The 55,199-nt window shown below is 71.4% G+C and carries 57 protein-coding genes and 3 tRNA genes (1 of these 60 running past the window's edge); 31 read left to right on the forward strand and 29 right to left on the reverse strand.

The features are described 5' to 3' along the window. Positions 1-1,046 precede the first annotated feature (1,046 nt). From HNR73_RS32235 to HNR73_RS32255, 5 genes are all read right to left on the reverse strand, one after another. Positions 1,047-1,190: a hypothetical protein gene (locus HNR73_RS32235; protein ID WP_184791485.1), complete on the reverse strand. Its 144-nt coding sequence runs from the start codon at positions 1,188-1,190 to the stop codon at positions 1,047-1,049. Positions 1,191-1,214: 24 nt separating this feature from the next. Further along, positions 1,215-1,733 carry a hypothetical protein gene (locus tag HNR73_RS32240; RefSeq protein ID WP_184791486.1) on the reverse strand — a complete coding sequence of 173 codons (519 nt, stop codon included), beginning with the start codon at positions 1,731-1,733 and terminating at the stop codon, positions 1,215-1,217. A 583-nt stretch (positions 1,734-2,316) separates the two neighbouring features. Further along, positions 2,317-2,391 (reverse strand) — tRNA-Val (locus HNR73_RS32245). A gap of 1 nt (position 2,392) precedes the next feature. Continuing rightward, positions 2,393-2,464, reverse strand: a tRNA-Cys gene (locus tag HNR73_RS32250). Between the two features lie 60 nt (positions 2,465-2,524). Continuing rightward, positions 2,525-2,597 (reverse strand) — tRNA-Gly (locus HNR73_RS32255). Positions 2,598-2,750: 153 nt separating this feature from the next. Between HNR73_RS32255 and HNR73_RS32260 the strand changes: the two genes are divergently transcribed. Further along, positions 2,751-3,611, forward strand: a complete 861-nt coding sequence (locus HNR73_RS32260; protein WP_184791487.1) for an alpha/beta fold hydrolase — start codon at positions 2,751-2,753, stop codon at positions 3,609-3,611. A gap of 41 nt (positions 3,612-3,652) precedes the next feature. Further along, entirely contained in the window at positions 3,653-3,943 is a 291-nt protein-coding gene (locus HNR73_RS32265) for a hypothetical protein (protein WP_184791488.1), read from the forward strand. On the opposite strand, the gene HNR73_RS32270 is transcribed toward HNR73_RS32265, so the two are convergent. After that, the gene (locus HNR73_RS32270) at positions 3,940-4,281 is read right to left on the reverse strand and encodes an ArsR/SmtB family transcription factor (RefSeq protein ID WP_184791776.1); all 342 of its coding nucleotides are present in this window, start codon (positions 4,279-4,281) and stop codon (positions 3,940-3,942) included. The two genes, HNR73_RS32265 and HNR73_RS32270, sit on opposite strands and share 4 nt — an antisense overlap. A gap of 89 nt (positions 4,282-4,370) precedes the next feature. On the opposite strand from HNR73_RS32270, the gene HNR73_RS32275 reads away from it, so the two are divergent. Beyond that, a complete protein-coding gene (locus tag HNR73_RS32275) occupies positions 4,371-5,378 on the forward strand; it encodes a cation diffusion facilitator family transporter (protein ID WP_184791489.1) in 1,008 nt (335 codons plus the stop codon). Here the strand turns inward: HNR73_RS32275 and HNR73_RS32280 are convergent. Further along, positions 5,375-5,749 (reverse strand): MerR family transcriptional regulator, encoded by a 375-nt coding sequence (locus tag HNR73_RS32280; protein ID WP_184791490.1) that lies wholly within the window; start codon positions 5,747-5,749, stop codon positions 5,375-5,377. The genes HNR73_RS32275 and HNR73_RS32280 overlap by 4 nt on opposite strands. 64 nt (positions 5,750-5,813) lie before the next feature. On the opposite strand from HNR73_RS32280, the gene HNR73_RS32285 reads away from it, so the two are divergent. Then, positions 5,814-6,944, forward strand: a complete 1,131-nt coding sequence (locus HNR73_RS32285; RefSeq protein ID WP_184791491.1) for an MFS transporter — start codon at positions 5,814-5,816, stop codon at positions 6,942-6,944. On the opposite strand, the gene HNR73_RS32290 is transcribed toward HNR73_RS32285, so the two are convergent. From HNR73_RS32290 to HNR73_RS32330, 9 genes are all read right to left on the reverse strand, one after another. Further along, the gene (locus HNR73_RS32290; RefSeq protein WP_184791492.1) at positions 6,850-9,585 is read right to left on the reverse strand and encodes a helix-turn-helix transcriptional regulator; all 2,736 of its coding nucleotides are present in this window, start codon (positions 9,583-9,585) and stop codon (positions 6,850-6,852) included. The genes HNR73_RS32285 and HNR73_RS32290 overlap by 95 nt on opposite strands. Before the next feature lie 90 nt (positions 9,586-9,675). Further along, positions 9,676-11,109, reverse strand: coding sequence for an FAD-dependent oxidoreductase (locus HNR73_RS32295; RefSeq protein WP_184791493.1), 1,434 nt, complete (start codon positions 11,107-11,109; stop codon positions 9,676-9,678). Positions 11,110-11,120: 11 nt separating this feature from the next. After that, a complete protein-coding gene (locus HNR73_RS32300) occupies positions 11,121-11,585 on the reverse strand; it encodes an SAM-dependent methyltransferase (protein WP_203686543.1) in 465 nt (154 codons plus the stop codon). Between the two features lie 169 nt (positions 11,586-11,754). After that, positions 11,755-12,858: a right-handed parallel beta-helix repeat-containing protein gene (locus HNR73_RS32305; RefSeq protein WP_184791494.1), complete on the reverse strand. Its 1,104-nt coding sequence runs from the start codon at positions 12,856-12,858 to the stop codon at positions 11,755-11,757. 162 nt (positions 12,859-13,020) lie between these two features. Beyond that, positions 13,021-13,614, reverse strand: a complete 594-nt coding sequence (locus HNR73_RS32310; protein WP_184791495.1) for a hypothetical protein — start codon at positions 13,612-13,614, stop codon at positions 13,021-13,023. Further along, positions 13,611-14,267, reverse strand: a complete 657-nt coding sequence (locus HNR73_RS32315) for a DNA/RNA non-specific endonuclease (protein WP_184791496.1) — start codon at positions 14,265-14,267, stop codon at positions 13,611-13,613. The genes HNR73_RS32310 and HNR73_RS32315 overlap by 4 nt, the downstream gene beginning before the upstream one ends. 96 nt (positions 14,268-14,363) lie before the next feature. Next, positions 14,364-15,056 carry a DNA/RNA non-specific endonuclease gene (locus HNR73_RS32320; RefSeq protein WP_184791497.1) on the reverse strand — a complete coding sequence of 231 codons (693 nt, stop codon included), beginning with the start codon at positions 15,054-15,056 and terminating at the stop codon, positions 14,364-14,366. Between the two features lie 237 nt (positions 15,057-15,293). Further along, positions 15,294-15,821 (reverse strand): EF-hand domain-containing protein, encoded by a 528-nt coding sequence (locus HNR73_RS32325; protein ID WP_184791498.1) that lies wholly within the window; start codon positions 15,819-15,821, stop codon positions 15,294-15,296. A gap of 101 nt (positions 15,822-15,922) precedes the next feature. Continuing rightward, positions 15,923-16,720 (reverse strand): DUF1206 domain-containing protein, encoded by a 798-nt coding sequence (locus HNR73_RS32330; RefSeq protein WP_184791499.1) that lies wholly within the window; start codon positions 16,718-16,720, stop codon positions 15,923-15,925. Between the two features lie 175 nt (positions 16,721-16,895). On the opposite strand from HNR73_RS32330, the gene HNR73_RS32335 reads away from it, so the two are divergent. Continuing rightward, complete coding sequence (locus tag HNR73_RS32335; RefSeq protein ID WP_184791500.1) at positions 16,896-17,345, forward strand: iron chaperone; 450 nt, start codon at positions 16,896-16,898, stop codon at positions 17,343-17,345. A gap of 4 nt (positions 17,346-17,349) precedes the next feature. Here the strand turns inward: HNR73_RS32335 and HNR73_RS41015 are convergent, their stop codons facing one another. The 3 genes from HNR73_RS41015 to HNR73_RS32350 form a co-directional block, all read right to left on the reverse strand. Further along, positions 17,350-18,531, reverse strand: a complete 1,182-nt coding sequence (locus HNR73_RS41015; protein WP_184791501.1) for a PP2C family protein-serine/threonine phosphatase — start codon at positions 18,529-18,531, stop codon at positions 17,350-17,352. Between the two features lie 133 nt (positions 18,532-18,664). Continuing rightward, positions 18,665-19,333, reverse strand: a complete 669-nt coding sequence (locus HNR73_RS32345) for a GAP family protein (RefSeq protein ID WP_184791502.1) — start codon at positions 19,331-19,333, stop codon at positions 18,665-18,667. A gap of 12 nt (positions 19,334-19,345) precedes the next feature. Then, the gene (locus HNR73_RS32350; RefSeq protein ID WP_184791503.1) at positions 19,346-20,440 is read right to left on the reverse strand and encodes an AI-2E family transporter; all 1,095 of its coding nucleotides are present in this window, start codon (positions 20,438-20,440) and stop codon (positions 19,346-19,348) included. Positions 20,441-20,640: 200 nt separating this feature from the next. Here HNR73_RS32350 and HNR73_RS32355 point away from each other — a divergent pair, with 200 nt between their 5' ends. Then, positions 20,641-21,012 (forward strand): SHOCT domain-containing protein, encoded by a 372-nt coding sequence (locus tag HNR73_RS32355; RefSeq protein ID WP_184791504.1) that lies wholly within the window; start codon positions 20,641-20,643, stop codon positions 21,010-21,012. A gap of 26 nt (positions 21,013-21,038) precedes the next feature. Here HNR73_RS32355 and HNR73_RS40340 read toward each other — a convergent pair whose 3' ends face one another. Further along, positions 21,039-21,170 carry a hypothetical protein gene (locus tag HNR73_RS40340; RefSeq protein WP_260337578.1) on the reverse strand — a complete coding sequence of 44 codons (132 nt, stop codon included), beginning with the start codon at positions 21,168-21,170 and terminating at the stop codon, positions 21,039-21,041. A 100-nt stretch (positions 21,171-21,270) separates the two neighbouring features. Between HNR73_RS40340 and HNR73_RS32360 the strand changes: the two genes are divergently transcribed. Beyond that, positions 21,271-22,422 (forward strand): amidohydrolase family protein, encoded by a 1,152-nt coding sequence (locus tag HNR73_RS32360; RefSeq protein ID WP_221331244.1) that lies wholly within the window; start codon positions 21,271-21,273, stop codon positions 22,420-22,422. A gap of 6 nt (positions 22,423-22,428) precedes the next feature. Here the strand turns inward: HNR73_RS32360 and HNR73_RS32365 are convergent, their stop codons facing one another. Next, complete coding sequence (locus HNR73_RS32365; RefSeq protein ID WP_184791505.1) at positions 22,429-23,742, reverse strand: GH1 family beta-glucosidase; 1,314 nt, start codon at positions 23,740-23,742, stop codon at positions 22,429-22,431. Positions 23,743-23,894: 152 nt separating this feature from the next. Between HNR73_RS32365 and HNR73_RS32370 the strand changes: the two genes are divergently transcribed. Both HNR73_RS32370 and HNR73_RS32375 read left to right on the forward strand, forming a co-directional pair. Beyond that, entirely contained in the window at positions 23,895-25,151 is a 1,257-nt protein-coding gene (locus HNR73_RS32370) for an MFS transporter (RefSeq protein WP_184791506.1), read from the forward strand. 24 nt (positions 25,152-25,175) lie between these two features. Next, positions 25,176-25,517 carry a VOC family protein gene (locus HNR73_RS32375; RefSeq protein WP_184791507.1) on the forward strand — a complete coding sequence of 114 codons (342 nt, stop codon included), beginning with the start codon at positions 25,176-25,178 and terminating at the stop codon, positions 25,515-25,517. Positions 25,518-25,526: 9 nt separating this feature from the next. Here the strand turns inward: HNR73_RS32375 and HNR73_RS32380 are convergent, their stop codons facing one another. Further along, complete coding sequence (locus HNR73_RS32380; RefSeq protein ID WP_184791508.1) at positions 25,527-27,182, reverse strand: hypothetical protein; 1,656 nt, start codon at positions 27,180-27,182, stop codon at positions 25,527-25,529. Between the two features lie 169 nt (positions 27,183-27,351). Between HNR73_RS32380 and HNR73_RS32385 the strand changes: the two genes are divergently transcribed. From HNR73_RS32385 to HNR73_RS39240, 8 genes are all read left to right on the forward strand, one after another. Next, positions 27,352-29,418, forward strand: coding sequence for a serine/threonine-protein kinase (locus HNR73_RS32385; RefSeq protein WP_184791509.1), 2,067 nt, complete (start codon positions 27,352-27,354; stop codon positions 29,416-29,418). Next, positions 29,396-30,661, forward strand: a complete 1,266-nt coding sequence (locus HNR73_RS32390) for a serine/threonine-protein kinase (protein ID WP_184791510.1) — start codon at positions 29,396-29,398, stop codon at positions 30,659-30,661. Before HNR73_RS32385 ends, HNR73_RS32390 begins: the two co-directional genes overlap by 23 nt. A gap of 65 nt (positions 30,662-30,726) precedes the next feature. Next, positions 30,727-31,506 (forward strand): FHA domain-containing protein, encoded by a 780-nt coding sequence (locus HNR73_RS32395; protein ID WP_184791511.1) that lies wholly within the window; start codon positions 30,727-30,729, stop codon positions 31,504-31,506. A 109-nt stretch (positions 31,507-31,615) separates the two neighbouring features. Continuing rightward, positions 31,616-33,301 (forward strand): serine/threonine-protein kinase, encoded by a 1,686-nt coding sequence (locus HNR73_RS32400; RefSeq protein ID WP_184791512.1) that lies wholly within the window; start codon positions 31,616-31,618, stop codon positions 33,299-33,301. A gap of 41 nt (positions 33,302-33,342) precedes the next feature. Continuing rightward, the gene (locus HNR73_RS32405; RefSeq protein ID WP_184791513.1) at positions 33,343-36,813 is read left to right on the forward strand and encodes a tetratricopeptide repeat protein; all 3,471 of its coding nucleotides are present in this window, start codon (positions 33,343-33,345) and stop codon (positions 36,811-36,813) included. Between the two features lie 120 nt (positions 36,814-36,933). Then, positions 36,934-37,317: a hypothetical protein gene (locus tag HNR73_RS32410; RefSeq protein ID WP_184791514.1), complete on the forward strand. Its 384-nt coding sequence runs from the start codon at positions 36,934-36,936 to the stop codon at positions 37,315-37,317. Next, entirely contained in the window at positions 37,317-37,439 is a 123-nt protein-coding gene (locus tag HNR73_RS40345) for a hypothetical protein (RefSeq protein WP_260337579.1), read from the forward strand. The genes HNR73_RS32410 and HNR73_RS40345 overlap by 1 nt, the downstream gene beginning before the upstream one ends. Before the next feature lie 100 nt (positions 37,440-37,539). Continuing rightward, complete coding sequence (locus tag HNR73_RS39240; protein WP_203686541.1) at positions 37,540-37,950, forward strand: hypothetical protein; 411 nt, start codon at positions 37,540-37,542, stop codon at positions 37,948-37,950. A 61-nt stretch (positions 37,951-38,011) separates the two neighbouring features. Here the strand turns inward: HNR73_RS39240 and HNR73_RS32420 are convergent, their stop codons facing one another. Next, positions 38,012-39,154 carry a M23 family metallopeptidase gene (locus tag HNR73_RS32420; protein ID WP_184791515.1) on the reverse strand — a complete coding sequence of 381 codons (1,143 nt, stop codon included), beginning with the start codon at positions 39,152-39,154 and terminating at the stop codon, positions 38,012-38,014. A gap of 89 nt (positions 39,155-39,243) precedes the next feature. Between HNR73_RS32420 and HNR73_RS32425 the strand changes: the two genes are divergently transcribed. The 6 genes from HNR73_RS32425 to HNR73_RS32450 all read left to right on the forward strand — a co-directional run bounded on the left by HNR73_RS32425 (position 39,244) and on the right by HNR73_RS32450 (position 44,879). Then, positions 39,244-39,945 (forward strand): helix-turn-helix domain-containing protein, encoded by a 702-nt coding sequence (locus tag HNR73_RS32425; RefSeq protein WP_184791516.1) that lies wholly within the window; start codon positions 39,244-39,246, stop codon positions 39,943-39,945. A gap of 116 nt (positions 39,946-40,061) precedes the next feature. Further along, positions 40,062-41,255 carry a hypothetical protein gene (locus HNR73_RS32430; RefSeq protein ID WP_184791517.1) on the forward strand — a complete coding sequence of 398 codons (1,194 nt, stop codon included), beginning with the start codon at positions 40,062-40,064 and terminating at the stop codon, positions 41,253-41,255. Positions 41,256-41,353: 98 nt separating this feature from the next. After that, complete coding sequence (locus HNR73_RS32435) at positions 41,354-42,832, forward strand: MFS transporter (protein WP_184791518.1); 1,479 nt, start codon at positions 41,354-41,356, stop codon at positions 42,830-42,832. Between the two features lie 23 nt (positions 42,833-42,855). After that, a complete protein-coding gene (gene soxR, locus HNR73_RS32440) occupies positions 42,856-43,362 on the forward strand; it encodes a redox-sensitive transcriptional activator SoxR (RefSeq protein WP_184791519.1) in 507 nt (168 codons plus the stop codon). After that, positions 43,359-43,910, forward strand: coding sequence for a GNAT family N-acetyltransferase (locus HNR73_RS32445; RefSeq protein ID WP_184791520.1), 552 nt, complete (start codon positions 43,359-43,361; stop codon positions 43,908-43,910). The genes soxR and HNR73_RS32445 overlap by 4 nt, the downstream gene beginning before the upstream one ends. An 87-nt stretch (positions 43,911-43,997) precedes the next feature. After that, positions 43,998-44,879, forward strand: coding sequence for an RNA polymerase sigma-70 factor (locus HNR73_RS32450; protein ID WP_184791521.1), 882 nt, complete (start codon positions 43,998-44,000; stop codon positions 44,877-44,879). 40 nt (positions 44,880-44,919) lie between these two features. Here HNR73_RS32450 and HNR73_RS32455 read toward each other — a convergent pair whose 3' ends face one another. Continuing rightward, entirely contained in the window at positions 44,920-45,657 is a 738-nt protein-coding gene (locus HNR73_RS32455) for an SDR family oxidoreductase (protein ID WP_184791522.1), read from the reverse strand. A gap of 183 nt (positions 45,658-45,840) precedes the next feature. Here HNR73_RS32455 and HNR73_RS32460 point away from each other — a divergent pair, with 183 nt between their 5' ends. From HNR73_RS32460 to HNR73_RS32475, 4 genes are all read left to right on the forward strand, one after another. Continuing rightward, on the forward strand, positions 45,841-46,179 hold the full coding sequence (locus HNR73_RS32460) for a YciI family protein (protein ID WP_221331248.1): 339 nt from the start codon (positions 45,841-45,843) through the stop codon (positions 46,177-46,179). A 5-nt stretch (positions 46,180-46,184) separates the two neighbouring features. After that, positions 46,185-47,438: an RNA polymerase sigma factor gene (locus HNR73_RS32465; protein WP_184791524.1), complete on the forward strand. Its 1,254-nt coding sequence runs from the start codon at positions 46,185-46,187 to the stop codon at positions 47,436-47,438. After that, positions 47,435-48,094 (forward strand): maleylpyruvate isomerase family mycothiol-dependent enzyme, encoded by a 660-nt coding sequence (locus tag HNR73_RS32470; protein WP_203686539.1) that lies wholly within the window; start codon positions 47,435-47,437, stop codon positions 48,092-48,094. Before HNR73_RS32465 ends, HNR73_RS32470 begins: the two co-directional genes overlap by 4 nt. 79 nt (positions 48,095-48,173) lie before the next feature. Next, positions 48,174-48,812: a hypothetical protein gene (locus tag HNR73_RS32475; protein WP_184791525.1), complete on the forward strand. Its 639-nt coding sequence runs from the start codon at positions 48,174-48,176 to the stop codon at positions 48,810-48,812. A gap of 3 nt (positions 48,813-48,815) precedes the next feature. On the opposite strand, the gene HNR73_RS32480 is transcribed toward HNR73_RS32475, so the two are convergent. Next, positions 48,816-49,409 carry a TetR/AcrR family transcriptional regulator gene (locus tag HNR73_RS32480; RefSeq protein WP_184791526.1) on the reverse strand — a complete coding sequence of 198 codons (594 nt, stop codon included), beginning with the start codon at positions 49,407-49,409 and terminating at the stop codon, positions 48,816-48,818. An 89-nt stretch (positions 49,410-49,498) separates the two neighbouring features. Between HNR73_RS32480 and HNR73_RS32485 the strand changes: the two genes are divergently transcribed. Continuing rightward, positions 49,499-50,596: a Gfo/Idh/MocA family protein gene (locus HNR73_RS32485; protein ID WP_184791527.1), complete on the forward strand. Its 1,098-nt coding sequence runs from the start codon at positions 49,499-49,501 to the stop codon at positions 50,594-50,596. Here the strand turns inward: HNR73_RS32485 and HNR73_RS32490 are convergent. Beyond that, a complete protein-coding gene (locus tag HNR73_RS32490; protein ID WP_184791528.1) occupies positions 50,593-51,285 on the reverse strand; it encodes a TetR/AcrR family transcriptional regulator in 693 nt (230 codons plus the stop codon). The two genes, HNR73_RS32485 and HNR73_RS32490, sit on opposite strands and share 4 nt — an antisense overlap. A gap of 92 nt (positions 51,286-51,377) precedes the next feature. Between HNR73_RS32490 and HNR73_RS32495 the strand changes: the two genes are divergently transcribed. Further along, entirely contained in the window at positions 51,378-51,893 is a 516-nt protein-coding gene (locus HNR73_RS32495) for a hypothetical protein (protein WP_184791529.1), read from the forward strand. On the opposite strand, the gene HNR73_RS32500 is transcribed toward HNR73_RS32495, so the two are convergent. Beyond that, positions 51,890-52,492: a putative glycolipid-binding domain-containing protein gene (locus tag HNR73_RS32500; protein WP_184791530.1), complete on the reverse strand. Its 603-nt coding sequence runs from the start codon at positions 52,490-52,492 to the stop codon at positions 51,890-51,892. The two genes, HNR73_RS32495 and HNR73_RS32500, sit on opposite strands and share 4 nt — an antisense overlap. Positions 52,493-52,501: 9 nt before the next feature. Beyond that, entirely contained in the window at positions 52,502-52,969 is a 468-nt protein-coding gene (locus HNR73_RS32505; RefSeq protein WP_184791531.1) for a hypothetical protein, read from the reverse strand. 175 nt (positions 52,970-53,144) lie between these two features. On the opposite strand from HNR73_RS32505, the gene HNR73_RS32510 reads away from it, so the two are divergent. Together HNR73_RS32510 and HNR73_RS32515 are read left to right on the forward strand one after the other, a co-directional pair. Next, a protein-coding gene (locus HNR73_RS32510) for an IS5 family transposase (RefSeq protein ID WP_373316625.1) occupies positions 53,145-54,004 on the forward strand; the annotation gives its coding sequence in 2 pieces (ribosomal slippage) (positions 53,145-53,478 and positions 53,478-54,004; 861 coding nt in all). A gap of 255 nt (positions 54,005-54,259) precedes the next feature. Next, a complete protein-coding gene (locus HNR73_RS32515) occupies positions 54,260-54,463 on the forward strand; it encodes a hypothetical protein (protein WP_184791532.1) in 204 nt (67 codons plus the stop codon). Between the two features lie 273 nt (positions 54,464-54,736). Here HNR73_RS32515 and HNR73_RS32520 read toward each other — a convergent pair whose 3' ends face one another. After that, positions 54,737-55,199, reverse strand: the final stretch of a protein-coding gene (locus HNR73_RS32520; protein ID WP_184791533.1) for a tetratricopeptide repeat protein. It continues 3,692 nt past the right edge of the window; 463 of the gene's 4,155 nt are visible here — the last part of the coding sequence; the start codon falls outside the window, past its right edge; it ends in the stop codon at positions 54,737-54,739.

Below are 55,199 nucleotides of genomic sequence, written 5' to 3' on the forward strand. Positions count from 1 at the left end.
CACAACCCACGGTCGTCCCATACACGATCCAACAACCAAACCCCACGACCGTCACCCACCACCAGCACAAACACTGAAGATCCCGTTAGAAGCTCATATAGCTCTACTCACATTGAAACCGTGCAGAGCAAACGCCGTCCTTGCCCAGTAGTAATGGCCAGACAAATTGCCAAAGCACGATCCCGCGCGCGGCCCGTGGGGCGTGGTCCCGGCGGTCTACCGCATCGACAATGGCCTGGAGTTCGCCGCCGAGGCCGTCGCGTCGGCGATGGCGTCAAGGCGACATTTAGCGGCCCTACCTGTGGCAACGCTCTGAGGAGCGCTGTGTCGCGTCAAGGACGGGCCGGTCACGGACCCCGCGCCAAACCGTGAGAAGCCGTCGACGCGCGGCGACTCGTGAGCGCGACAAGGCGATACGTGCCGTGGTCGACAGATCGGACCAGGCAAGGGAGCGCATCGAGCGAGTCAGGAGCGATGACACGGACAGCAGAACCGGTGACACGAACCGACGAACGCCCAGCGGCACTGCAGCACCGAGTCGCAGTTGCCGACCATGCGACACTTCCACTACCTGGTGGGAGCTGGTGGAGCATCCACTGCTCTCCGGATTACAGTTCCCTGTGTGAGCGGCCGGGTCGGTCCACAAAGGAAACGGCCCCCTGATAGCGCAGGAGGCCGTCCACTCCAACCGGTCACCCACGACCGAACCGGAGGTTCCCCATGACTGTAGGCCGCCAAGTACCCGACCATCGACAACCCCGCCCATCTGACCTGATGAGCGTGCGCGCTCTGCTGATCACCCTCATCGCTCTCGCCGCCGGCATTGGCTTGGTCCTCGCAGACCAGCCGTACCTAGCGCTCCCCGCGACCGTCGGCGTTCTCGGCGGTTTGCACGCCATTATCGGCCGATAGCCCCCATGATCCGCCGCCGTCCACACTAGACGGCGGTGGATGCATGAATCTGCGCAATACCATGCATGATCGAATCCGGCATTCAGAATGTTCTTCAGATTCGACGGTCAACCGGATTCACGGGCACTTTTCGGTCATGGACAGTGGTCGGCGGCGAGGCTGGATGCGTCCAGGACGGTTCCGGCGCGGTTCCCACCGTTCGCGTCTGTGGTGGCGGCTTCGCGTGGGACGTCGTGGTCGGCGATGGCGCGCAGCGCGTCAAGTGCTTCATGCAGCACGGGGGTCTCCTTGCTCGGGCGGGGTTACAGGAGTGCTGCCCAGGTGGTCAGGCGGATCGGGACGGCTGAGAGAGCATCGATGTGTTCGTCGAGGCCGATGGCGAGCGCCTCGTTGTTGCTGGCGGGGTGACGCGCGCGCAGGTCGGCGAAGTCGGCGAAGTCGGCGAAGTCGGCGAAGTCGGCGAAGTCGGCGAGAATATGGGTGAGGTCGTCAGCGCGGGCTTCGGCGTTGTCCCGGTTCTGCGGGATCGGCGCCTCAGACCAGGAAGAGGGCGCGGGCGGTGTCAGACCAGGGGCGGCGACGGGCATCGCCAGGGCCGCGCAGCGGCACGCGATGACACCCAGAACCGCCGTGGTGATGAAGGCTCCGGGCAGCCACGGGATCGTTCCGAGGGCCATGAGGGACCCGAGAATCGCCGCCGGGAACAGGAACATGACGGACGCGATCGCGCGGATGTTCGGCCACCGGAGCTTGCGGTCGAGTTCGGCGACGCGCCTCTCCAGGAGACCCGCGAGCCGGGTCAGCCTGGGTTGCGGCTTCATCAGCAACGGGTGCGCCCATGTCGGCCAAGGGCTTGGCGAGCCCTTTGGCGCGGCCAGCGAGCAGCCGCAACATGAAGGCATCGGTCTCGGGGGGTCCCGCGCGGGTAGCCACGACTGCGGGCGCCCGGTGGTGCGGAGCTGATTGGCTTCCCACTCGACGAGTTCGGGCGGCTTGGAGTCGGTCGGATTGGCGAGGAAGGCAACGACGACGCCAAGCAGTTCGGTGAACGTGGCCGGGCCGGGCGCGAATGAGCTGGAACTCCCCGAAGTGCTGAAGCACGACCGGATGGGGCACCAGATGCGAGGCGTCGCGGCGGTCTACTCACACGTCACCCCGGCCATGCGACACCAGGTCCGCACCCGACTGCAAGACCACTGGGAGGCTCATGCCGGCTTCAGCTCCGTCCAAGCCGCCTGAACAGGCTTGAATCGGTTTCAACGGGGCCGGTGATCTCTACCTGAAACCTGAACGCTTCCGGACTGAATGCTCCTTTTGGAGCAGCCTGCTCCCAAAACGCTCCCACCGGAATCCACAGTGGACAGGAACAAAAAGATCCCCAGGCCATGTGACCTGGGGATCCAGTGGTGCGCGATACTGGGATTGAACCAGTGACCTCTTCCGTGTCAGGGAAGCGCTCTCCCGCTGAGCTAATCGCGCGAGGCGGGAGCGGGAATCGAACCCGCGTACAGGGCTTTGCAGGCCCTTGCCTAAGCCACTCGGCCATCCCGCCGGAACTTGATCCCTTTGGCGTGATGGGACCGGCTGGTTGAGCCGACGGAGTCGGCCTCCGAGCGGACGACGGGACTCGAACCCGCGACCCTCACCTTGGCAAGGTGATGCGCTACCAACTGCGCTACGTCCGCATTTGTTGCTTTGTGGCCGGTTTCCCTGTGCCGTGGCAACGAAGAGAACTTTAGCTGACGCCTGTCAGCGGAGCAAATCGGGGGGTCCGGGTGTCGCGTCGCGGGCATCCGAAATGGCCGGTGGTGACCGTCTCATCCTGCGAGGATGACCAGATGGTCGAGGCTGTCAGGGTGTCGGTGGGTGGTCACGCGCTCGCGGTGCGACGCGCCGGAGTCGGGGGCGTGCCCTTGGTTCTGCTGCACGGGTTTCCGGCGGGCGGCGCGATGTTCGAACGCAACCTCGCCGAGTTGGCGCAGGCGGGCTTCGACGTCGCCGCACCCGACCTGCGGGGCTTCGGCGACTCCGACTTCGCCCCCGACGGCTTCTACGACGTCGCCGCCTTCTCCGGCGACGTGGCGGCGCTCTGCGACGCCTTCGGGTGGCGGCGGGCCGTGCTGTCCGGCTACGGGCTCGGCGCCGTCGTGGCCGTCGACTTCGCGGGGCGCTTTCCCGGGCGCACCGACCGGCTCGTCCTCCTCAACCACGTCCCGCCGACGGTCAACGGTGACGAAGCCGCGGCCTTGCCCGCCTACGTCGAGGAGCAGGGCCGGGAGACCGACGACCTCGTCCGCCGCCTCGAAGGCGCCGCCGGCCGGCGCGACTACGTCGCGGGTTTCCTGCGCGAGTGGGGTGCCGCCGGCGCCTTCGCCGACGCCGACATCGCCGCCTTCACCGCGCCCTACGCCGACGCGGCGCGCATGGAGGCCGCCTTCGGCTACGCCCAGGCCCTGTGCGGAACACGCGAGTCGTCCGGCCCCGCCATGCTCGACCGGCAGGTCCGCCAGCCCGTCCTCGTCCTCACCGGACCCGACGACGGCGCGCTCGCCGACAACTTCATCGCGCGCTGCGAGGCCGCCTACCCGCAGGTCATCGGCCCCTTCGTGGTGCCCGGTGCGGGCCGTTTCCTCATGTGGGAGAAGCCCCGCCTGTACAACCGGACCCTCGCCTTCTTCTGCGCCGACCTCATCGACTGAACCCACTACGATGTCGCGACCGCACTCGGGAAGGAACCCGGATGACCGAGCGACAGCGACGGTGGCAGATCCTCATCGAAGAGCTCATGGGCGGCGGCCAGGCGATGGTCTGGCGCCCGCGACTCATCGAGCGGACCTACCCGCACCCCGAACCGGCACGCCAGGCCGCCTACACCCTCGCCCACGAGCACGAGCCGCGCCACCCCTTCAGCAAGGGCCGCCGCACGGTCCTCTGCGTGGACGAGAACAGTTTCCTCGTCGTCATCGAAGGCGCCACGATCGAGGCCCACTTCAAGGTCAACGTCGCCGAGGTCGTCAGCGTCGTCGACTAGCCGCGATCGCCCGGCGGGTCGTGCAGCAGGTGGTAGGCGTGGCCGAGCACCTCGGCGATCAGCGCGCGGACGTGGTTGTCGCGCGCCCGGTAGATCATCCGGCGTCCGTCGCGCCGGGCCAGCGCCATGCCCGCGAGCCGCAGCTTCGCCAGGTGCTGCGACACCGACGCGCGCGGCGCTCCCGACAGCTCCACGAGCGTCGACACGTCGTGCTCGTCCTCGGTGAGCAGCCACATCAGGCGCAGCCGCGTCGGGTCGGCCAGCAGCCGGAGGGCTCCGACGGCGGCCTCGAACTCCTCGTCGGCGGGCGGCAGTTGCGAGTGACTGGCAGAAGCCATGTTGTTGTGTGCGCACACGTTTGCATAATGCCCTCCACCTGGTGCATCATGCAAGTCGCGATCCCCTCGACGGCATGGAGCGAGAGCGGATGAACACACCCGAGCACCACCACCGTCCCCACCACGACCACGGCCCCTGGGCAAAGCTCAAACACCTGCTGAAACCCCACAGCCACGACTCCGCCGACAAGGTCGACCGTCGACTGGAGTCGAGCGCCGACGGCATCCGCGCGGTGTGGTGGAGCTTCGCCGCACTCATGCTCACCGCCGCCGCACAGGTCGCCGTCGTGGCCGTCTCAGGCTCGGTGGCGCTGCTCGGCGACACGCTGCACAACCTCGCCGACGCCCTCACCGCCGTCCCCCTCGCGATCGCCTTCGTCCTCGGCCGCCGCGCCGCCGACCGCCGCTACACCTACGGCTACGGCCGCGCCGAAGACCTCGCCGGGCTCGTCGTCGTACTGCTCATCGCCGCCTCGGCGGTCCTCGCGGCCTACACCGCCGTCGACCGGCTGCTGCACCCGCGACCGATGGGCAACTGGGGCTGGGTCGCCGCCGCCGGGCTCGTCGGCTTCGCGGGAAACGAACTGGTCGCCCGCTACCGCATCCGGGTCGGGAAACGCATCGGCTCGGCGGCCCTGGTCGCCGACGGCCTGCACGCCCGCACCGACGGCTTCACCTCCCTGGCCGTCCTGCTCGGCGCCGGAGGGGCCGCCATCGGCTGGGGCTGGGCCGACCCGGTCATCGGGCTCGCCATCACCGCGGCGATCCTCTTCGTCCTGCGCGACGCCGCCCGCGAGGTCTACCGGCGGCTCATGGACGCCGTCGACCCGAAACTCGTCGACCTCGCCGAACACGCCACGCGGGAAACCCCCGGCGTCGACGGTCTGGGCCCACTACGGCTGCGCTGGATCGGGCACCGGCTGCGCGCCGAAGTCGAAGTCACCGTCGACGCACGGCTCCCCCTCGTCGACGCCCACCGCATCGCCCACGACGTCGAACACCGGCTGCTGGACACGCTGCCGCATCTGTCGGCCGCCCTCGTGCACGCCAACCCCGGCCCGGTCGAGGCGCACCACCGGGCGCACGCGGTCTCCTAGCCGTTCACGGACGCACGAGTGCACACCGTGTCGAGGTAGTCGGTGATCGCGTCCCGGTTGCGGGTCAGGCACTCGACGCGCCGGGTCATCCGGTCACGTTCGTCTTCGAGCGCGGAAAGAACCTCCGGCGGCGCGTCGGGCAGGTGAATGTCGCGGGGATTGTCGAGGCACGGCAGGATCCGGCGGATGATCCTGGTCGGCACCCCGGCGGCCAGCAGACCGCGAATCTGGGCGACCCGGTCCACATTGGCCTGGTCGTACTCGCGATAACCGTTCCGGTCACGCCGGGGCGCGATGAGCCCCTGCTCCTCGTAATACCGCAGCAGACGACGGGACGTACCCGTCGCCTCGGAGAGTTCACCGATGCGCATGTGCCCGACCTCACGCTTCGTCCGGTTGACCTTCACATCAATGTGAGCGCTCGACGATACCGGCATGACCGACACGAACACGAACCCGACGACAGGCTCCGGACCGCCCGCGGTGGCCGCGGCCGTCTTCCTCACCGCCCTGACCGCGACCATGCCCGCCGGGATCCTGCCCGCGATGGGCGCCGGTCTCGGCGTCGACTCCCCCACGGCCGCGCAAACGGTCACCGCCTACGCCCTCGGCGCCGCGCTGACCGCGATCCCGCTGACGGCGGCGGGCCGCCTGCGGCGCAAGCCCGTCCTGCTCAACGCCTTGGCGGCCTTCGCGCTGGCCGTCACCATCACGGCCCAGTCATCGAGTTTCCCGCTCACGCTCGGCGCACGGCTGGTGGCGGGCGCCGCCGCAGGGCTCGTGTGGGCGGCCACGGCCGGGCACACGGGCCGTCTCACCCTCGCCATGGCGGGAATCCCGCTCGGCCTGATCCTCGGACCGGCCGCCGGTGCCCTGCTCGGCGACCGGTTCGCCTTCGGCGCCACGGGCATCGTCGCCATCGTCGTGCTCGGCTGGATCGCCGTCACCGTTTCGAACTCTCCCGGACGACCGTCCCCGGCGCGTCCGCGAGCGCTGCGAACGATGCGTGTGGCAGGCGTCGCGGCCGTGCTGTTCTCCACCCTGGTCCTCGCCGGTGCCCGTCTGCTTCTGCCCGGCCGCTCCGACCTGGTCGTCCTGGCCGTCGGTGCCGCGATCCTCATCGGCGCCTGGGCCGTGGTCACCTGGACGAGCCGCCGACTTCCGGTGACCGCCGTTCTCGCGATCGCCGCGGCGGTGACGGGCGTGGGGCTGCTGGCCGGCCATCCCGCGCCGGTGTACCTCGCCGTCGTTCTGGCGGGCCTGGCCTGGGCCGGCGGGTCGGCGCCGAGGATGACGACCGGCGGCGAACCGGCCACGCTGTGGATCGCGGCGATGGCGACCGGCGTGGTCGCCGGCGGCGTCCTCCTCGGCCTCTCCCCCACCGGATCGGTCCCGTGGGTGCTCCTGTCGCCGCTCGTGGCCGTCCTCGCGGCCGGACTCACCGCCCACACGCACGGCCTGCGGATCGGGCTCAGCCGAGATCCAGCCCCGCGAGTTCGCCTCGCGAGGCGACACCGAGTTTCGGGTACGCCTTGTAGAGGTGAAACCCGACCGTGCGAGGGCTGAGGAACAGCCGGGCACCGATCTGGCGGTTGGTGGCACCCGACGCCGCGAGCCGCACGACCTGCAGCTCCTGGGGTGTGAGCGTGTCGAGGCCCGGTGTCGCGGCGGGGGCGGCCCGGGTGGTGACGTGGGCGCCGCTGGCGGTCAGTTCGGCACGGGCGCGTTCGGCCCAGGGCACGGCACCCAGCGCGTCGAAACCGGCCGCGGCGACGGTGAGCTGTTCGCGGGCGTCGGCGCGACGACGTGCGCGCCGCAGCCACTCGCCGTAGGCGAGCCGGGTCCGGGCCTGCTCGAAGGGCCTGCCGCCACCGTCGTGCGCGGCGAGGGCCTCGCGGTAGTGCGCCTCGGCTTCGCCGTTCGGGCCGAGCAGGGCGCGGCAGCGGTGGGCGACGGCCAGGGCCCAGGGGCGCCCGGCCGCTTCGGCCCACGCGTCGAAGCGGGCGAAGGCGGGCAGGGCACGGGCGGGTGTGCCGAGGCGGACGCAGGCCTCGACGTGGTCGGGGACGGCGAAGGTGACGATCACGGTGTGCCCGAGGGGCCCGTCGAGGAGGCCGGTCATCCGCTCGGCGACCTCCTCATAGCGGGACCGCACGAGGTCGAGCAGGCCGAGGGCGCATCCTCCCCACCCGGAACCGTGCCGCTCAAGAGCGCCGCCGTCGGCTTGCCGGGCGAGGTCCCGGCATTCCTCGTCCTCACCCCGGACGGCGGCCAGGCGGGCGAGGATGCCGTGCAGGTGCCGCAGGCGGCCCGCCTGCCCGGTGTCGTGGGCGATGCGCCAGGCCTCGGCACCGGAGTCGGCGGCCTCGGCGTGTCTCCCCGACAGGATCTGCGCCTGGGTGAGGAGCTGGAGGGCGTGCGGCAGCTCGCCGATGAGCCCGCGGCTCCGGCAGGCCTCGACGCGCGCGGTCGCCAGTTCCCGCGCGGCGTCGTCGTCGCCGGCCATCAGCGCGCTGAACATCGCGTAGGTCCCCGGGACCCGTTCGGCCGCGACCGACCGGTCCTCGGGGATGGCGCCACGCAGCAGCGACACGCCGACGGCGGGGTCACCGGCGGCCATCCGCTCCATCCCGCGCATCGCGGTGGCCACGGGGATCAGCCCGGCGTCAAGGCGCGGGCCGAGGCGGTCCAGAATCGCCGCCGTCGCCACGAGCGCGGCGTGGTCGCCGGCGAACCAGGCCTCACCGGCCGCGGCGGCGAGCATGGTGAGGGCGTCGACGGGGGCGGTGCCGGCGATGTCCCCGGCGGCGGCGATGAGCGTGCGCGCGGCGGCCGCGGGGTCTCCCTGCTCGGCGTCGACGGCGGCCCGGACGCTCGCCAGCCGGGCCAGCAGCACCGGCTCGGCGGTGAGGCGGGTCCCGCGCTCCGACGCCGACGCGGCACGGCGGAGCTGCCCGGCGGCGAGCATCGCGTCGGCGGCGGTGGCCAGGAGGCGGGCGCGGTGTTCCCGGTCGACGGTGAGCTGCGCAGCGCGCTCGAAGGCGGTGGCGGCCGAGGCGTTGCCGCCGCGCCGGCGGGCGCGTTCACCGGCGGCGGCGAGGATCGCGGAGGTCTCCTCGTCGGGTCCGAGCGCGGCGGCCGACAGGTGCCAGGCGCGGCGGTCGGCGTGGTCGGCACCGTCGAGCGCACCGGCCAGCGCGCGATGGGCGGCGGCACGGTCGGCGAGGGGCGCGATGTCGTAGGCCGCGGCCCTGATCAATGGGTGCCGGAAGTGGACGTGGGCGCCGGAGACGGTGAGCAGCTCGGCCTGTTCGGCGGGGGTCAGGTCCTCCGGTCCGGCGCCGAGGGTCTTCGCGGCGGCGACGATGGCGTCGAGACCACCGGCACCCTCGGCGGCGGCGGTCAGGAGCAGGGTTCTGGTGCGCTCGGGCAGGCCGCGGATCGTGGTGCGCAGTGAGCGCTCCAGCCGTCCCATAAGCGAGGTGTCGGTCAGCCGCAGGGGCACCGGGGCGAGATGACCCGCGCGTTGCTCGGGCGTCAGGGCCCGCGCGAAGGTCAGCAGCGCCAGCGGGTTTCCCTCCGACTCGGCGACGACGCGGTCACGTGCCCCGGGATCGAGGGCGGCGGCCTGTTCGGCGACCAGCCGGGCACTGTCGGCGGTGCTCAACGTAGACAGACGCAGCTCGGGGAGGTCGTGGGCGACCCGGTCGGTCCCGTCGCGTCCGGCGAAGATCATGGTGATGCGTTCGGCGGTGAGCCGCCGCGCCGCGAACAGCAGGGCGTCGGCCGAGGCCCGGTCGAGCCACTGAACGTCGTCGACGAGACACAGCAGCGGCGAACGCTCCGACAACTCGGCGAGCAGGGTGAGGGCGGCCAGCCCGACAAGGAAACGGTCCGGAGGCTGTTCCCCGGCTTCGCCGAACGCGGCGGACAATGCGGCGCGCTGCCCGGAAGGCAGGCCGTCGATGTGCCGCCGGACGGGACGGAGCAACAGGTGCAGCGCGGCGAAGGGCAGCTCGGCCTCCGCCTCGACGCCGGTGGCGCGCAGCACCTGGACCTCGTCGGGAACCGTGTCGGCGACGGTGGCCAGCAGGGTGGACTTGCCGATGCCGGCGTCGCCGTGAACGGCGATGGCGTTGCCGTTTCCGGCGCGCGAGGCGTCGATCATCTCCCGCAGGAGGGCGATCTCCGTGCTCCGGCCGATCATGTCCGCAGACCCTAGTCAACCCGTCTCCGGGCGGGAAACCGGCCCGCGCCGGGGCCTTCCAGGTCACGCTGGGAAGGCCCCGGGGGTGGGTCAGGAGGCGGTGTGCCCCGCCATGTGCGCGCTAGGTGCGCCGGCCAGCCGGGTCAGGGCCTCGGGCAGCCCGGTGCCATCCCGCCCGGCCCAGCCGACGTATCCGTCGGGGCGGACCAGGATGAGCGGGCCGCCCGCTTCGGCGGGGGCGGCCACCCGGACGCGGTCCTCCCAGCCGGGCAGGTCGGCGTCCCCGATGAGCACGAAGCGGCGGTCGCGCAGGGCCTCGTAGAGGCGCTCGCCACCGGCGAGGGCGACGTCGGCGGCGCGGGTGCCGACGAGCGCGTGCTCGCCGCGGTGTGCGGGGTAGGTGTAGCCGATGCCGCTGAGCTGCCCGGTGATCCGCGCGCGGATCTTCGGGACGGACAGGGCTCGCCGTACGGCGAAGCCGCGCAGGGCCTGGCCCACCGCGGACTCGATCATGGCGGCGCGGATGATGGCGCCGCTGCTGCGCAGCACCGAGCGGCCGACGGGGTGGCGTTCGGCCTGGTAGGTGTCGAGGAGTGCGTCGGGGGCTCCGCGCAGGACGGCGGCGAGCTTCCAGCTGAGGTTGGCGGCGTCCTGCAGGCCGGTGTTCATGCCCTGGCCACCCGCGGGCGAGTGGACGTGGGCGGCGTCCCCGGCGAGGAAAACACGGCCCACGCGGTATTCGGGTGCCTGGCGCTCGTCACTGTGGAACCGCGACAGCCAGCGGGGGTCGTGCATGCCGTAGTCGCTGCCGAGGGCGCGGGTGACGACCTGGCGGAGTTCGTCGAGTTCGAGGGGCTGGTCGTCGGGGACGGGGTTGTCGCGGTCCCAGGCGAAGATCCGGTAGTAGCCGTCGCCGAAGGGCGCCATGAACGCGAAGGCGTCGCCGACACCGTTGACGGCGAGCAGTTCGGCGGGCTCCTCGGCGACCTTGACGTCGGCGAGCATGATCGATTTCAGGACCGAGCGGCCCGGGAAGGGAAGGCCGAGGGCCTGTCGCACGGCGCTGCGGTGGCCGTCGGTGCCCACGACATAGGCGGCGCGGTGCGACCCGCCGGTGGTGTGGACGGTGACGCCGTCGGCGTCTTGGTCCACGCCGTTGACCTCGGCGTTGTGGACGATCGCGACGCCGGCCGCGCGGGCTCGTTCCAGCAGCAGTCTCTCGACGTTGTACTGGGGGGTGATGAGCAGGTACGGGAAGCGGCTGGGCAGTGCGCCGAGGTCGACCTCGACGGTCTGGAACAGCCGCAGCCTGCCGACCGCCGAGCCGGTGGGCAGGAGCGGGTCGGCCAGGCCCCGGGCGTCGAGCTGTTCGAGGGAACGGGCGTGGACGCCGAAGGCGCGGGAGAGGTTGGAGATGGCGCCGTCGCGACGTTCCAGAAGCGTGACGTCGACGCCCGTCTGCGCGAGGTCGCCGGCGAGCAGCAGCCCGACCGGCCCGGCGCCGACGATGATCACATCGGTCATGGAAGGGCTCCTCAGTAGTAGTTGCGCATGAGTTCGGTGGCCCAGCGGGGCTGTTCGGTCTCGCCTTGCGGACCGAACTCGGCCATGTAGGGCTTGATGTCGAGCACGGGGGTGCCGTCGATGGCGTCGAGGCCGTGCACGTGGACGTCGAGGCCGTCGACGGACAGGAGCCGGCAGCGGGAGACGCCGAGGAGGTTGGGCCGGTTTCGTCCGCGCTGGGCGAAGATCCCGACCTCGGGCCAGTCGGGGTTCCCGCGTGGGCGGCGGGCGGTGGTGTTGATCTCGGCGGGGTCGACGCGGTGGAAGTGGTAGACCACCTCCAGGTGCGAGAAGGCGTCGAGCCCGGCGAGGGCGCCGGGCCCGAAGCGGGTCCCGTCGAGGCGGATGACGGCCTGTTCGGTGTTCCAGTCGTCGTCGAACGGCTCATCGCGGCCGCCGGCGACGACGCCGATCGGTGCGAGGGTGATGGCTTCCACGTCGGCTCCTTTGCGGGTCGAAGATCAACCTATGGCCGCGCGGGGTGCGGCGGATCCGTCGGCGTGACCGGTCGCGGGCGGGTGCGACCGGCGTTGCTTAGGTATGCCGAAGGCGCCACCGATCCGTCGTCGTGCGACAGGACGGTGGCGCCGTTCCCCATGTGGGGCGTCAGTTCCCGGGTGTGACCTTGATGTTCGTCAGGCCGTTGCGAGCGTTGGACACCGTGTTGGAGGCGTGGACGACGTTGAGGTCGCCGGAGCACTTCGACGTCGACGAGACGTAGACGGCCCATTTCCCGACACCGCCGAGGTCGGAGTCGTTGTCGCGCCAGACGTTGCCGCATCCGTTCGGGAAGGACGGGCTCGTCGACGGGTTGTGGGTCTCGTAGCCGTTGGCGAAGACGCCGGGCGGGTCGAAGGTGCCGCTGTTGCCCTCGATGAGGTACCCGACGCCCTTGGCGTCGATCCAGGAGTCGGCGCTGTTCTGGCCGGCGATGCCCTGCCCGTCGAAGACGTTGTCGCGGACGACCCCGTCGAAGGTGCCCTCCTTGATGTCGATGTGCTCGGCGGACACGCCGGGACCGATGTGGTTGCCGATCACCTGGACGCGGTCGGCGCGGTCGGCTCCGCCGGTGACGCCGTAGCAGCCCCAGTTCGAGTTCGCCGATCCGATGTAAACGCCCTCGCCGTACTGGGGTTTGACGAGGCCGGTGTGGTCGATCCGGGAGTCGCGCAGGACGCCGTCGGCCGAGGAGGAGCGGAAGTGCACGCCTTCCTCCTCGATCTGGGTCACGTACACGCCGTCGATCGTGACGTGCGCGGACCGGTCGAGCATGATGCCCTTCTTCGACTCGCGGACGGTGAAACCGGAGAGCTTCCAGTGGGGCGCGTCGTAGAGCCACAGCCCGTACCCGGAATCCCAGCCCGCGGTGGGCGCCGAGCAGGAGGGACCGGTGCCCGACGGGCCGTCGTTGATCAGGATCGCGTCACGCGGGCCGGTCAGGGTGATCGGCGCCGACGAGGTCCCGGCGTTCTCGGTGACGAAGGAGCCCCGGTAGGTGCCGGAGGCGAGCTGGATCGTCCAGCCGGGGGCGGCGTCGGCGAGCGCGTCGCGCAGTTCGGCGGCCGTGGAGACCGGGACGGTGACGGCTAAGACGCCGTCGGCGGGCCGGGGTGCGGCGGCGAGGCCGTCCGGTCCGGTGAGCGCGGCCGCCGCGAGTGCGGCCGCGCCGAGGATGGCGACGGTGCCGGGTCGTCGCGTGGTGAAGCCCATGGGTCCTCCTCGGGTCGAAGGGCGTGTGCGAGACCCGACGGTATCCAGCCCGTCATACACGTGTCAACATTTCGACCGACGTCTACATATATGAACGTCGGATCCCATATGTGGCGGGCAAATCATCGCAAGCCGTCCACATGCGACGGTGACGGCGACCCCTCAGACGCGAGGCCGGAACGCCGACAGGTCGACGTCCGGGAACACCTCGGGCATGACCCGCCGGAAGGCCTCGGCCTCGTGGGAGTCGACGGTCTCGGCGCACAGGGTCTGGATCCAGTACCAGTAACCGCGCGAGACCAGCAGCAGCTCGAACCACTCGGCGAAAGTCCGGCCGGTGTCCTCCAGCTCCTCGCCGTAGTAGTGGTAGGCGACGTGAGGGCCGTCGGTGAAGGCCGCGCAGGCCTCGGGGACGAAGGCGTCGAAGGGCTTCACCTCACGGAAGGTCTCGTCCTCGCCGGGGAACCAGACGTTCCCGGCCCAGTCGCCGTAGACCTCCGTGATGGGCAGGATGTTCACGTACCCCTGGTCGGCGAGGTCGCCTTCGGCCAGTTCGGCGACGGTGTGCCGCCACTCCAGGCTGAAGGACCCGACCTCGCGGTAGAAGTCGAGGACGTCGGCGGGCGCGGACTTCTCCACCCCCGACAGGTCGGCCTCACCGGCCGGATCGCCGATCCGGGCCGAGACGACCTCGACCCGCGGGTTGTCGCGAAGACCTTCGACCATGGCCTCCAGTCGTACACGGACGTCTCTCACTTGTACGCGCTCCCCTCGTTGGTGATCTCCCAGCGGGTGCCGCCCTTGTCCTTGCCGCCTTCGTAGACGGTGTACTCGGCGCTGATGGACTTGGCCATGGTCGGCGCGACCGCCTTGGCGACCGCTGGCGGCGCGCCGAGCTGGGCGGCGCTCGGATGGCCGGAGTAGTCGGCCTTCACGTTGTATTCGACCACCTGCTTGTGCTCCAGGAGGGCCTTCTTGACGGTCTTCTCCACCTTGCCGTGGTGCTGGGAGTTGGCGCTCCTGGTCAGCGGCGTCAGGTTCTTCATGGTGTTTCCCGGGCCGCCGACGTTGTGGTTGAGCAGGTGACCCTGGACGAGGTGGGTCGCCGTCCAGTCGCGGGCGGGCGAGCCCGGGTCGGGCCACCACGGCGGTACGACGCTGGGGACGGTCCCGTTCTCCAGCTTGTTCGGATGGAGTTCGGCGTGCATCTCGGTGCCGCTGCCGTTCCAGAGGGGGCCGTACTGGACATGGTGCTGCCCGGTGTACTTCCGTTGCACCGACAGTGCCTCGGCGGTCGCGCGGTTCCCGGCGGCGCGTTGCAGGTCCAGGATGGACCGCGGCGTGGCCGTCATGCGCGGCGGCGCCCGGCGCGGCTCGGGCACCTCGGGGAGCGGTTCGCGGTCGCGCATGGGGCCTCCCTGACTGTCGCGGACGTCGCCCTCATACCTACCGGTGCGGCTCCACAGTAGACAGTCCCGGTAGGGCAGCCGCGCGGGCAGCCTCGCTCACTTGCCCTCGTTGGTGATCTCCCAGGCGTCGCCGAACAGCTCCTTACCGCCTTTGGCGGTCTTCTTGTAGACGGTGTACTCCGCCCGCAGCTTCCCGGCCATCATGTCGGTGAAGTTGTCGTCGATGTACTTCGCGGCGGCCCCGGTGGCGCCCATGTCCTTGGCGTTCGGGTGTTTCCCGTACTGCGCGGTGACGTGGTACTCGACGACGTGCTTGTTCTTCTTGACCTCCGACTTGACCCGCTTCTCCACCTTCGAGTGGTGCTGGCTGTTGGCGCTCTTGGTCAGCGGCGTCAGGTTCTCCATGCTCTTGCCGGTCCCGCCGACCTTCTCGTTGAGCAGATGCCCCTGCACCATGTACGTCGAGAAGAAGTCCGCGGCGTCCTCACCGCCCTTCGTCGGCATCGAACCCGACTTCGGCCACCACGACGGCCGCACCGCCGGTTTGCTTCCCTTCTCCAGCTTCCCGGGATGCAGCTCGGCGCGCATCTCGGTGCCGCAGTCGTCGGAGAGCAGGCCGAAGTCGATGTAGGGGAAACCGGCGTACTTGCGCTGCACCGCCAGTGCCACGGCGGCGTTGCCCGCCGTCCGCTGGAGGCCGAGTAACGCGTGGGAGGGCGAAACACCCAGGCGAGAGCGGACCACCGCGCGCGGCGGCGGCGTGGGGCGGTCGGTCGCGTGATCGTGCATGACGGGCACTCCACTCGGGAGGGGGCTGACTCCCAGGGAACACCCGCACCGGGCGGCGGGCGGGTCCGCGCGGGCAACCGCCCGGACCACCGTCGAGGTGTGATCAGGCCTGCCCGAAGGGCCTTTCGGGTTCACCGCGGAGGAAGACCCGGCGCCCGGCAGGACAGACGGGGTGACGGGGCGACGGCCCGGCTCGCCGTCCGGCCTTCAAGGCCGGACGGCGGACACCCGACACGGTCAGGCGGGCAGGGGGCCGAACACGAGTGTGCCCGGGGCTTCGGCGTCATCACCGGCCCAGAACTCGAACCACAGATCGGCGAATTCCGTGCGGGACAATCGGCCGTCACCGTCGTCGTCGAGCAATGGGAAAATCGCGTCGGTATCGGTGCCGACTCCGTTCCACGCCTCGATCATCCGGCGGTATTCCTCCGCCGAGATGAGACCGTCGCCGTCTTCGTCGATCGCCTCGAACATGGTCTCGGCGGTGGCGGTCACCGCCTCGGGCATCGTCGGGAGGCGGTCGACGACGAGCAGGACCTCCTCGACGGTCACCTTGTCGTCGCGGTCGAGGTCGGAGGCGGCGAGCAGCGTCGTCCACCAGCCCAGCATGATCGCGTTGAGCCGTTCGTGATCGCCCGGCCCGCGAATCGTCGACCAGCGCGCGGCCAGGGCCGTGAAATCGCTCTCGTCGAGGAATCCGTCGTCGTCGGCGTCCATCGCGGTGAACACCCCGGTGACCTTTCGCCGTTGCAATTCGCTCGCCATGCATCGATGTTAAGCCGACCCGCCGAATGCGCACGTCACTCTTTCGAGTGCTTGCCCGATAGTGCACATCGGACGGTTCTTTGTGGGCGGAGAATGGGGAATCAGGTTCGGTGCCAGCGGGCTTCGGCGGCGCAGTAGCCCGCGAAGAGGATCAGCCCGAGCGCCACCGCGGCCAGCAGCCAGCGCCCGGCCGGAGCGTCGGTGAGGGCGCGCAGGGCACCGTCGATGCCGACGGCCTCATCGGGGTCGTAGTCGAGCGCGGCCTTGCCGACGAAGACGGCGGCGATGATCGCGATGATCCCGCGGGCGATGTACCCGCCCTTACCCAGGACGGTGACCGGGCGCCGCATGCGCGGCGAACTCACGTACATGTCCTCCATGAACTTCTCGCGCCATCCGTCGACGAGCCACACCACGCCCAGTACGGCGAGTCCGGCGGCGGCGAGGAGCACGAGCAACTGCCCGGCGGGCAGGTCGAGGATCGCGGCGGTGGCGTCCTCGGACTGGGCGTCGGTCGATGCGGCGTCCTTCCCGGCCAGCAGCAGGCCGAGGATCGACACGACGATCAGCGCGTACACAACAGCCCGCACGACCGACTCGACGCGGTCTTTCACACCACGGCCGCCGGCGATGGCGTCGGCGAGCTGCCAGATGGTCAAGGCGGTCAGGCCGATGGCCATCACCCACAGCAGGACGGCGCCGAAGGGCGTGGCGGCCACGACGTGCAGGGCCCCGGACTTGTCGGCCTTCTGGGATGTCGACCCGAAGGCGATGCCGAGCGCGAGGACGCCCATCAGCAGGTAGAGGACTCCGCGCGAGGCGAAGCCGACCTTGGCCAGACGGGTGAGGGCGGGGTGGCGCGCCACCTTGCTGGCGGCGTCGGATGTACCGGCGGTCATGTGGGTCTCCTCCAATGCGGCGAGGGGATCGGCCGCACGCCTTCGGGTACCCACGAGCGCGGGCGGGCATGCCGCGGGCGCGACGGCGCCACCGTGATCGGTCAGTTTTCGAGAAGCGCCGGCACCCCCGGGTTTCCTAGCCTGAGAATCACAGGCAGCGACGGAGGAGACCACCATGAGCACCACCGACAAGGACGCCACCACCGGAGATGGCGAGTGGAGCGACTTCGAGCGCGCGGCGATGAAGGAGCGCGCCAAGGAGCTCAAGTCGGCGCGCAAGCGCGGCAAGAAGGACCAGGAGGGCGACGTCCTCAAGACACTCGGCAAGCTCCCGCAGCCCGACCGCGAGCTGGGCGAGCGGATCCACGCTCTCGTCCGGGAGCACGCGCCGGACCTGACGTCGCGGCTGCGTTACGGCATGCCGACGTACTACGACGCCGACGGGAAGGTCGTCTGCTTCTTCCAGGCGGCCAGCAAGTACGACACGCGCTACTCGACGATCGGTTTCGAGGAGAACGCCAACATCGACGACGGCACCATGTGGCCGGTCGGGTTCGGGATGAACGAACTCACCGACGCCGACGCCGAGAGGCTGGCCGGGCTGATCGCGAAGGCGAAGGTCTAGCCGCTCAGGGGCGCGCGGGCGCGGAGTCGGCGGCGGCCCGGTGGCGGAGGTTGACCGGCGGTGTCGGAGTCGTCCGGTCCCAGGTGGGGACCGAGGGGCGGCGGACGACGAGGATCGCGGTCATGTCGTCGTCGGGGCCGCCGCCGCTGTGCGCGGTGAGGTCCTCGCGCAGGGCCGAGAGGATCAGTTCGGCGGGTTCGCGGTGCCAGTCCCGGAGGCGTTCTTCGAGCGGGTAGAAGACTCCGGCGGCATCGCGGGACTCGGTGATGCCGTCGGTGAACGCGAGCAGGCGGTCGCCCGGTGCGAAGGGGACCTCTTCGACGAGGTGCTCCGGGGCGTTGAGGCCGGGCAGGTTCAGCGGCGGGGAGTGCCGGGCGAACTCGACCGGGCGCGTGGTGTCACCGTGCTGGATCAGCGGCGGCGGGTGCCCGAGGCTGAGCAGCCGCACGACCGGGGCGTCGTCGGGGATCTCGGCGAGCAGGACGGTGGCGAAGCGGTCGGCGACGGTGGAGGTGTCGCCGGTGCGGGCGGTGTAGCGGTCGATGCTGCGTTCGAGCCGGGCGGCGAGTTCGGGGAGGTCGGCGGCGGCGTAGGCGTTCTCGCGGAAGGAGCCGGCCAGGAGGGCCGCCATCTCCACGGCGGGCAGGCCCCGGCCCTGGACGTCGCCGATCATCAGCCGGACGCTCGGGCCGACGCGCAGGGCCTTGTAGAAGTCGCCGCCGACGCGGGCGTGCTCGGCCGAGGCGTGGTACAGCAGGTGCAGGTCGACCTGGCCCAGCCGTGGCGGGAGCGGTCGCAGTACGACGCGCTGGACGGTCTCGGCGACCGCGCGGACCTGCCGCAGGTCGCGTTCCCGCGCCTGGCGCAGCCGGCTGACCCAGACCGAGGCGGCGGTCACGGTCGCCAGGGCGATCTGGTTGACGAGGGTGACCGAGGCGAAGCTCTCGTCGCGTCCGGCGGCGAGAACGGCGGAGGCGACCATCGCGGCCGCGCCGAAGGCGGCCGTCGACCGGCCCCGCCAGGTGGCGGCGGCCAGCGCCGGGACGGCGAAGAGGAAGCGGTCGTAGCGGCCTATCGCCGTGATGTACGCGACGACCGAGACCACCAGCAGGACCACGGGGAGGATGTGCCCGAAACGCAGGAGGAGTGCCGTTCCCCCGGCGCTGGGCCGGAATCGTCGGCGCACGGGGGCGGTTTCCTTTCGCTGCTCAGCACAGGTCACCCGGGGAGGGACGGGATGAAGCATACCCGAGAAACACTCATATAGCGCTATTCGGACATAGAGACCCTTGCCACCGATGGCCGTCCCGAGGCGGGGGTCACGACAGCCCGCCCACGCCCTTCCCGACCAATGTCACGCCGAGGACCAGCAGCAGGACCGCCATGACCGTGGCGTTGTTGGCCTCCAGCCAGACCTTGAGGCCGTCGAGCGGGCCGCGCATCCGCTCGGCCGCCACGGCGTAGCCGATGACCGGGACCGCGACGGTCGACACGGCGACGAGCACGAACACCGCCATGGCGGCCAGCCCGGGACCGACCGAGAGCCCGCCGAGAGCGGCCCCGGCGGCGACGCACAGGGCCAGGTTCTTCGGGTTGACCGCCGACAGGACGAAACCCAGGCCGAGCGCCTTGGCGGGGGTGAAGCGGTCGATCGCCGCCATCCACGCCGGGAGCTTCGCCGCCTCACCGGCGGCGGGACGACCGCGCCACTGCTTCACCGCCAGGGCGAGCATCACCACCCCGAGCAGGAGTTTCAGCCACGAGGCCCCCGCCGAGGGCTCACCACCTGAACCCAGGTCGGTGACCCCGGTCAACCACCAGAACAGGCCCGCCACGACGATCACACCGGCGACCCAGCCGAGCAGGAAACCCAGACTCGTACCGCCCGCCCGAGGCGCCAGCAGCATCAAGATCACCGCGATGATCGGGACGGGACTGATCGCGACCCCGACCGCGAGGGGCAGCAGATCCCCGATTGCTCCCCCCATGGCGGCCTCTTCCTATGCCTTCGGCGGCTTCGCCGACAGGAGCTGATTCGCCCAGCGGGTGCCCGGCGAGGTGTCCACGAGCAGCGCCTTGACCAGCAGTGTCAGCGGAACGGCGAGGACGGCGCCGATCCCGCCGAGGATCCAGGCCCAGAACACCAGGGCCAGGAATGTCAGCGTCACCGAGATGTCGACGCTGTTGCCGATGACCTTCGGCTGGACCAGCGACTGAAGCACGAAGTTGATGACGCAGTAGACCGCCACCACCCACAGCATCGTGCCGACACCGCCGTCGAGCAGCCCGAGCAGCGCCGGCGGGACGAGGCCGAGGATGAAGCCCACGTTGGGGATGTAGTTGGTGATGAACGACAGCAGCGCCCACAGCAGCGGAAGCGGAACACCGAGGGCCCACAGCGCGACACCGTCGAGCGCGGCGACGATGAGCCCGAAGATCGTCGAGACGATGAGGTACTTGCGGGTCCCGCGCGCGAAGCCCCGCAGCGCGGCGACCAGGTCGGGACGCGCCGCCCCGACGCGTTCGAGCCGCGCCCCGAAACCGGCCGCCTCCATGCCCATGAACAGCAGCAGGCTGAGCAGGAACAGCAGGTTCGTGAGCAGGCCGAGCAGCGACCCCGCCAGTGCCGACAACAGGTCGACGAGGTGTCCCGGGTCGAGCGAACCGACCATCGCCTTGACCGCGCCGGTGTCCACACCCCAGGTCGTCAGCCGCTCCTGAAGGGAGGCGAGCAACTCGTCGGCCCGGGCGGCGTACTGGGGTACGAGCGCGGCGAGCCGCCCGACGGAGATCACGAAGATCATGGCCCCGGCGGCGAGGATCCCGTACAGGACCAGCAACAGCACCGCCGTGCCAAGCCAGCGCGGCCAGCCCAACCGCACGAGGCGGTTCTGGACCGGCTTGAGGGCCACCACCAGGACCAGCGCGAGCGCTACCGGGGCGACGAGCCCGGCGGCGAGCTTGAGCCCGGCGGTGATGACGACGATCGCGGCGGCGGCGAGCAGGGCGCGGTCGACGCGTCCGGGCACGGGCGCCGCTTCCGGGCCGGTGGCCGGGATCGCGGGTGTCGCCGGGCCCTCGGGTGTCCGGGCCATGACCGCCTCCCCTCGCGGGTCCACTCTGGATCGCGGATGCCGAGGCCAGCATAAGTGGGCAATATTCGTGAATCGACCGGAACGGCGGATCATCGTCCCCACCGTAGAGAATCGAACATACCGGTTCGAATCATGAACAATCGTGTTACAACTGACGAACGCCAAGCCAATCCGGCTCCGGCCCGACTCGGGGGGTCGACATGTCGTTCTGGGACTTCTTCTGGCTGCTGCTCATCTGGCTGCCCCTGATGATGCTGTGGGGATTCGCGCTCGTCGACATCTTCCGCCGCGACGACCTCAAAGGCTGGCTCAAGGCACTGTGGGTGGTCGTGGTGATCCTGCTGCCGTTCCTCGGCACGCTGATCTACCTCATCGTGCGGCCCGTCGGCGCCACACCGGCCGAACGCGACGCCATCGACGAGGGCAGCCGCGCGTTCGTCGCCAAGTACACACCGGACAACAGCGCCGAACAGCTGCGCGTGCTGTCCGACCTGCACGACCGCGGCAAACTCACCGACGCCGAGTTCACCGCCGAGAAGGCGCGTGTGCTCGGAGCCGCACCGACGGCCTGACCCCGCCATCGTCTCCGGCTTCGTGTTCAGCCGCCCGCGCTGACTTCCGCTCCGGCGACCCCGTGCCAGATGCCCGAGTAGGTCATCCCCTCCGACGCCTTCGTCTCCCAGGCCGGACACCGCCGCACCCGGCACATGCTCACGGGCCTGGCGAGCATGGCGCTCATCGGATGCCCGCCGGCGCTCGCGCTGTTCCCCGTGGAGCTCTGACGCACCCGCCCGCGGCTACGCTTTCGGCAGTGACCGAAGGAGACCGGGATGGTGCTGGCACTGCGAGCCGCGGGCCTGTTCGACGGGGTCTCGCCCACACCGGCACCCCGGCCGATCGTCCTCATCGACGGCGACCGGATCGTCTCCGTACAGACCGGCGGCGAACCACCGACAGGCGCCCAGGTCATCGATCTCGGCACGGCCTGGCTGATGCCGGGGATGATCGACGCCCACCAGCACCTCTGCTTCGACGCGAGCGCCGACCCGATCGCCGCCCGCGACGACACCGCGATGCTGACGCAGATGCGCCGGGCGGCGCACTCGGCCCTGCTGGCGGGCATCACGACCGTCCGCGACCTCGGCGACCGCGGCCACGGAGCCGTCCGGCTGCGCGCCGAAGGCGGTGAACTGCCCACGATCCTCGCCGCCGGTCCCCCGATCACCACACCCCGGGGCCACTGCTGGTTCCTCGGCGGCGAGACTCACGGCGCCGACGGCGTCCGGGCCGCCGTACGCGACCGCGCCGAGCACGGCGCCGACGTGATCAAGGTGATGGTCACCGGCGGTGAGATGACCGCCGGAACCTACCCGCATCTGGCCCAGTTCGGCCCCGCCGAGATCACCGCCGCCGTGTCCGAGGCCCACGCCCTCGGACTGCCCGTCACCGGGCACGCCCACGGCGCACCGGGGATCCGGCTGGCCGTCGAGTCCGGAATGGACTCCATCGAGCACTGCTCGTTCCTGACCGCCGACGGCGCCGAGGCCGACACCGAACTCATCGCCATGCTCGCCGGCTCCGGCACGGTCGTCTCCGCCACCCTGGGGCACCTGCCGATGCCCGGTTACGAACCGCCGCCGCGCATCCAGGCGCTGCTGGTGAAACTGAGCGCCGTCTTCCTGGAGATGTCGACGGCCGGAGTCGACATGATCTGCAGCAGCGACGCCGGCATCAACCCCGCCAAACCGCACGGCGCCCTCGCCCACAGCGTCTCCCACTTCACCGAACTGGGCGGCCGCCACCTCGACGCCCTGCGCGGGGTGACCTCGCGGGCCGCCGAGGTGTGCGGCGTCGGCGACCGGAAAGGGCGGCTGGCACCCGGCTTCGACGCCGACATCGTCGCACTGCGCGCCGATCCGCTCGCCGACGTCACGGCCCTGCGGGAGGTCGCGGCGGTGTTCAAGGCGGGCCGCCGGATCTGAGGCGGGCTAGCGCGCGATCCGCTCGCGGTACCAGGCGAACGACGACTTCGCCACGCGCTCCTGCGTGGCGTAGTCGACGTGGACGAGCCCGAAGCGCTTGGTGAAACCCTCGGCCCACTCCCAGTTGTCCGTCAGGGACCACACGAAGTAGCCGCGCACGTCCACGCCTTTCGCGATCGCCTCCGCGATCGCGTCCAGGTGGGCCGACAGATACGCGACACGCTCGGGATCGTCGCAGCGACCGTCGGCACCGACGACATCGTCGTAGGCGCAGCCGTTCTCACTGACCACGACCACAGGCAGCGCGTCACCGTAACGATCACGCAGACCGGTCAGGGTCTCGGTGAGCCCCTCGGGCGCCACCGCCCAGCCGAAAGCCGTCAGTGGATGCCCTTCGGGCGCGACGACCTCCAGCGGGATCGGCCCATCGACGGCCCGGACGGCGTTGACCGCGTAGTAGTTCACACCCCACAGGTCCACCGGCGTGGCGATGACGTCCATGTCCCCGTCCCGCACGAAAGGCGCGACCAGCGGCTCCAGCTCCTCGGGATAGCGGCCGGTGAGCGGCGGATCGGTGAACAGCCGGTTCTGCAGGACGTCGTAGAGCGCGGCCACGGTCCGGTCGGCCTCGGAGTCACTCGCCGGACGCGCCGGCGCGTAACTGTTGATCGCCATCACCGACTCCGCGCCGGCCTCACGCAGCACCCGCACGGCCTTGCCCTGCGCCAGCAGCAGATGATGCGCCACGGCGAAGGCCTCGTCGAGCGGGAGCGTCAGCCCGGGCGCGTGCTCACCGAGGACGTGGCCGAGCATGCAGTGCTCGAAAGGCTCGTTGAGGGTGCACCAGACATCGACGTCACGACCGAGGGCGTCGACGGCGACGGCGGCGTACTCGGCGAAGCGGTCGGTGGTCTCGCGGTCGCACCACCCGCCCTTCTCCTGCAGCCACTGCGGCAGATCCCAGTGATACAGGTTCACCACCGGCCGGATCGCCCAGCGGGAGAGCCCGTCGAGGAGGCTCTCGTAGAACTCCAGCCCGGCCGCGTTCGGGCGCCCCGAATCGTCGGGCATGATCCGCGACCACGACAGGGAGAACCGGTAGGCGCGCACCCCGAGGTCGGCCAGCAGCGCGACGTCCTCCTCCCAGCGGTGGTAGTGGTCGGTCGCGACGTCCCCGGTGGAACCGTCGGCGATGGCGCCCGGCACGCGCGCGAAGGTGTCCCACACCGACGGCGTGCGCCCGTCCTCGGCCACCGCGCCCTCGGTCTGGTAGGCCGAGGTCGACACACCCCAGATGAAATTACGCGGAAACGCCTCCACGAACCCCTCCTCCGCCGCCCGGCCTTACGCTCGCAGGCAACTACACACCAGCGACGGCCGCTTGTCCAGAGTCCTTGACAGGCCAACGGCGGTGGCCCATTCTTCTCGGCACCACCCGGCGGGCCCGACCGTCGGCAGCAGAGGAGTCGCGGATGGCGGCCACCCCGACGGTCCCGCCCCGGACCGCCCTCGACGAGCCCACCGCGCCCATCGCCCGGCGCTGGCTCACCTTCTGGACGCTGGCCAACTTCGGCCTCTTCCTCGCCTACTACGCCACCCAGCAGATCCTCATCCCCCGCCACGCCGGTGCGATCACCGCCGACAGCGCCGGATCGGTCTGGGCGCAGAGCACCGCCAACGTCGCCGCGGCGGCCGTCGGCGTGGTCGCCCCGATCCTCATCGGCGTCTTCTCCGACCGCACCACCCACACCCGCGGCCGCCGCCAGATCTGGGTCGCCTGCGGAGCCGTCGTGGCCTTCGCCGGCCTCGTCGCGCAGGGCCTCCAGCAGACCGTGCTCGGACTGGTCCTGCTCTGGGCCTTCGTCCAGATAGGACTGTCGGCAACCACCGCCGCGCTCAACGCCGCCGTACCCGACGAGGTCCCCGTCAACCAGCGCGCGACCGTGTCGGCCTGGTTCGGCGTCGCCCAGTCCCTCGGCCCGCTGCTCGGCATCGCCCTGGTGGCACTGGTCCTGACCGGCATCGCCCCCGCCTACCTCGCCCTCGGACTGTGCCTCGTCGCGCTCGCCGTGCCCTTCTCCCTGGGCACCCGCGGCATCCCGCTCCCCAAGGGAGGCATGCCGCCGGTGAGCGTCGGCTCCATCCTTCGCGGCATCGTCGCACCACTGCGGCACGCCGACTTCGCGTGGGCCTGGGGCGGGCGCTTCCTCATCCAGCTGTCCAACGCCCTCGGCCAGATCTACCTCTACCAGTACCTCAAGGACCGAGTCGGCTTCGATCCCGACCTGGGCACCCTCATCCTCGTCGTCGTCTACGCCGTGGCCGTCACCGCCGCCGCCCTCCCCGTCGGCCGCATCTCCGACCGCAGCGGCCGCCGCAAACGCATGGTCGTCATCGCCTCGGTGCTCCAGGGCGTCGCCGGAATCCTGCTCGCCTTCGTCCCGACCATGCCCGGCGCCATCGCCGGCGCGGCGATCCTCGGCGTCGGCTTCGGCGCCTACATCGCCGTCGACCAGGCCCTGATCACCCAGGTCCTCCCCCGGGCCGAGGACCGCGGCAAGGACCTCGGCGTCATCCAGATCGCCAACACCGTGCCCTACGTCTTCGCCGCCGCCGTCGGCGGTGTCGTCATCAACCAGCTCGGCGGCTACGTGACGCTGTACATGCTCGTCCTCGCCACCGCCGTGCTCGCCGCGCTGTGCGTCGGGCCGATCAAAGGCGTGCGGTGACCCGAACGCCCTAGCATGGGCCCCATGACCGTTGACCTGTTCGCCGGCATTCCCGTCCACGACCGCGCGGCCGCGACCGCCTGGTACGAAAGGCTTCTCGGCGGCCCACCGTCCTTCCTGCCCAACGACACCGAAGCCGTCTGGGAGGTCGGCGAACACCAGTACCTCTACATCGAGGTGCTGCCCGGCAAGGCCGGGAACGCGATGCACACCCTCTTCGTCGGCGACTTCGACGAGCGGCTCGCGGCCATCGCCGGACGCGGGCTGACACCCGCCGAGAACGAGACCTACGACAACGGGGTCCGCAAGGCGATCTTCCGCGACCCCGACGGCAACGAGATCGGCTTCGGCGGCGGACCGGCCTGAGGCCGACGGTCAGCGCAGGATGTGGTGACCACGTCCCAGCAGCGCCCGGACCTCCGGATGCCGCGCGATGGCCGCACGGCGTGCCCGTCGTCGCGCCGACAGCCCTCCGGCGAGGACCGCGACGCCGATGCACCCGGCGATCGGGGCCGCCAAGCCGTCGAAGGTGAACCCGGTCGCGATCCCGCCGACCACGGCGACCCCGGCGGCCGCCGCCATGGCCGCACCGGCGATGAGCCGGTGCCCGGCGGTGCCGATCGGCCGGTCGGCGCACGCCCGGCACGACGGGAGCCGGACGGTCACGACAGGGGTTCGGGCCCTTCCGGGTCCGGTCAGGTGCACCGGGCGGTGGTCGCCGGCGCGGCCCCCGCACGACGCACACGGTCCACTTCGGATGGCCGGCCCGTGACCGGGCGAGGCGAGGACGGTGTCCAGCGCGTGGATCGCCTCGGCGAGTTCGGCGCGCAGTTCCACCCCGGTGGCCGCGCCTTGGAGGCGCCGGAGGGCGACGAGGGTCGCGGGGACGTCGCGTGTGACGGTGGCGTACTTGAACAGCAGGACGAGGGAGGTGCCGACGACGTCGTCGCGGAGGCGGTCGGCGGCCTCGGCGTCGAGCCGGTCGACGCGGGCGACGTGCGCGCGGGTGTTCCGCAGCAGCCGATCATGCAGTGCGAGGCCCTCGCCGGGTCGCGCCTCGCCGTCTTCGAGGGCCTGATCGCACATCGCGACCACCAGGTTGTTCACCACGACGGCGAGGTCCTGTCCGATGTGGACTTTCGCGCGGGCGCCGACGGCCAGCGCGGCCGCCGCCTCCAGGTGCCCGATGCCGGCCCGGACGGCCGCGGCACGCCGGGCCGGGCGATCGCCTCGGGTCGCGTTGATCTCGGCCACGACGCGCGCCCGGACGTGAGCGGCGAGCTCGTCGGCGATCCCGGCGGTGAGTTCGTGTTCCCCGCCGAGGACGGTGCGCAGGACGTGGAGGTCTTCGCCGTCGGCGATGGTGAGCGCGTGCTCCATGGCCTCGCCGTGGGGCTCGCCTCTCAGGTGCTCGACGGCCGCGCGGATGCACTCGGCCCGGGCGGCGACGGCGGTGCGCAGGGCGGTGTCGATGACCCGCTCGCCGAAACCCGAACGGCGCAGCGACCGCACCTGCACCTCGACGACTCCAGGATCGGCCACAGACGCGACGGCCAATCGGGCGTGGACGGTGAGCAGGGCCTGCGGGAGCACCTCGCGCAGGGCATCGACCTCGGCGGCCCCGGCACGGGGATCGCCGATGGCGGCGGCACGCTCACGCAGACGGTCCCAGCAGTCGTCCACGGCCAGGACGTCATGCCAGCACAGATAGGCCGCCGCCCACCGCTCGGCGCGGCCATCGGCCTCGCCCGGATCGGCCTCGACGGCGGCGTAGTGGGCGACGACGGCCCGGTTGTGCAGCGCCACGGCAGGCGAGGCGGGCCGTCCCGGCCACAGCCAGAACCATTCGTGGACCAGCCTCCGCACCGGATCGGCCAGTGTCGCCCGGACCCCGGCCGTGGCGCCGGAGAGGTCCCGGGCGGAGGCGGTCGTGGGCAGCCCGCTGAGCCGGAAGGCGTTGCCACGGTAGAGATCGGGCGTGGCGACACCGTCGACGGCCAGACCCACCACGTCTCGCGCGGGAACGGGCATCCCCCACCTCCTTCACCCCTCGCCGGCCGCGAATCCAGCGTGCGCGGGGCCCGGTGGGACCGGTCCTCACGCGGGTGCGTCATATCCGACACCTCACGTTGAGGGGCCTTCGTACCGGCTTTCGCTAGAGTCTTGAGACGAGTTCGCGGTTTCGACGGGAGGGAAGTCCGTGCAACCGTTGCGGGACGGTGACCCCCGCGCCGTCGGGGCCTACGAGCTGCGCGCGCGGCTCGGGCAGGGCGGCATGGGCGTCGTCTACTTCGGACTCGCACCGGACCGGCGGCCGGTCGCCGTCAAGGTGATCGGCGAGTGGGTGGCCCACGACCGCGACTTCCGCGCCCGCTTCCACCGCGAGGTCACCGCCGCCCGCAGGGTCACCGGCCCGTTCACCGCCGCCGTCCTCGACGACGATCCCGACGCCGAACTCCCCTGGCTGGCCACCGAGTACCTCGCCGGACTGTCACTGCACGAGGCCGTCGCCGCAACCGGCGCCCTGCCCCGCGCGACGACCCGCGTCCTCGCGCGCGGCCTGGCCGAGGCACTGGCCTCGATCCACGCGGCGGGCGTGGTCCACCGCGACCTCACACCGCAGAACATCATGCTCACCGACGACGGACCACGCGTCATCGACTTCGGCATCGCCCGCCCGGAGGGCGCGGCGGCGATCACCGAGGTCGGCGCGGCGATCGGCACCCGCAAGTACATGTCGCCCGAACACCTGGCCGGGCGGCGCTCGGGCACACCGGGCGACGTCTACTCCCTCGGCGCGGTCCTCGTGTTCGCCGCGACGGGCAGCGCCCCCGCCCCGGCGACGGGCGCCTGGCGCCGACGGCTCGCCGACCGCCGCGTGGCCGATCTCATCGACCGTTGCCTGGGCCGTGAACCGGCGACCCGGCCGTCGGCCGCCGAAGTCCTCGACATCCTCGACGGCCCGCCGGTCTCGCTGCGGGGCACCGGCTGGCTGCCCCGGCGGGTCGCCGAACGGATCCACGACCGCACCGAACGGGCGCGGGTGTCCCGCGAGGAGTTCACCGTCGGCCTGTCGGTGATGGCCGCCGAAACCCTCGACCCGCCCGGGGAACCCACCGAAGAGCCCCGCGCACCCGGGCGCGTGCCACGACGGGCGCTGATCGCCGGAACCGGGGCACTGCTGGCCGCGGGCACGGTCTGGGCGCTGACCGCACGCCACCGCTCCCCCGGCGCGACCCTGCACGCCGGCGCGTCGGCCTCTCCCGGCGCGGCCGGGCCCCCTCCGTCGCCGACGGTGCTGTGGAGGACACAGGTGAGCGACTTCTACCCCGACCTCGCCGTCGCCGGCGGCGTCGTCCTCGCCCACGAGGACGAGACCCTGCACGGCCTGTCGCCCGACACCGGCGAGATCCTCTGGAAACGCGACGCCCTCACGCACACCGTCGCCGGGGGCGTCCCGTACATCATGGACTCCTCGACCTTCCCGTGGAGCCTCAGCGCACTGCGGCCCGGCACCGGCGAGAAGGCGTGGAACCGCGACCTCGACGGCGGTTTCGCCGCACCGGGGCCGGTCACGACCGGTGCGGTGCTCGCCTACGGCGGCGAGACCACCTCGGCGGTCGCGGTCGCCAACGGAGCTCCACGATGGACGGTGAAGGTCAACTCCGAGCGCGGCATCGCCGCCGGAGACGGCATCGTCGCCGCACTCGACACCGCCCTGATCGCCCTCGACGCCCGCACCGGCGAGAAGCGGTGGACCTATGCGTTCACCCCCAACCAGGTCGCCGGGCTCACCCTCGGCGACGGCCTCGTCTTCGCCGGCGACGGGGAGGGCGTCCTGCACGCCGTACGCACCGAGGACGGCGAGCTCGCCTGGTCGCGGCAGGTCGGGTTCACCGGCTCGGCCGTCTTCGGCGACGGCGTCGTCCACGTCTGCGACTTCCTCGGCAACACCGCCGCCCTGCTCGCCGCGACCGGCGCGACGCTGTGGACGGCGACGATCGGCGCCGGCGAAGGGCGCTTCTACGGGCACGCCAACACCCTCGGCCTCATCGGCGGGACCCTGCTGGTCACCGCCACCGACAAGTCACTGCGGGCACTCGACCGCACCAACGGCGATCCACTGTGGACGTACGCGGCGGATGTCACGCCGACCTCGGCGGCGGTCGCCACCGGCGGGCTCTACTTCGCCGGGACCCGAGACGGCCACGTCGTGGCCCTCGAACCACCGACGGGAGGCGCGGATGCTACCGCTCCAGGAAGGTGACCCGCGCCAGATCGGCGGCTGCCGCCTGCTCGCGCGGATCGCCGTCGGCGGCACCGCGACCGTCTACTACGGACTGTCGCGAGGCGGCCGGGCGGTGGCCGTCAAAGTCCCCCATCCCCGCCACGGCGACGATCCACGGCAGCGCGAGCGCTTCCGCCACGAGATCGACCTGACCCGCGCCACGCACGCCGGATACGCCGCCGCGGTCGTCGACGCCGACCCCGACGCCGCCGTCCCGTGGATGGCCACGCGCTACCTCCCGTCGGTGTCCCTGCGGGAGGCCGTCGAACGCTTCGGCCCCTGGGACGCCGCCTCGGCCCGCTCCCTGGCCGCGGGCCTGGCCTCGGCGATGGCGCACGTCCACCGCGCCGGGCTCGTCCACCTCGACCTGACCCCGGCCAACGTCCTGCTCACCGCCGACGGACCACGCCTGGTCGACTTCGGCATCGCGCGGCGGATCGGCCCCGCCGGACACACCGCTCCCGGCCCCGCCGAAGGCGCGCGCGGCTTCATGCCGCCCGAACAGGCCGCCGGCGCGCCTCTCGGCCCCGCCGCCGACGTCCACGCCTTCGCCGCCACCGTCCTCTACGCCCTCACCGGCTCACCGCAGGCGGCACTCGCCACCGTCACCGATCCCGGCACCCGCGACATCCTGGCCGCCTGCGCCGACCCCGACCCGCACCGGCGGCCCACGGTCCCGGCGCTCCTGGCCCACCTGACGCGCGGGCCCGGCTTCGCCGACACCGGCCCGACACTGCCGCCGCCGGTCGCCGGGGAACTCACCCGCCGCGCCGCCGCCCCCGCCACCGCGCGGGGACCCGGTCGCCGCGCGGTCATCGGAATACTGCTCGCCGGCGGAGCCGTCCTGGGCACCGGTGCCGTCTTCGCCGCCACCTCCCGCGACGCGACCGGTGCCCTCGTCGGTCCACCGCCCGAGGCGAGCTCCTCGGCGGCCGGGCCGCCCGAGCGGACACTGGAGTTCGAGGTCGACGCCGACGTCGTGCTCACGACCCTGGTGTACACCGTCGGGGATCAGGAGACGACCCTGACGAAGGTGAAGACACCGTGGCGGACGACGGTGCTGATCCCGCCCCTGCCGCAACTGACGAAATGGAAGATCGCCTACACCTTCCCGCCGGGCGACACCGAGTACCGCGTGCTCGTCGACGGTTTCCAGGTGACCAGCGGATCGAGCGGGAGCACCGGCAAGCCGTACCACGGTGGCGGCGAAGGCGAGCACTGACGAAGGACCCCTCCCATCGAGGCGGCATAGCTTTGACGGTGACGGGAAGTGAGAGAGGACCGGAGATGGCCGCCGACAAAGTCAAACTGCTGCGCTGGGACGACGGCAGCCTCGCCGACCGCCCGATCACCGAACCGCCGGGCACCCTGCTGGTGCTGTCGACCTCGGGCGGTCTGAGCGTCACGCCCGACAGCGCCTTCACGGTCCTCTTCGGCCGCAACTACCCCGAGGTGCACGTGTGCGTCGGCGCCAACGACCGCAACGTCAGCCGCCTCCAGGGCCGCATCACCCGCGAGCACTCGCGCTGGACGCTGAGCAATCTGGGCAAGTCCCCGATCCGGATGCCGGGGGCCGGGCTGGTCTTGACCGGGCATCGCGCGGAGCTGCCGCCGACCTACGCGCCCCTGTCGGTGCTGTCGCCGCGACAGGAGTACCTGCTGGAGGTGCGGGTGGTCGGCCCGCGTCCGCAGGGCACGGGCGGTGAGGTCTTCGAAGACCTCACGATCACGCGCCCGAAGTGGACGCTGTCGGCCGAGGAGCGGCTCGTCGTGGTGTGCCTGGCCCAGCGCTATCTGCGCGGCGAGCCCTATCCGCAGCCGCTGACGTGGGGCAGGGTCGCCGAGCAACTGGCCGGGCGGCACCCGCAGGTGCGCTGGAACGCCCATCGTGCCGCCAACATCGTCGGCAGGGTCCGCAGGACCCTGCACGGCGCCGGGGTGGCCGGGATGGTCGAAGAGGAGATCCCGCAGCCGGTCGGGAACGCCCTCAACCACAACCTCATCGTGGAGTTGATGGCATCGACCACAATCAAGCGCGAAGACCTGGCGTTGCTGGGCGAGGCCTAGGCGGAATCCGCGGCGCTCCGGTCTGGACTAGAAGGCTATTCTAGAAATATTCTCTAGCCCCTCGGGGAGATCCCTCCGACCCGAGCCACCGCCCCCTAGGAGAACGCCCGTGAATCCCCTCGAGGACTCCGATCCGCGCAACGTCGGAAGCTACCGGATGCTCGCCGTCATCGGCGAAGGCACCACCGGGCGTGTCCTGCTGGGTGCCGCGCCCGACGGGAAACTCGTCGCGCTGAAACTCATCCGGCAGGAACTCACCCTCGACGACGGCTTCCGCATGCGCTTCCGCGGCGAGATCGACGCCGCCCGCCGGGTCTCGGGACCGTTCACGGCCTCCATCATCGACGCCGACCCCGACGCACCCGCCCCCTGGGTGGCCACCGAATTCATCCAGGGCCCCACCCTGCACGAAGTGCTCATGGCCGGCGGGGCCCTGCCCGAAGACCAGGCGCTGCGGCTCGCCGCCGGCGTCGCGACCGGCCTCGCCGAGATCCACCAGACCGGCATCGCGCACCGCGACCTCAAGCCGTCCAACGTGATCCTGTCCCCCGAAGGCGCCAAGATCGTCGGCTTCGGCGTCGCGGCTACCCCGTCCTACGGATCACCCGAATACGCCGAAGACGTCTTCGCGCTCGGCGGCGTCGTCTACACCGCCTGCACCGCCGTCCCCGTCCAGCCCGGATACGGCGCCCCCGACCTCAACGCCCTCCCACCACGCGTCCGCGGCGTCATCGAACCCTGCTTCGCCGACCCCGGCGCCCGCCCGGCACCGCTGGCCGTCCAGCAGGCCGCCGGCGGCATCTACCCGGGCGCACAACCGTGGACCCCGGCGGTGGACAACCTGGCCGGTGCCCAAAACGCCGCCATCGGCCAGTTCGCCGGACCGCAGGCCGGCGGCTACCCCTCGCCGCCGATGATGGACCCGACAACACAGATGCAGCAGGTCGGGCCCTACGAGCCCGCACAGAACTGGCAGTACTCCGCACCCCCGGCCCCGACCGGCGCGTGGGCACCACCGCCGCCCGGCTACCCCATGGGCCCGCCCCCGCCGAAGAAGAACCACCTCGTGTGGATCCTGCCCGTCGCGGCCGCCGCCGTGGTCGTCCTCGTCCTCGTCATCGCCCTCGTGGTCATCAACAACAACGGCGGCGACGGCGGAGACCTCACCGCCGACGAGACACCGACCGACTGGTCCTACCCCGACGACGAGACCACCACGCCCACCGAGGAGCCCGAACCGACCTTCGACCCCTCCACCCTCAACGACGAGGGCACCGACGAGACGCCGATCGACGCCACCGCACTCCTCGCCGACGAGTTCACCGACTCCGAGGGCGTCCTCTACACGCTGCGTTCGTCGGGACCCGACGACTGCGTCCAGGACACCCAGGAGAACAACGTCAACGGCCTCCTCGAAGACGGCGGCTGCGACCAGATGGTCGTCGGCACCTACGTCGACCACACCGACCAGATCCTCGTCGCGGTCATGGTCATGCCCATGAGCGACGAGAGCGCCGCCCAGGACGCCTACGACGAGGCCACCGACACCTACACCCAGGACTGGGGCATCTGGTGCCCGCCCGACGGCGACACCGGCGACGAGGTCTGCGACGACGGCGACTGGTCCAGCGCCACGATGTCGGGCTGGGTCTCCCAGCAGTACCGCTACCTGGTCCACACCACGGCCCTCTACATCAACGTCAGCCAGGACGCCGACGCCGCCGACTGGACCGACCCCGCCGCCGAAGCCGCGGCCAACGCCTCCGGCCCGCAGAACTACTACGACGAGCTGTGACCGGCCGCCCCCGGTGGCGGCGTTGAGGGAGGATGCGTGGTGTGACCACGCATCCTCCACAGCCGGGCAGCCTCGCCGAGGCCGTCGAGGTCCGCGCCGAGGCGGTCGCGCAAGCCCGTGAACTGCCGGGCGGCCGCGCCGAACTGCTGCAAGCACTGACCACGCTCCTCAACGAGATCGCCGAAGCCGAGAACGCCGGCGAACTCCTTGAGCCCTACACCGACCAGGCCGGAGCCTGCGCCGAAGAAATCCTCGACCTGTGCGCCGAACTGGCCCGCGAACCCGACGCCGACCTGGTGGAACTGGCCGGAACGGTCGGGGCGGCCGTCGAGCGCTACGGCTGGATCGACGACACCGCACAGATCCGGCTCGTCGCACCCGCGCTTCGCCTGCTCACCGGCTGGGCCGTCACGGGCTCCTCGGGAGTCGTCCTCGAATGCGGACGGGCGGCCGCGGCCAACATCGACCTGCTCGCCGAGGCCGACCGCTTCGACGAGGCGCTCATGCACTCACAACGGCTCCTCCTGGCCTACGAACGGCACTTCGCCACCGACCCCGCCCTCTTCCGCTGGCACCTCGCCGACGCCCACGGCAAACACGCCCACCTCCTGGTCTGCCACGGACTCAAACACGCCGCCGTCGCCCACTCCGAACGCGCCGTCGCCCTCGCCCTGACCGTCGACCTCGACGAACACGACATCACCGACTGGCTCACCCCACTCCTGGAGGCGCACATCCGGCGCCTGCGCACCGCCGGTGACCTCGACGCAGCCCGCGCCGCCGTCGAACGGCTCCTCGACGTGCTCCCCGACCCCTCCCCCGAGCGAGCCCGCGCCCTGACCACCGTCCGCACCGACCTCACGGCCGGCGAGGACACCACCGCCGCGATCGCCGCCGCCGAACGCGAGATCGCCGCCTGGCAGGCCCTCCCCGACCAGCCCCTGCGACTGTCGCAGGCCTTCCGCGCGCTCGCCGGTCTCCAGTCGCGGGAAAAACAGCGCGACGAGGCCGCCGACACCGCCATGCGAGCCCTCGCGATCGTCGAAGCGGCCCACGCCGCCAAGGAATGCGGCCGCGAACCGGTCGCCGCCACACTCCGCCAGGTCGTCGTCCTCCTGCTGCGCGCCGGAAGGCACACCGAAGCCCTCGCCCACAGCGACCGGGAACTGGCCGCCTGGCGCGAACTCTTCGACGCGATGGGCGAGCGCAACCACGAACCCTGGGCCAACGCCAGCAACAACCGGGCCGTCGCGCTCAACCACCTCGACCGCCACACCGAGTCCCTCGAACACTCCGCCAACGCCGTCGCCCACTACGACCTGCTGGCCACCACCCGGCCCGACCACCGCGCGGCACTGGCCAACGCCCTGTTCACCCGCCACGCCGCCCTGCGCGACCTGCGCGAATACGTCTCCGCCACGACCTGCACCAACCGCATGATGCGGATCTACGACGAACTCGCCGAGGCCGACCCCGACGACCACCCCCTCGAACGGGCCGAGTCGCGACAGGTGCACGCCGGACTGCTGTCGGCGATGGGCAGGCACCGTCCCGCGATGCACTGGTCCGCGCGCGCCATCGAGCTCTTCGACGCCCTCATCGAGCGCTACCCCGGCAAGTACACCGCGCAGTACGCCGGAGCACTGACCAGCCGACTCGTCGTACTCCAAGCCGCCGGCGAACCACCACGCGCGCTCCTGCGCGTGTCGGGCAAGGCCGCCGACCTGGAAAACCGCCTCCACGACGACGACCCCGGCCGCCGATGGTCGCAACGCGCGATGGCCCTGACCAACCACGCCATCTGCCTGTCCTCGGCCGGACGGCTCCGCGAGGCCGCCGCATGCAGCGCCGAAGCCGTCGCCGCCTGCGAAGACGCCCCCGAGGGAACCCGCGACGCCCGCAGGCTCGCCGAATGCCTCGACAAACACGGCAACCACCTCGACGCCCTCGGCCGCCACGAAGAAGCCCTCGCCTCCTCCACACGCGCGATGGCCGTCTACGACGAACTCCTCGCCACCGACCGGAACCTGTTCCTGGCCGACGCCGCCGCCGTCATGGACAACCACGCCGCCAAACTCGCCGCGACGGGACGACTCGACGAGGCCATCACCCGCTCCCGGGAAAGCGTCGCGATGTTCGCCGAACTCGCCGCCGAAGGCCTGTGGCGCAAGGCCTACGGCGTCGCCCTGGCCAACCTCGCGCACCGCCTCAAAGCCGCCGACCACCCCGACGAGGCCGTCGAACCCTCGGCGCACTCCCTGCGGCTGCGCACCGAACTGGCCGAAACCGGCGGCCCGGAACTACGCGCCGACCTCGGACAGGCCTCCCTCAACCACGGCCACACCCTCGGCCTGACCGGCGACACCGAAGGCGCACGGCACCACACCGCCGAAGCCGTCGCGATCCTCGACGACATGGTCGAACTCGACCGCCCGGCCTACCTCGCACTGCTCGCGCAGGCCGTGCACAACCTCGCCTCCTACCAGGACGGCGACGAAGCCGCCGAAACCTCACGCCGGGCCGTCGAACTGCGCCACGAGCAGGTCGCCACCGACCGCGAACTCCACCTGCCCGAACTGGCCACATCCCTGAAATACGCCGTGAAGTACCACGACCGCGCCGGGCAGGCCGACCGCGCCGAGGAGTACGCCCGAACCGAGATCGACGTCTGCGACGAACTACCCGACCGCCGTGCCCGGGCCGAACTACGGCAGGCCCTCGCGAACCGGCTGATGAGAGCGGGCCGACGCGCCGAAGCGGTGGCACCCATCGGCGAAGCCGTCGCACTCGCCCGCGCGCTCACCGCCGCGGACCGGCCCGCACACGTCGACCTGCTGCGCAACACACTGTCGGACAGCGCCTGGATCCTCTGCGACGGCGAACCCCACGCCGCCCTCGCCGCCACGACCGAGTGCCTCGCACTGTCGGAGGAACTCGACGGCGACTACGACCTCGCCCACGCCCTCGACGGACACGGCTCGATGCTCGCCGAACTCGGCAGGCACGCCGAAGCCCTCGACCACTACGCCCGCGCACTGCCACTGTGGGAGGCGATCGCCGCCGACGGCCGTCCGTCGGCGATCGGCGACGTCGCCTGGTGCCGAACCTTCCGGTCGATCTCGCTGGCCGCGCTCGGCCGTGACACCGAGGCGCTGGAGGAGTCGGCGACGGCGGTCACGCTGTACACCGGCCTGCCCCGGATGCGGGCCGACCTCGCCTTCGCCGAGCAGGAACACGCGCTGCGCCTGCACGCTGTCGGCCGAACCGAGGAGGCGAAGGAGTCGGCGACGACCGCGCTCGCGCGCTACGAGGAACTGACCGCCGAAGCACCCGCCGCACACCGGCCGCAACTGGCGAACGCCCTGCTGACGGCCGCGATCGTCGGCGCCGGCGACCCGCGTGAACTCGCCGGGCGGGCGCTCGCCGCCTACCGCGAGGTGCGGGCCGCCGACCCGGGCGCCTACGCCGCGAAGGTGCGCGCGGCCGCGGAGTTCCTACGCTCGCTGGGGTAGCCGCCCCTCGGCGTCCACTCCGGACGGGCCCGTCGGGGATACCGCCGTGAGGCGACGCCGGATCCCGGTGTGCGCGAAAGGCTTCGGGTACTGCGAAACCCACCCGTCAAGGAGCCCCTCATGCGCAATGGACGCGTTCTCATCTACGCCGGACTGCCCGTCGTCGGCGCCTTCGCCGCCGGACTCGTCGGCGCCGTGCTCATCGGCGACGGCACCTACCCCTCGCCTTTCGCCGCGCAGGACGAGATCATCGGCTGGCTGTCGGGCAACGCCCCCGCCGCCCGGCTCATGAGCGTCACCCAGCTGGTGTCCGCACTGGCGCTGCTCGTCTTCGGTGCCCGCCTCGCCGAATCCCTGCGCTCGCGAGGATCCGGCGCCTACGCGGCCGTGACGCAGTCGGCGGGCGTCGCCGCCGCGGTGATGCTGGCGCTGTCGGCGCTGCTCGAATGGGTGGCCGTCCGCCCCGATGTGCTCGCGGCGGGCTGGCGTCGGTGGCGAGCCTGATGAGCGAGCCGGCGGCCTTCCTCCTGCCGATCGCGCGCTTCCCCGGCTTCGTGTGGATCGCGGCGACGGCGGTGGTCCTGGGAGCGCGGGAGGGGCGGGGGGAGGTCGCGTCGGCGAGCTGACGCTGTTGGGAAGCCGGGGCATCAGCTGGTGCCCCGGCCCTGTCCGGTACTGGACAGCAAGGTTCCACCCACCGAGCCGACTCGACCACTCTCTGTAGGCATGTCACGGAAAAAGACCGGCTTCGCCATGAAGAACTGGGGCTACCTCGTCCTCGCCGCCGCCGTCCTTCTCCTCTTCGTGCGGGAGATCGGGCCACAGTTCGCTGTCGCGGCCTTCGCCTTAAGCGGATTCTGGCTCCTCTTCGGCGTGGGGACGTGGTGCGGCGCCAAGGTGCGGGCCGCCGACGGTCTCTGCCGCAACAACTCCTTCGGGCTGCTCGGCGGCTGCCACATCCGACAGCACCGATGGCAACGGCTGAAGGCCCTGCTCACCTTCCAGAAATTCCGCGAGACCTGCCGCGGCTGGTTCACCGGCGCGCCACAGCAGATCGCGACGTGCAGCCTGGTCGCCTCGGCCGTGGGAACACTCTTCGGGCTGGTCCAGATCATGCTCGCCGTCGCCCTCGCATAGCCCCTCCGCACCAAAGCCGGGCGAGCCACCACCATGGCCCGCCCGGCCTCGCCGTGCCGGGTCAGCAGAACCCGTTGATCGTCCCGTTCACGCCCGTCCACAGGAACGCGTCGCTGATCCACGTCCCGTCGCTCAGCCGGTTCCACAGGTTCGTCGTCCCGTAGCGGCCGGTGTGCGAGGTGCCGTAGGACGAACACGAGATCGTCACCGTCGCGCCGTCCCCGACCGAACCGACCACGCCGTAACCCGTCCCCGGGCCGGAGCGCTTGTTGAGCGACCCGCCGCCGTTGGCGTCGACGACTCCCTGCGTGAAGCCCAGGGCACCGTAGTTGTACAGGCCGCCGCCGGCGTAGACGCGGTTGCTGCCGTGCAGCGCCGAACCCTGGTAGGCCGCGCCACCGTTCTCGATCGCCCACTTGCCGATGCCGTGCCCGGCGATGCCGACGTAGGCACTGTTCTGCCGCAGTCCGAAGTGGACGTGCGCGCCGGTCGCCGCACCGCCGCAGGTCACATCGGTGCCCTGGTTGCCGAGGAAGGCGCCCTCACCGACGGCGAGACCGTTGGCCGAGATGTTGTTGAACAGGTGGTAGTAGTCGGTGGAGTAACCGCGGTCGTGGATCACCCGCACCCAGCCCTTGCACATCGTGTACGCCGTCCCGCCGCGCGCGGCCAGGACCCGCCCGTCGCCACCGGCCAGATCGAGCGAGCTCCACGCACCCGAACTGCCCCACGGGTGCGGACCGCCGTACATGCCCCAGCTCTGCCCGACCGCGAACGGCAGGCGCATGCCGGTACGGAAGTCGCTTCCCGCGTTGACGCCGACGGTCCCGCCGGTGAAGGCGCCCCGCTCCTGCACCGACAGCAGCCCGCTCTCGGCGGCCATGTCACCGAACGCGGTGGTCCCGTCGAGCGCCACCTTCCAGGCGCCGCCGGACCGCTCGGCGAGGAAGAGCCAGCCCTCGGGATGATCGTCGGTACCGCTCCCCGACTTCAGCACGGCCGTGCCGAAGGCCCGGGAGTCGCCGTCGCGGCGGGTGATCTCGACGTGCGTGCCCGCGTGCGACTTCGTCGCCCGCTGCGTCAGGGCCGCATCCACGGCCGAACGCAGCGACTGCGCGCTGACGGGGGATGCGTGGGCCGCTGCCGGCGCGCCCACGAGTAAGGCCGTGGCGAGCGCCAGGACCACAGAGATTCGCTGTTTCATGCGCCCATGGTCGACGATCACCGCACGGCTCGCCAGATGTGCGATGTCCGTGGACAATCCTGCTAAACCGAGGCGAGGAGGGAGTGGCGATGGGCCGCAGGGAACGCGAGCTGAGTCCCAGGGGCGGGCTGGCCGGGCGGCTGGCCGCCGAGCTGCGGGCACTGCGCCGGGAGGCGGGCGGCCCCAGCTACCGCGAGATGGCCTCCCGCGTGTACTTCTCGCGTTCGGCGCTGGCCGAGGCCGCCGCCGGGCGTTCGCTGCCGTCGCTGCCGGTGCTGCTGGCCTTCGTCCAGGCGTGCGGCGGTGATCCGGAGCCGTGGACCGAACGCTGGCACGTGTTACGGCGCCTGCTCGACGAGGAGGGCGCCGAGGTGCCACCGGCATCGGCGTGGCCGGCGGAGGAGCCGGTCGACGGCGCCGATCCCGACTGCGCCGGCTGCGCGGCCGACGCGGTCACCGCGCACGCGCGCAAGGTCGCGCTCACCGAACGGCGGGTGATCATGGGCAAGGTGGAGCTGCGCTACTCGCCGCGCTTCGGTGCGGCCTGGTCGCGCTTCGAGGGCTTCGCCTCGCTGAACCACGTGGCCACCGAGCGGGACGTCGACGTGGAGGTGCAGGTCTGCCGGGAGCCCGACGGCGTGGTGATGTCCTTCCGCGACCGTTACGTGTTCGACCTGCACTGGAGCGATGTGCTCCGCACGGGCTCGGGTCCGGTGCTGGCGCGGGCGAACCTGTACTTCGACGGCGAACTGGCCGCCGCCGGGGAGAGCGACCGGCTGATGCTGCCGTGACGGTGCCCTCGCAACACCGGATCGGTGCGTGAGCAGGCAGTCGAGGCTGCCCGTAGTACCTGGACGATCGTGTGGCCGCCGCCTTAGCGTCGACACGGACGAAAGGCAGGTGGGCCATGGCCATGGGCATGGAAGCCGAGATCCGCAGGCGGGTCACGGACGACGACGAAACGGTGCTGGCGGGCGACACGCGACTGCTGTCGCATCCCTGGTTCCGGCTCGTGAGCGACAAGATGAGCGCGGCCGACGGGCAGTACTCGAACATGGAGTTCGTGCTCAAGCGCTTCGACCAGAAGACCCCGGCGCAGGCGGGAGCGCTGGCCTCGCTGAACGAGCGGCTCGACGCGATGGAGAGCGTCTGGACGCAGCTGTACGCGACGACCGGGACGCTCCGGGTGGTCGTTCCGCCGACGCAGGGCGCTCACACGCTGATGTACTACAACGTCCCGGCCTACGGCGACACCGAGGACCTCCTCGTCGCCGAGTGCCCCGACGATGATGACGAGGGCGAGATGTACGTCCACTACACGGTGGGTTTCACGCCGCTCGAATGGCACAGGATGCTCACCGGCATCTCCGGTGTGGTCGTCGACGACGACGAGGTCTCGCGCGCGAAGACGCACCTGACGAACGGCCTCGCCGTGGCCGCCACGATCACCGACGGCCTCACCGACGAGATCCGCGCGCTGGAAGACCAGCCCCACGCGGCGTCCCTCGTGCGGGAGGAACTGGTCGGGCATCTGGCCCTGCTGTACATGCACACGGTGGTGTGGGTCGAGCGGACGCTCGAAAAGCAGCTCGAAGAACTGGAGGACGCCGACGACCGTGACGAGGACAAGATCGAGGCGGTGAACCAGCAGCTGCCGTTCGGCCGGGGGCAGGTGAAGAACAAGATCGCCGCCCTGCCGCGCGCCACGCTGTCGCAGCTGTACGGCGTGCTGTCGGAGAGCGCCCAGGCGGTTCTCGCGGCCGAGTCCGAGACGGTGCTGGACGCCTTCGCCGCCAAGCTGGAGGCCGCCCACGGCCTCGACCTGCCCGAGAAGTACATCCTGGACAGTCCCGCCGACGGCAGCGCGGCCCTCGACGAGTACATCGGGGCCGGGCTGGGAAACGGCCGGCGGATCAGCCAGAAGGTGCTCTTCGGCGGGATGAAGGAGGTCGGCGTCGACACCTCGATCGACGGGCTGAACCTGATCCCCTTCGAGTTCCGCGGGCTGTTCACGCCGGGTGTCGACTGGGCCGGGCTCAAGCGCGACGCCCGGAAGGTCATGGAGTGGTCGCGCAACCCGATGCTGGAGGCGCTTGAGTGACCTGGAGCGTGTGACGAGCCTCAACGAGGCTTGCACTCAACCACGGTTGAACTGATGTCCTGTGCCCCATCCCGTCACCGATCGGAAAAGGGGCACTCATGGACACCGCGCGAGCGACGGCGGACGCGCCACCGGCACGAACCTCACCGCTCACCCTCCCGGTCGTGCTGGTCGGCGTCGTCCTGGTCGCCATGTCGATCTCCGGGACGGCGGTGGCGCTGCCGAGCATCGGCGAGGAGCTGGGCGCCGCCGGTTCGCCGTTGAACTGGATCGTCGCCGGATACAACCTGGCCTTCGCGGCCATGACACTCGTCGCCGGGGCGGCGGCCGACCGGCTCGGGCGGCGGCGGGTCTTCACCCTCGCCGCGCTGGTCTTCGCGGGCGGCTTCGCGGCGACGGCGGCGAGCACGTCGATCGTCGTCGCCGACATCGCCCGCGTCGTCTCCGGCGCCGGCGGCGCGGGGATCATGGCGGCCGGTGGGGCGCTGCTCGCGTCGGCATACGACGGCGCGGCCCGCCGCCGGGCCTTCGCGCTCATGGGCACCATGGCCGGCGTCGGCATCGCGATCGGCCCGACCCTGTCGGGCCTGCTCGTCTCGGCGACCGGCTGGCGCGGCGGCTTCATCGCCTTCACCGCCGTCGCCCTGCTCGTGGCCCTTGGCGCCACCCGCACCCGTGAATCGCGCGCGGAGGGCGGGGGCACCGACCCGGTCGGCAGCGCGCTGTTCGTCGCGTCGCTGGCGCTGCTGATGTTCGCCCTGCTCGAAGGCTCGACGCTGGGCTGGACCGATCCGGTGGTCCTGGCGACCGCGGTGGGCGGCGTGTTGGCCATGGTCGCCTTCGGACTGGTCCAGAAGCGCGCCGCCGCACCCGTTCTGACGCCCGCGCTCGTCGCCAACCGCCCCTTCCTGGGCTGGAGCACGGCGACCCTGACGACCTCGATCGGTTTCCTCGGCGCCCTGGTGTTCCTCCCGACCTACCTCCAGGCCGCCGCCGGACTCTCCCCCGCCGAAGCGGGCACCGCGATGCTCCTGCTGACCGCGCCCGTGCTCGTGGCGCCCATGGCCGCCGCGGGCCTCGTCGACCGGGGTGTGTCCGCCCGCCTGGTCATCATGGCCTCTCTGGTTCTCGTGGTCGCGGGAAACCTCTGGCTCACCGCTCTCGACGCCGACAACGCCGTCGCGGTCGCCGCCGTCCCGCTGCTGCTGATCGGCGTGGGCATGGGCGCGTCCTTCGGCATCACCGACGGCCAGGCCATGAGCCTGGTCCCCGCCGACACCGTGGGCGTCGCCGCCGGTTTCCTCAACACGCTGCGAGGCGCCGCCGAGGCGCTGGTCATCGCCGCCTTCAGCGCGTCTCTCGGCGGGCTGCTGACCGCCCGGCTCGGCGACGCCGAACGCGCCGCCTCGGTCAGCTCCGGGCACCTCTCCCCCGCCGGCGCGGCCACCGAACTCGACGCCTTCACATGGTCCTGGCGCACGACCCAGTTCGGCGTCGCCGGGCTGTGCCTGCTGCTGTCGGTGGTCGTCGCGATCTTGATCTACGGTCGAGGCGAACCGTCCACCCGCACCACCTGACCGCCCGCCCGGAAGGCACGCCGATGCTGCACAGCCCCGACGACCACCTCACGATCCGCGAGGTCGTCCGCCGGTCCGGCGTGCCCGCCTCCGCCCTGCACTTCTACGAACGCAAAGGACTCGTCTCCAGCGAACGCGGCCCCGGCAACCAGCGCGTCTACTCCCGCCACATGCTCCGCCGGATATCGCTGATCATCGTCGCCAAACGCCTCGGCATCCCCCTGGCCGACGTCGCCGAGGTCTTCGCGCCCCTGCCCGCCGACCGCGCGCCCACCCAAGACGAGTGGCGGACCCTCTCCCGCGACTGGAAACTCCGGCTGGAGGAGCGCCGGCACGCCATCGAACGCCTCGAACGCGAACTCACCGGATGCATCGGCTGCGGCTGCCTGTCGATGAAGGCCTGCCTGCTCCTCAACCCCGACGACGCCCTCGGCGACCAGGGACCGGGACCGGTGCGGCTCCAGGAGTCCGGCCCACCGAACGCATCGGCTAGGGTCGATGATCCACTGGCCGGAGAGGACCCACGATGACCGCCGAGATCCGCGTCGCCGCGACCGACGCACGGATGGGGCTGGTGCTGCGCCGCTGGCGCGACACCGACCTGGAAGCCGTCGTCACCGCCTACTCCGACCCCGACCAGCGGCGCTTCACCCAGTTCAACGTCGACGGCACCGCCGGTGGCCTGCAGTGGCTCGGCGTCCAGGACCGCGGCTGGACCGAGGGTGACCGCATGAGCTTCGCCGTCTGCGAGGACGACGGCTCCGACCGCCCGCTCGGCCACGTCGTCCTCAAACGCCCCGACCCCTCCGACGACAGCGCCGAGGTCGGCTACTGGACCAGCGCCGCCGCACGCGGGCGGGGCATCGCGCCCCGCGCGCTGACCGCGCTGGCCGACTGGGCCTTCGCGACCTTCGGCGAGAACGGCCTGCGCCGCCTCGTCCTGCGCCACGCCGCCGACAACGAGGCCTCCTGCCGCGTGGCGGAGAAGACCGGCTTCGCGTTCCACTCGGTCCTCCCGGCCAGCGGCGAGCACGGCTCCGACGACCACCTGCACGTCCGGGAGGGCGCACGCGCGTAGGCGGCGCGCGCCGCCGGGTTCCGCTCGGCGCGGAAGGGCCATGATGGACACGTCGGGGTACCAGCGCGCGACAGAAAGGGGCCGTCCGTGACCGATTCGCTCGCCGCCGACCTGGACGACGCCGCCGCGGTCTTCACCCGGCTGCGTCCGCGCCTGTTCGGCATCGCCTACCGCATGCTCGGCAGCGCCGGCGAAGCCGAAGACCTCGTACAGGAGGTCTGGTTGCGCTGGCAGACCTGCGACCGGACGGTAGTGGTCAGCCCGGACGCGTTCCTGGCGACGACCGCGACCCGCCTGGCCATCAACGCTCTCCAGTCGGCCCGCGCGCGCCGCGAGACCTACATCGGACCCTGGCTGCCCGAGCCCGTCGACACCGACGCCGACCCCTACCTCGGCGCCGAACGCGGCGAGGCGCTGCAGTTCGCCACACTGCTGCTCATGGAGCGGCTGACGCCCAACGAGCGCGCCGCCTACGTCCTGCGCGAGGCCTTCGACTACCCCTACGCGCAGATCGCCGGGATCCTGCGCTCCACCGAAACGGCCGTGCGGCAGCTGGTCAGCCGCGCCCGCAGGCACGTGGCCGGTGAGCGGCGTGCCCCGGCGAGCCCGGCGGCCCAACGGGAACTGCTGGCGGCCTTCGTGACGGCGGCCCGCTCGGGGGACATGGCCGCCCTGGAACGGCTGCTCGCCGCCGGCGCGACGAGCCTGTCCGACGGCAACGGCGCCGTACGCGTCGCCCGCCGCCCGGTGGTGGGGCCGACGCGGGTCGCGAAGTTCATGGTCGCGATCGCCGACTGGTTCTGGGAAGGCGTCGACGTCGAGTGGGCGACCACCAACGGGCAGGCCTCGGCGGTGCTGGTGCGCGACGGTGAGGCGTACTGCGTGCTCACGGTCAACGCCTCGGCCGAAGGCATCGATCAGGTGCTGTGGATGGTCAACCCGGACAAGCTGACGGCCTTCACGCGCTGAGGCGGACCCGCGCGAGACCTCCCGCGCGGGTCCGGGCGCCTCAGCGGGAGGCGAGCCACTCGCGGTAGGCGGTCTTGGCGATGACGGCGCCCGCCGGGGCGATGAGCACGTCGCCCTTGACGGCGGCGAACATGCCCGCGGTGTCGTCGACGACCACCGGACGCTCGTCGCCCTTCGCGGCGAGGGTGACGCGGCCCAGTTCGTCGAGGGCGAAGACCTCGGGCCCGGCGACGTTACGGACGCCCTGGAGCGGCGCTTCGACGCTCGCCTCGGCGACGGCCGCGGCGACGTCGGCGGCCGCCATGGGCTGGACGGGTGTGACGGGCAGGTGGACGGTGTTCTCGTCCGAGGTCCAGGACAGGACGGCGTCGACGAACTCGAAGAACTGTGTGGCGCGGACGATCGTGTACGGGACGGGACCGGCCTTGAGGATGTCCTCCTGGAGGGTCTTGGCGCGGTAGTAGTCGAGCTCGGGCACCTGGTCGACGCCCACGATCGACAGAATGACCAGGTGCCCGACACCGGCGGTGGCGGCCGCGGCGACGAGGTTGTCCATGGTCGTCTGGAAGAACGCGAGCGAGGCCTCGTCGAAGGTCGGCGAGTTCGTCAGGTTGACGACCACGTCGGATCCTTCGAGGGCCTCGGCCAGGCCCTGGCCGCTGAGCAGGTCGAGGCCGCTGCTCGGCGAATGCGGGACGGCCTCGTGGCCGCCCGCGTCGAGGATCCCCACGACCTGGGATCCGATGAGTCCGGTGCCTCCGATGACGGCGATCTTCATGTGCTTCCCCTTGGAGTGGGCGCGTGGGTTCTTTCACCGGCTAAGACCGGGTGCGGGCGCCGGTTGTGACATCGTCGGGAAAAAACCTGGGTCACGGCTGTCCTTTCGGCGCCGGGCCGTTCGTCGTGATGATGTGAGGCCACCGGGGCCGCACACCGAACAGAGGAGAACCCCGTGAAGTACATGCTGTTGATCATGGCGAATTCCGTCGACGACAACGGTGGGGCCGCCGGCTGCACCGTCGAGGACTGGATGGCCTACGACAAGGAGGTCCAGGACGCCGGGATCATGGTCTCGGGCGAGTCCCTGGCCGACCTGGTGACCGCCACGACCGTCCAGGTCGCCGCCGACGGCGCCCGCACCGTCACCGACGGGCCCTTCGCCGAAACGCGCGAGGTCCTCGGCGGCTTCTACGTCATCGACGTCCCCGACCTCGACGTCGCCCTCGACTGGGCCGCCCGCTGCCCCGGCGCGCGCGACGGCGCGATCGTGGTCCGCCCGGTCGCCGACTTCGGGGCCTGAGCGCGATGGGCGAGGCGACGACGTCGGTGGAAGCGGTGTTCCGCGAGGAGCGCGGCCGGCTGCTGGCCGCGCTCGTGCGCCGCTTCGGCGACCTCGATCTCGCCGAGGAGGTCACCTCCGAGGCGATCGAGGCGGCGCTGGCGCACTGGCCCGCCGACGGCGTCCCGTCCAAGCCCGGCGCGTGGCTGATGACCACGGCCCGCCGCAAGGCCGTCGACCGGCTCCGCCGCGACCAGGCCTTCGCCGCGAGGCTGGCGATCCTCCAGGTCGAAGCCGACCGCGCCGACCCGGTCCCCGCACCCGAACCCGGCGGCGAGCTCCCCGACGAACGGCTCCAGCTGTTCTTCACCTGCGCCCACCCGGCGCTGGCCGCCGAGGACCGCACGGCGCTGACCCTGCGCTGCCTCGCGGGACTGACCACGCCGGAGGTCGCCCGGGCCTTCCTCGTCGAGAGCGCGACGATGGCCAAACGCATCACCCGCGCCAAGAAGAAGATCCGCGAGGCCCGGATCCCCTTCCGGGTCCCGGGCGCCGACGAACTGCCCGGACGCCTCCCGGGCGTCCTCCAGGTCCTCTACTCGATCTTCACCGAGGGCTACGCGGCCAGCTCAGGGGCGAACCTGCAGCGGCTCGACCTCGCCGAGGAGGCGATCCGGCTCGCCCGGATCCTGCGCCGACTGCTCCCCGCCGAGCGGGAGGTCGCCGGGCTGCTCGGGCTGATGCTGCTCGTCCACGCCCGCCGCGACGCCCGGACCGGCCCCGGCGGTGAACCGGTACTGCTCGACGACCAGGACCGCTCCCGCTGGGACGCGCCGATGATCACCGACGGGAGCGAACTGGCCGTCGCGGCCCTCACCGGCGGCCCGCCCGGACCCTACGGTGTCCAGGCCGCGATCGCCGCCGTACACGACGAGGCCGCCGACCTGGCGAGCACCGACTGGGCGCAGATCGTCGCCCTGTACGACGTCCTGCACGCCCTGGCGCCCTCCCCCGTCGTCAGGCTCAACCGTGCCGCCGCCGTCGCCATGCGCGACGGACCCCAGGCGGGGCTCGACCTGCTCGACGCGCTCGCCGGCGAACCGCTGCTGCGCGGCCATCACCCCTACCCCGCCGCCCGCGCCGACCTGCTCCACCGGCTCGGCCGGCACGCCGAGGCCGCCGCGGCCTACCGCGAGGCCATCGGCCTGGCCGGGACCGAACCCGAACGCGCGATGCTCCAGCGCCGACTGGACGCCACCGAAAGGACCGATCAGCCGTGACCACCATCCTCGAAAGTGGGAAGACCATGCGCGACGAAGAGATCCTCGCCCTGGTGAAGGCCGCCCGACTGAGCTTCGCCGACCTCCTCGACAGCCTCGACGAACGCGACTGGTCGGCCGACTCCCTCTGCGCGGGCTGGACCGTGCGGGACGTCGCCGCCCACCTGACCCTGTCGACGCGCACGACCTTCGGCATGATCTTCAAGGGCGCGCTGCGCGCCCGCGGTGACTTCGACCGGATGGAGTTCCGCCTGGCCAAGGACCGCGCCGTCGCCTACACCCCGGCCGAACTGATCGCCCAGATGCGTGAGACGGCCGGTTCGGCGCACCGGACGCTCGGTTCGGCGCCGCTCGACCCGCTCGTCGACGCGCTGGCCCACGCGCAGGACATCGCCCGCCCGCTGGGGCGTACGCACGAGATGGCCGTCGACGGGGCGGTCCCGGCGATCGAGCAGGTCGTCACCAGGAGGTTCTACGGCGCCCACAAGCGCCTGGGCGGCACCCGCCTCGTCGCCACCGACACCGACTGGTCGCACGGCGAAGGCGAGGAGCTTCGCGGCCCGATCGCCGACCTGATGCTGGTCGCGACGGGACGGCGCGCGGGACTGGCTGCCCTGGAGGGACCCGGCGTGGGGCTGGTCGCGGGGAGGCTGTGAGCGGCGGAGGCCGGGGAGCGCACCGGACGGGTGCTCTCTCCGCCCACCGTGGTTCGCGCACCCGTCGTACCCTCACCCCGTGCACCCGACGCAGCAGTCCGAACCCGCGCCCGACGCCGTGTGGTCGCGGCACGGCGGGCGGCGTCACCTGCTGGTGCTCCTCCTCGGGGTCCTGCTGTTCGCCGTGCTCACGGCGTTGCTGGTAAACGCGTTCGCGACGGGCGACTTCGCCGACGGGGGCGAGAAGGTGATCGGCGGTGTCCTGACCGTGGGGTGCTCACTCACGCTGGTCATGTTCATCGTGGCCGCGGTCGTCATGCCGCGCAGGCGGCATCGGCTGCCGGGAGTGGCCATCGACGCGGCCGGGATCTGGTGGCTGCGCGAGGAGCGGTTGCGGTTGGTCGCCTGGTCGCAGATCAGTGCCGTCGGTGTGGGTTTCCTGCGTCCGCCGAAGGTCAGCGGCCCGATCCGCACGCGCGACAACTGGGCGATCGAGGTCTTCCTGCGCGTGCCCGAACCGCCGTCGCCGTACCTGTCGGACTGGGTCGTGGCCGAACAGCCCCCGCGTCCCGGCCTGCCCGCCGAGCGTCTGCGTTACGTGATGTTCTCCGGCCGCGACCGCCACGAGTTGCGGCAGGCGGTCGCGCGTCACGCGCCCGAGTCGTGGATCGGCGAGTACGAGCGCCGGTGGACACGGCTGGGCGTGTTCGGGAAGTGAGCCTCAGGCCCGCAACCCGTCCAGCACCACCCGCAGACCGATCCGCCACTGCTCACCACCCGGCGTCAGCCCGATCGTGTGGTCGCCCGGCACGACGCCGGCGAGCAGCCACGCGGTGTCCTGCCAGGTCACGTCGGTGCGCATGGCTCCCGCCTCCTGCGCCTTGCCGACCAGCCGCTCCAGCCGTTCACGGAGGGCGGTGCTGGTCTCGCTGAGATCCAGGCGCGCGTCGGAGTCGCCGAGGGCCTCGTTGACGCCGCAGCTGGCCGCGCGGAGCCGCACGTACACGGTCGCGAAGTCGACGAGTCCCTGCCAGGCGTCGTCGGCGTCGAGGGCGCGGTCGGCGGCGGTGAGCATGCCGCCGAGGAACTCCAGCAGCACCGCCCGCAGCAGGGCCTCGCGGGTCCCGACGCGCCGGTAGAGCGTGCCGATCCCGACACCGGCGCGGCGGGCGATCTCGTGCGCGGTGGCGTCCAGCCCGGTCTCGTCGAGGGCCTCGCGGGCGGCCATGACGAGGCGCTCGACGTTGCGGCGGGCGTCGGCGCGGGGCCGGGAGGCCTCGTCGGCGAGGAGGAGGTCGATGGCGGTGCTGCTCACCACACGAGCCTAGCAACAAGTGGACGATAGCCGTCCGTTTAGCTAGCCTCCGAAGAAACGGACGCCCGAAGTCCACTTACGGAGGCGACATGATCGAGGTCGGCATCATCGGCGCGAGCGTTGGCGCGGGCTGGGCCTCACGAGCACACTTCCCCGCACTGAACGCCCTCGACGACTACGAGATCACCGCCGTCGGCACCAGCAGGCCCGCATCGGCACGCGAAGCCGCCGCGCACCACGGCGCCGCCCACGCCTTCACCGACGCCACCGAACTCGCCGCACATCCCGACGTCGACCTCGTCGTCGTCACCGTGAAAGTCCCCGCCCACGCCGCACTCGTCCGCGCCGCGATCGGCGCGGGAAAACACGTCCTGTCGGAGTGGCCGCTCGGCCTCGGCCTCGCCGAGGCCTCCGCCCTGCACACCGAAGCCGACCGAGCGGGAATCCGCCACGCCATCGGACTCCAGGCCCGCCACTCCCCCGCCGCCCGGCGCGCCCGCGAACTCATCGACGACGGCCACCTCGGCCGCGTCACCTCCATCACCGCCCACGTCACCCGTGGCAAAGGCACCGGCGCGACGACCCCGGCCCACAACGCCTACACCTTCGACCGCGCCAACGGCGCCGGACTCGTCGAAGTCGCCGGCGGCCACACCCTCGACCTCGTCGAATACCTGACCGGCGAGATCACCGAGGTAGCGGCCGCCACCGCCGTCCAGCAAGACCGCCTCACCGTCACCGAGACCGGCGAGACCATCACCGCCACCGCACCCGACCACCTGATGCTGCACGGCACGATGGCCACCGGCGCCTCCCTGTCGGCCCACCTCCAAGACGCCAAACTCGCCGAACCGCACGCGCGCCTGGAGATCTCCGGAACGACCCGCGACCTGCTGCTGACCACCGTCCCGCACGGCGACATGCTCGCCGCACAGGTCCAGATCGGGGAACTCGCCCTCTACGAGGTCGACGCACCCGGGAAACCCTGGACGCCGGTGGCCGTGCCCGCCGACACCGCACTGCCCGAACAGGCCCGCAACGTCGCCGCCCTCTACCGCGCGCTCGCCGCCGACCTGCGCGACGGCGGGCGCCGGGTGGCCGGTTTCGCCGAGGCCGAGCGCGCCCACCGGGTCCTCGACGCGGTGACGCGGGCGGCGGAGACGGGCACGCGGGTGGCCGTCGGCTAGCGCATCGCCTCGATCCCCGCGAGCAGCGTCGTCATGACCGTCTCGAACAGCTCGTCGGGCGTTTCGGATTCGCCGGCGACGAGACGCAGGTGTGGCAGCTCCGTATCCGGGGTGTTGGGCGGGATCCCGGTCCACGCCGCCGGGTCGGCACCCGGCGGCGGCCGGTCGTACCAGGTGTCCCAGACCTCGGCGAAACCGGCGACCTGGAGGACGGTGATCGACCAGGCGCGACGGGCGGCGCGCGGGGGCAGTCCGATGTCGAGGAAGAAGGCCACGAAGGCGTCATCGGCGCGCAGCATGTCCGGCGAGGTGAACGGCGTGAGGTCCTCGACGTGGGCGAGGGCGAGCATGCCCGGATGCGTGCGGTACCAGGTGCGCAGGAGGCGGCAGTGGGCGCGCAGGCTTTCGCGCCAGTCGCCCGGATCGAGCCGGGGCACGGGCCGGTCGGCCTGGCAGACGGCGACGATCTCGGCGAGGAGGTCGCGCCGGTCGGCGACGTAGTTGTAGAGCGCGCGCGGCGAGACGTCCAGGCGGGCGCCGACGTTGCGCATCGTCAGCTCGGCCGGGCCGCCGTCACCGAGGAGCTCCAGGGCAGCGCGGGCGATCCGCTCCCTGGTCAGGGTCGGGCGGCCGGCGCGGAACTCGGGCCGCCGGCGCCGCCCGGCGGTCGCGTCTGGCCCCTCGGACATGCGCCTCATCCTAGGCGAGCGTTGAACTTCACATAGCGTTGACTTTAAGGCGCGTTGGTCGCAGACTCAGGCGAGGCTCCTGGAGGTTGAGGATGCAGTGGTCCACCGTCATCGCCTACGGCACCGGCTACGGCCTGGCGCTGTCCGTGCTGTTCACCGCCGGCGTGTTCGCCGGAGCGGCCCTCAGCCGCGACTTCCTGCTCGACGACTACCCCGAGGCGATCCAGCGGCGTTACGGCCGACCGAAGAGCGCGCGGGGCAAGCGCGTCGCGCTGGTCTTCGGGATCTTCGTGTGGGGCGTGTGCGGAGTGCCGCTGATGACGGCGGCGATGGTCGGCCTCGACGGCGCCCTCGACGACGGGCTGGGTTTCCTCCCCGCGGCGGTCTGCGCGGCACTGGTCTTCGCGACCCTCGTCGTCTTCGACACCGTCGTCCTCGACTGGATCATCCTCGCCGGACTGCGCCCGCAACTGCTGGTCCTGCCCGGAACCGAGGACATGGCGGAGTACGGCGACCTCCGCTTCCACCTCGTCGCCGCGTTGAAGGGTTCGCCGCTGATCGTCGTCGTCGGGCTCGTCACCGGCGGGCTGGCGGCGCTGTTCGCCTAAGCCCCCACGGCCTTCCCGATCTCGGGGTAGTCGAGGACGAGACCGTCGGCGTCGAACACGATCTCCTCGGTGAAACCCGGGCTCTCGTACCGGACCACCGTGTCCCGCGCGCCCTTGCGCAGGAAGGTGTAGGTCTGCCGCGACGGGACGACCTCCAGCGCGGGCACCGACACCCACGCCATGAGGAACTCGACGGAACCACCGCCGTCAAGCATCCCTTCGCGCAGGACGGGCATGGTGTTCGTCAGCGGCGACAGACCGAGGTCGCAGTCCAGGGCACCGACGAGCGGCGCGGTGTCCCCACCGGGCGGCGGCAGCGCCGGATCCCCTTCGGCCTCGGTGATGACGGTCCACTCGCCGTCACTGTTGCGCAGGTCAAGGCTGCGGCGCCACGGACCCGTCGCCTCGTCGACGCCGCTGGACTCGACGAACAGCCTGCGCGTGATCCAGCGGGCCGCGGTCGTGAGCGAATAGCTGAGGCGGTAGGGCATCGGGGTCCCGCCGACCGCCGTCCCGGAGGCACTCAGCCGCTCCCCCGCGAACTCCACGACGGTGAACTCGGCACCCTCGTGCTTGACCCACGTCCGTGTCTTCGTCATGGTCGAGAGTCAACCAGGAACATGCGACACCAGGGCCCGGCCGACGGGAGCGGCGTCGGCGGCGAGGCCTTCGGCGGTGAGCACCTCCCCGAAGGCGGCGAGGCCGCCCTCCTGGACGCCGACGACGTGGACGAGGCAGCGCCCGCCGAAGCGCAGGGCGTCGGCGTCACCGTCGAAGTCCTCGATCCGGCGGGTGACCGCGGCGGCGATCCGCCCTGCCCTCTCCGCCGCCCACGGTCCGGCGTGGACGGTCACGAGGTACCGGGCACGGCCCGACAGGTCCGCGTGGCGCCCGCCGGCGACCCACACGTCGGCCTCGCGGACGACGACGTGCGTCAGCGACCGGTGCAGCGCGAGGACGCCCGGGTCGGCCTCACCGGGCCCGGCCAAATCCTCGGTGGCGAGCATGGTGGCGAGCCGGCGGCGTTCGGCGAGTGACAGGTGGCCTTCCGGGACGTTGACTTCGACGTAGAGCATGCGACCCCTCCTTCGCGACGGCGTGGCCTCAATCCTGTTGCCACGGGCGGCCGCTTTCGTCCTGCCTGAGGACGGTCCCGCCGCTACTCCGGCGGGAGTAGCGGCCGCCGCCGTACCTCCCGGGGACTAGCGCGTGTCCTGGTGATCAAGTTTGTGTGTCCACAATGGTGTTGTGGTGCGTCGTGGTGAGTTGACCGATGCCGCTTGGTTGGTGATCGAGCCGTTGCTGCCCAGGCCTGGGACGTCTCGGGCAAGGTGGCGTGATCACCGTCAGGTGATCAATGGGATCTTGTGGAAGCTTCGGACGGGTGCGCCGTGGCGTGATCTGCTGGAGCGTTTCGGTCCGTGGAAGACCTGTCATGAGCGTCTGCGCAGGTGGACCGGGGATGGGACGTGGGAGAAGATCCTCGCGAGCGTGATCGTTCACGATGACGGGCAGCCCGTGGAATGGGTGATCAGCGTTGACTCCAGTGTTGTCAGGGTGCATCAGCATGCCGCTGGTGGGCGCAAAAAGGGGGATCTGCGGGGTCGTCGCCGGCCGCGTTGACCGGTGAGGCGATCGGGCGTTCCCGTGGTGGCTGGTCGACGAAGATCCACCTTGCGGCCGATGGTCGTGGACGGCCCTTGTCGATCCTGATCACGCCTGGTCAGGCCGGTGACAACCCGATGCTGTTCCCACTGCTTGAAGCGATCGCGGTCCCGACGGGCAAGCCCGGATGGCCAAGGCGGAAGCCTGACCTGCTGATCGCCGACAAGGGCTATGCCCACGACTCCACCCGCGTCCGGCTGCGCCGCCGCGGCATCAAGCACGTGATCCCCGAACGATCCGACCAGACCGCCCGCCGCGCGAGCAAGGGCTCACGCGGCGGGCGGCCACCAAGCTTCGATCGGGACGCCTACAGGCAGCGAAACGTCGTCGAACGGGCCTTCAACCGGTTGAAGCAGTGGCGTGACCTGGCCACCCGTTATGCGAAACGCGCATCGATCTACCAGGCCAGCCTGACCATCGCCGCCATCATGATCTGGCTTCGATGATCACCAGGACACGCCTTAGCGCGTGTTCGAGGAACCCGTTTCGGCCTCGCGGTTCATGCGCCGCCTCGGGATGAGGCCGATACGACCCAAAGCGCGTACCCGTCTGCATACACCGGCGGGCTTTGCGGCCGTTTCACCACCGTTTCCCGATCCCACTATTGACCTTGATCGATTCGCATTGCTAGCGCTCCCTCCATCGGCGTCACCGGCGCTTCACCCGGTGATGCGCTAAAGCTCTATGGGAAGGAATCCGCCATGGCATTCGCGAAATTCGCCGACCGGCTGCTGAACCGTTTGGTGCCGCAGACCGACGCCAGCGCCGCCCCGGACTGCTGGGTGCAGACTGAAACCACCGGCATCGGCTGTGGCCCGGGCAAGCTCCGGCTGCGCAAGCGTCAGTGCCGCGTAGGCGGCAGCTGCACCGCGTGGATCTACTACGGCGGCTGCGCCACCCCGTAACGTTCGGGTCGGCCGGGTGGCATCCGCGCCACCCGGCCACGATGCCGGCCGGGCGTCCTCGCATCGCTTTTCACATGGTGTCCGACAATGCGACTCCAGAAACTCGACCATCATTTCCAAAAAAACATTTCCCGCCGTGCCACCGTGAGTTCATTCCATGCCGCGTGGATTATTCGGTAATGTTCGGCAAGGCCGGGAGGCATTCGCTGATCATGGCAATGTGGATGGTGACCTCGTATCGGACGGCGATTCCGCCGGCACAGCCCGCCGTGGTCACGACGCCGACCGGATCCGTTCGGCCTCGATGAGCCGGGCGGTGAACAGTCCCGGCTCGCGGTCCTCGGCCTCGCCGAGCAACGCGACCGCGCGGGACGCGAGCGCGGCCGGGTCTCCCGCGCCCAGTGCGGCGGCGGTGAGCAGTGCCTCGGCGAGGAACGGCCGGTGCCGGGCGGGCAGCACGGCGTTCAGCGCCTCACGGATCTCCATGGACTCGGCGACGGCGACGTGGGCCCCTTCGGCGTCTCCGGCGGCGTGGAGGTGGCGGGCGTGTTCGCGCAAGGCCTCGGCGAGGTCGTCGCGGTTGTAGGGGTCGGCCTGGTTCTCGGCGCGCAGGAGCGCCACCGCGCGCTCGGAGTCGGGGAGGGTGTCGCCGGGTCCCGTGCCGGTCGCGGCGAGCCAGGCTGCGCGATGCCACAGGCACCAGGCGAGGTCGACGGGCTCGCCGAGTTCCTCCCAG

Origin of the sequence: Phytomonospora endophytica (assembly GCF_014202425.1) — a bacterium.
GTDB classification, from domain to species: Bacteria; Actinomycetota; Actinomycetes; order Mycobacteriales; family Micromonosporaceae; genus Phytomonospora; species Phytomonospora endophytica.

Bases quoted from the DNA above. Each gene is read 5' to 3' on its own strand.
- HNR73_RS32240 (WP_184791486.1), bottom strand. From the start codon at position 1,733: ATGAAGCCGCAACCCAGGCTGACCCGGCTCGCGGGTCTCCTGGAGAGG.
- HNR73_RS32260 (WP_184791487.1), top strand. From the start codon at position 2,751: ATGGTCGAGGCTGTCAGGGTGTCGGTGGGTGGTCACGCGCTCGCGGTG.
- HNR73_RS32265 (WP_184791488.1), top strand. From the start codon at position 3,653: ATGACCGAGCGACAGCGACGGTGGCAGATCCTCATCGAAGAGCTCATG.
- HNR73_RS32270 (WP_184791776.1), bottom strand. From the start codon at position 4,281: ATGGCTTCTGCCAGTCACTCGCAACTGCCGCCCGCCGACGAGGAGTTC.
- HNR73_RS32275 (WP_184791489.1), top strand. From the start codon at position 4,371: ATGAACACACCCGAGCACCACCACCGTCCCCACCACGACCACGGCCCC.
- HNR73_RS32280 (WP_184791490.1), bottom strand. From the start codon at position 5,749: ATGCGCATCGGTGAACTCTCCGAGGCGACGGGTACGTCCCGTCGTCTG.
- HNR73_RS32285 (WP_184791491.1), top strand. From the start codon at position 5,814: ATGACCGACACGAACACGAACCCGACGACAGGCTCCGGACCGCCCGCG.
- HNR73_RS32290 (WP_184791492.1), bottom strand. From the start codon at position 9,585: ATGATCGGCCGGAGCACGGAGATCGCCCTCCTGCGGGAGATGATCGAC.
- HNR73_RS32295 (WP_184791493.1), bottom strand. From the start codon at position 11,109: ATGACCGATGTGATCATCGTCGGCGCCGGGCCGGTCGGGCTGCTGCTC.
- HNR73_RS32305 (WP_184791494.1), bottom strand. From the start codon at position 12,858: ATGGGCTTCACCACGCGACGACCCGGCACCGTCGCCATCCTCGGCGCG.
- HNR73_RS32315 (WP_184791496.1), bottom strand. From the start codon at position 14,267: ATGCGCGACCGCGAACCGCTCCCCGAGGTGCCCGAGCCGCGCCGGGCG.
- HNR73_RS32320 (WP_184791497.1), bottom strand. From the start codon at position 15,056: ATGCACGATCACGCGACCGACCGCCCCACGCCGCCGCCGCGCGCGGTG.
- HNR73_RS32325 (WP_184791498.1), bottom strand. From the start codon at position 15,821: ATGGCGAGCGAATTGCAACGGCGAAAGGTCACCGGGGTGTTCACCGCG.
- HNR73_RS32330 (WP_184791499.1), bottom strand. From the start codon at position 16,720: ATGACCGCCGGTACATCCGACGCCGCCAGCAAGGTGGCGCGCCACCCC.
- HNR73_RS32335 (WP_184791500.1), top strand. From the start codon at position 16,896: ATGAGCACCACCGACAAGGACGCCACCACCGGAGATGGCGAGTGGAGC.
- HNR73_RS32345 (WP_184791502.1), bottom strand. From the start codon at position 19,333: ATGGGGGGAGCAATCGGGGATCTGCTGCCCCTCGCGGTCGGGGTCGCG.
- HNR73_RS32350 (WP_184791503.1), bottom strand. From the start codon at position 20,440: ATGGCCCGGACACCCGAGGGCCCGGCGACACCCGCGATCCCGGCCACC.
- HNR73_RS32355 (WP_184791504.1), top strand. From the start codon at position 20,641: ATGTCGTTCTGGGACTTCTTCTGGCTGCTGCTCATCTGGCTGCCCCTG.
- HNR73_RS40340 (WP_260337578.1), bottom strand. From the start codon at position 21,170: ATGCTCGCCAGGCCCGTGAGCATGTGCCGGGTGCGGCGGTGTCCGGCC.
- HNR73_RS32360 (WP_221331244.1), top strand. From the start codon at position 21,271: ATGGTGCTGGCACTGCGAGCCGCGGGCCTGTTCGACGGGGTCTCGCCC.
- HNR73_RS32370 (WP_184791506.1), top strand. From the start codon at position 23,895: ATGGCGGCCACCCCGACGGTCCCGCCCCGGACCGCCCTCGACGAGCCC.
- HNR73_RS32375 (WP_184791507.1), top strand. From the start codon at position 25,176: ATGACCGTTGACCTGTTCGCCGGCATTCCCGTCCACGACCGCGCGGCC.
- HNR73_RS32380 (WP_184791508.1), bottom strand. From the start codon at position 27,182: ATGCCCGTTCCCGCGCGAGACGTGGTGGGTCTGGCCGTCGACGGTGTC.
- HNR73_RS32390 (WP_184791510.1), top strand. From the start codon at position 29,396: ATGCTACCGCTCCAGGAAGGTGACCCGCGCCAGATCGGCGGCTGCCGC.
- HNR73_RS32395 (WP_184791511.1), top strand. From the start codon at position 30,727: ATGGCCGCCGACAAAGTCAAACTGCTGCGCTGGGACGACGGCAGCCTC.
- HNR73_RS32410 (WP_184791514.1), top strand. From the start codon at position 36,934: ATGCGCAATGGACGCGTTCTCATCTACGCCGGACTGCCCGTCGTCGGC.
- HNR73_RS40345 (WP_260337579.1), top strand. From the start codon at position 37,317: ATGAGCGAGCCGGCGGCCTTCCTCCTGCCGATCGCGCGCTTCCCCGGC.
- HNR73_RS39240 (WP_203686541.1), top strand. From the start codon at position 37,540: ATGTCACGGAAAAAGACCGGCTTCGCCATGAAGAACTGGGGCTACCTC.
- HNR73_RS32420 (WP_184791515.1), bottom strand. From the start codon at position 39,154: ATGAAACAGCGAATCTCTGTGGTCCTGGCGCTCGCCACGGCCTTACTC.
- HNR73_RS32425 (WP_184791516.1), top strand. From the start codon at position 39,244: ATGGGCCGCAGGGAACGCGAGCTGAGTCCCAGGGGCGGGCTGGCCGGG.
- HNR73_RS32430 (WP_184791517.1), top strand. From the start codon at position 40,062: ATGGCCATGGGCATGGAAGCCGAGATCCGCAGGCGGGTCACGGACGAC.
- HNR73_RS32435 (WP_184791518.1), top strand. From the start codon at position 41,354: ATGGACACCGCGCGAGCGACGGCGGACGCGCCACCGGCACGAACCTCA.
- soxR (WP_184791519.1), top strand. From the start codon at position 42,856: ATGCTGCACAGCCCCGACGACCACCTCACGATCCGCGAGGTCGTCCGC.
- HNR73_RS32445 (WP_184791520.1), top strand. From the start codon at position 43,359: ATGACCGCCGAGATCCGCGTCGCCGCGACCGACGCACGGATGGGGCTG.
- HNR73_RS32455 (WP_184791522.1), bottom strand. From the start codon at position 45,657: ATGAAGATCGCCGTCATCGGAGGCACCGGACTCATCGGATCCCAGGTC.
- HNR73_RS32460 (WP_221331248.1), top strand. From the start codon at position 45,841: ATGCTGTTGATCATGGCGAATTCCGTCGACGACAACGGTGGGGCCGCC.
- HNR73_RS32465 (WP_184791524.1), top strand. From the start codon at position 46,185: ATGGGCGAGGCGACGACGTCGGTGGAAGCGGTGTTCCGCGAGGAGCGC.
- HNR73_RS32485 (WP_184791527.1), top strand. From the start codon at position 49,499: ATGATCGAGGTCGGCATCATCGGCGCGAGCGTTGGCGCGGGCTGGGCC.
- HNR73_RS32490 (WP_184791528.1), bottom strand. From the start codon at position 51,285: ATGTCCGAGGGGCCAGACGCGACCGCCGGGCGGCGCCGGCGGCCCGAG.
- HNR73_RS32495 (WP_184791529.1), top strand. From the start codon at position 51,378: ATGCAGTGGTCCACCGTCATCGCCTACGGCACCGGCTACGGCCTGGCG.
- HNR73_RS32500 (WP_184791530.1), bottom strand. From the start codon at position 52,492: ATGACGAAGACACGGACGTGGGTCAAGCACGAGGGTGCCGAGTTCACC.
- HNR73_RS32505 (WP_184791531.1), bottom strand. From the start codon at position 52,969: ATGCTCTACGTCGAAGTCAACGTCCCGGAAGGCCACCTGTCACTCGCC.
- HNR73_RS32515 (WP_184791532.1), top strand. From the start codon at position 54,260: ATGGCATTCGCGAAATTCGCCGACCGGCTGCTGAACCGTTTGGTGCCG.